At 74.4% G+C, this 56,565-nt stretch carries 51 protein-coding genes and 2 tRNA genes (2 of these 53 cut by a window edge); 15 read left to right on the top strand and 38 right to left on the bottom strand.

All coding sequences use genetic code 11. The annotated features are described in order from the left end of the window. A protein-coding gene (locus ACFP6A_RS04375; protein ID WP_379601843.1) for a phytoene desaturase family protein crosses the window boundary here: on the top strand, positions 1–1,380 show its 3' portion. The gene continues 93 nt to the left of window position 1, outside the view; only the last 1,380 of its 1,473 coding nucleotides appear in the window; its start codon lies off the left edge, out of view; it ends in the stop codon at positions 1,378–1,380. On the opposite strand, the gene ACFP6A_RS04370 is transcribed toward ACFP6A_RS04375, so the two are convergent. The 4 genes from ACFP6A_RS04370 to ACFP6A_RS04355 form a co-directional block, all read right to left on the bottom strand. After that, the gene (locus tag ACFP6A_RS04370) at positions 1,358–1,930 is read right to left on the bottom strand and encodes a DUF501 domain-containing protein (RefSeq protein WP_379601842.1); all 573 of its coding nucleotides are present in this window, start codon (positions 1,928–1,930) and stop codon (positions 1,358–1,360) included. The genes ACFP6A_RS04375 and ACFP6A_RS04370 overlap by 23 nt on opposite strands. Continuing rightward, entirely contained in the window at positions 1,927–2,397 is a 471-nt protein-coding gene (locus ACFP6A_RS04365; protein WP_379601840.1) for a septum formation initiator family protein, read from the bottom strand. Before ACFP6A_RS04365 ends, ACFP6A_RS04370 begins: the two co-directional genes overlap by 4 nt. A gap of 171 nt (positions 2,398–2,568) precedes the next feature. Beyond that, positions 2,569–3,852 carry a phosphopyruvate hydratase gene (eno, locus tag ACFP6A_RS04360; RefSeq protein WP_379601839.1) on the bottom strand — a complete coding sequence of 428 codons (1,284 nt, stop codon included), beginning with the start codon at positions 3,850–3,852 and terminating at the stop codon, positions 2,569–2,571. A 338-nt stretch (positions 3,853–4,190) separates the two neighbouring features. Continuing rightward, positions 4,191–4,403 carry a DUF2905 domain-containing protein gene (locus tag ACFP6A_RS04355; RefSeq protein ID WP_379601837.1) on the bottom strand — a complete coding sequence of 71 codons (213 nt, stop codon included), beginning with the start codon at positions 4,401–4,403 and terminating at the stop codon, positions 4,191–4,193. A gap of 399 nt (positions 4,404–4,802) precedes the next feature. On the opposite strand from ACFP6A_RS04355, the gene ACFP6A_RS04350 reads away from it, so the two are divergent. Then, complete coding sequence (locus ACFP6A_RS04350; RefSeq protein WP_379601835.1) at positions 4,803–5,006, top strand: cold-shock protein; 204 nt, start codon at positions 4,803–4,805, stop codon at positions 5,004–5,006. 71 nt (positions 5,007–5,077) lie between these two features. Here the strand turns inward: ACFP6A_RS04350 and ACFP6A_RS04345 are convergent, their stop codons facing one another. Next, a complete protein-coding gene (locus ACFP6A_RS04345; RefSeq protein ID WP_379601833.1) occupies positions 5,078–6,031 on the bottom strand; it encodes a MazG family protein in 954 nt (317 codons plus the stop codon). Then, the gene (gene mfd, locus ACFP6A_RS04340) at positions 6,028–9,630 is read right to left on the bottom strand and encodes a transcription-repair coupling factor (protein ID WP_379601831.1); all 3,603 of its coding nucleotides are present in this window, start codon (positions 9,628–9,630) and stop codon (positions 6,028–6,030) included. The genes ACFP6A_RS04345 and mfd overlap by 4 nt, the downstream gene beginning before the upstream one ends. Positions 9,631–10,003: 373 nt before the next feature. Here mfd and ACFP6A_RS04335 point away from each other — a divergent pair, with 373 nt between their 5' ends. Further along, positions 10,004–11,662, top strand: coding sequence for an S-layer homology domain-containing protein (locus tag ACFP6A_RS04335; RefSeq protein ID WP_379601830.1), 1,659 nt, complete (start codon positions 10,004–10,006; stop codon positions 11,660–11,662). Here the strand turns inward: ACFP6A_RS04335 and ACFP6A_RS04330 are convergent. Continuing rightward, the gene (locus ACFP6A_RS04330; protein WP_379601829.1) at positions 11,630–12,790 is read right to left on the bottom strand and encodes a glycosyltransferase family 4 protein; all 1,161 of its coding nucleotides are present in this window, start codon (positions 12,788–12,790) and stop codon (positions 11,630–11,632) included. The two genes, ACFP6A_RS04335 and ACFP6A_RS04330, sit on opposite strands and share 33 nt — an antisense overlap. Continuing rightward, a complete protein-coding gene (locus tag ACFP6A_RS04325) occupies positions 12,787–13,710 on the bottom strand; it encodes a polysaccharide deacetylase family protein (protein ID WP_379601827.1) in 924 nt (307 codons plus the stop codon). Before ACFP6A_RS04325 ends, ACFP6A_RS04330 begins: the two co-directional genes overlap by 4 nt. 110 nt (positions 13,711–13,820) lie before the next feature. On the opposite strand from ACFP6A_RS04325, the gene ACFP6A_RS04320 reads away from it, so the two are divergent. Next, positions 13,821–14,858, top strand: a complete 1,038-nt coding sequence (locus ACFP6A_RS04320; RefSeq protein ID WP_379601825.1) for a hypothetical protein — start codon at positions 13,821–13,823, stop codon at positions 14,856–14,858. On the opposite strand, the gene ACFP6A_RS04315 is transcribed toward ACFP6A_RS04320, so the two are convergent. Together ACFP6A_RS04315 and ACFP6A_RS04310 are read right to left on the bottom strand one after the other, a co-directional pair. Further along, on the bottom strand, positions 14,771–15,967 hold the full coding sequence (locus ACFP6A_RS04315; RefSeq protein WP_379601823.1) for a glycosyltransferase: 1,197 nt from the start codon (positions 15,965–15,967) through the stop codon (positions 14,771–14,773). The two genes, ACFP6A_RS04320 and ACFP6A_RS04315, sit on opposite strands and share 88 nt — an antisense overlap. After that, a complete protein-coding gene (locus tag ACFP6A_RS04310; protein ID WP_379601822.1) occupies positions 15,964–17,166 on the bottom strand; it encodes a glycosyltransferase family 4 protein in 1,203 nt (400 codons plus the stop codon). Before ACFP6A_RS04310 ends, ACFP6A_RS04315 begins: the two co-directional genes overlap by 4 nt. A 53-nt stretch (positions 17,167–17,219) precedes the next feature. Between ACFP6A_RS04310 and ACFP6A_RS04305 the strand changes: the two genes are divergently transcribed. Genes ACFP6A_RS04305 through ACFP6A_RS04295 form a run of 3 tightly spaced genes read left to right on the top strand, consistent with a single transcriptional unit; the run spans position 17,220 to position 21,194 of the window. Further along, positions 17,220–18,521, top strand: coding sequence for a glycosyltransferase (locus ACFP6A_RS04305; protein ID WP_379601821.1), 1,302 nt, complete (start codon positions 17,220–17,222; stop codon positions 18,519–18,521). Beyond that, positions 18,521–19,201, top strand: coding sequence for a hypothetical protein (locus ACFP6A_RS04300; protein ID WP_379601820.1), 681 nt, complete (start codon positions 18,521–18,523; stop codon positions 19,199–19,201). Before ACFP6A_RS04305 ends, ACFP6A_RS04300 begins: the two co-directional genes overlap by 1 nt. Then, entirely contained in the window at positions 19,194–21,194 is a 2,001-nt protein-coding gene (locus tag ACFP6A_RS04295) for an O-antigen ligase family protein (protein ID WP_379601819.1), read from the top strand. The genes ACFP6A_RS04300 and ACFP6A_RS04295 overlap by 8 nt, the downstream gene beginning before the upstream one ends. Here the strand turns inward: ACFP6A_RS04295 and ACFP6A_RS04290 are convergent. After that, complete coding sequence (locus ACFP6A_RS04290) at positions 21,109–22,194, bottom strand: isocitrate/isopropylmalate dehydrogenase family protein (RefSeq protein ID WP_379601818.1); 1,086 nt, start codon at positions 22,192–22,194, stop codon at positions 21,109–21,111. The two genes, ACFP6A_RS04295 and ACFP6A_RS04290, sit on opposite strands and share 86 nt — an antisense overlap. An 80-nt stretch (positions 22,195–22,274) precedes the next feature. Between ACFP6A_RS04290 and ACFP6A_RS04285 the strand changes: the two genes are divergently transcribed. Together ACFP6A_RS04285 and ACFP6A_RS04280 are read left to right on the top strand one after the other, a co-directional pair. Beyond that, on the top strand, positions 22,275–23,006 hold the full coding sequence (locus tag ACFP6A_RS04285) for an RraA family protein (protein ID WP_379601816.1): 732 nt from the start codon (positions 22,275–22,277) through the stop codon (positions 23,004–23,006). Next, the gene (locus tag ACFP6A_RS04280; RefSeq protein WP_379601815.1) at positions 22,996–24,258 is read left to right on the top strand and encodes a hypothetical protein; all 1,263 of its coding nucleotides are present in this window, start codon (positions 22,996–22,998) and stop codon (positions 24,256–24,258) included. The genes ACFP6A_RS04285 and ACFP6A_RS04280 overlap by 11 nt, the downstream gene beginning before the upstream one ends. Here the strand turns inward: ACFP6A_RS04280 and ACFP6A_RS04275 are convergent. The 8 genes from ACFP6A_RS04275 to ACFP6A_RS04240 all read right to left on the bottom strand — a co-directional run bounded on the left by ACFP6A_RS04275 (position 24,230) and on the right by ACFP6A_RS04240 (position 32,931). After that, positions 24,230–25,468 (bottom strand): hypothetical protein, encoded by a 1,239-nt coding sequence (locus ACFP6A_RS04275; protein WP_379601814.1) that lies wholly within the window; start codon positions 25,466–25,468, stop codon positions 24,230–24,232. The genes ACFP6A_RS04280 and ACFP6A_RS04275 overlap by 29 nt on opposite strands. Continuing rightward, positions 25,465–26,955 carry an oligosaccharide flippase family protein gene (locus ACFP6A_RS04270; RefSeq protein ID WP_379601813.1) on the bottom strand — a complete coding sequence of 497 codons (1,491 nt, stop codon included), beginning with the start codon at positions 26,953–26,955 and terminating at the stop codon, positions 25,465–25,467. Before ACFP6A_RS04270 ends, ACFP6A_RS04275 begins: the two co-directional genes overlap by 4 nt. Beyond that, a complete protein-coding gene (locus ACFP6A_RS04265) occupies positions 26,948–28,480 on the bottom strand; it encodes a sugar transferase (protein ID WP_379601811.1) in 1,533 nt (510 codons plus the stop codon). The genes ACFP6A_RS04270 and ACFP6A_RS04265 overlap by 8 nt, the downstream gene beginning before the upstream one ends. Before the next feature lie 132 nt (positions 28,481–28,612). Further along, complete coding sequence (pth, locus tag ACFP6A_RS04260; RefSeq protein WP_379601809.1) at positions 28,613–29,209, bottom strand: aminoacyl-tRNA hydrolase; 597 nt, start codon at positions 29,207–29,209, stop codon at positions 28,613–28,615. Between the two features lie 75 nt (positions 29,210–29,284). Continuing rightward, positions 29,285–29,950: a 50S ribosomal protein L25/general stress protein Ctc gene (locus tag ACFP6A_RS04255; protein ID WP_379601807.1), complete on the bottom strand. Its 666-nt coding sequence runs from the start codon at positions 29,948–29,950 to the stop codon at positions 29,285–29,287. Between the two features lie 372 nt (positions 29,951–30,322). Then, positions 30,323–31,300 carry a ribose-phosphate diphosphokinase gene (locus ACFP6A_RS04250; protein ID WP_379601805.1) on the bottom strand — a complete coding sequence of 326 codons (978 nt, stop codon included), beginning with the start codon at positions 31,298–31,300 and terminating at the stop codon, positions 30,323–30,325. Beyond that, positions 31,297–32,709 (bottom strand): bifunctional UDP-N-acetylglucosamine diphosphorylase/glucosamine-1-phosphate N-acetyltransferase GlmU, encoded by a 1,413-nt coding sequence (gene glmU, locus ACFP6A_RS04245; RefSeq protein ID WP_379602159.1) that lies wholly within the window; start codon positions 32,707–32,709, stop codon positions 31,297–31,299. Before glmU ends, ACFP6A_RS04250 begins: the two co-directional genes overlap by 4 nt. 147 nt (positions 32,710–32,856) lie before the next feature. Further along, a tRNA-Gln gene (locus tag ACFP6A_RS04240) sits at positions 32,857–32,931 on the bottom strand. A gap of 172 nt (positions 32,932–33,103) precedes the next feature. On the opposite strand from ACFP6A_RS04240, the gene ACFP6A_RS04235 reads away from it, so the two are divergent. The 3 genes from ACFP6A_RS04235 to ACFP6A_RS04225 all read left to right on the top strand — a co-directional run bounded on the left by ACFP6A_RS04235 (position 33,104) and on the right by ACFP6A_RS04225 (position 35,310). Continuing rightward, positions 33,104–34,072 carry an acyl-ACP desaturase gene (locus ACFP6A_RS04235; protein ID WP_379601804.1) on the top strand — a complete coding sequence of 323 codons (969 nt, stop codon included), beginning with the start codon at positions 33,104–33,106 and terminating at the stop codon, positions 34,070–34,072. Between the two features lie 52 nt (positions 34,073–34,124). Continuing rightward, entirely contained in the window at positions 34,125–34,730 is a 606-nt protein-coding gene (locus ACFP6A_RS04230; RefSeq protein WP_379602158.1) for a TetR family transcriptional regulator, read from the top strand. Positions 34,731–34,818: 88 nt separating this feature from the next. Beyond that, entirely contained in the window at positions 34,819–35,310 is a 492-nt protein-coding gene (locus ACFP6A_RS04225) for a MarR family winged helix-turn-helix transcriptional regulator (RefSeq protein WP_379601802.1), read from the top strand. Here the strand turns inward: ACFP6A_RS04225 and ACFP6A_RS04220 are convergent. The 8 genes from ACFP6A_RS04220 to rsmI form a co-directional block, all read right to left on the bottom strand. Next, complete coding sequence (locus tag ACFP6A_RS04220) at positions 35,269–36,453, bottom strand: GGDEF domain-containing protein (RefSeq protein ID WP_379601800.1); 1,185 nt, start codon at positions 36,451–36,453, stop codon at positions 35,269–35,271. The genes ACFP6A_RS04225 and ACFP6A_RS04220 overlap by 42 nt on opposite strands. A 76-nt stretch (positions 36,454–36,529) precedes the next feature. Further along, the gene (locus tag ACFP6A_RS04215) at positions 36,530–38,371 is read right to left on the bottom strand and encodes an ABC-F family ATP-binding cassette domain-containing protein (protein ID WP_379601798.1); all 1,842 of its coding nucleotides are present in this window, start codon (positions 38,369–38,371) and stop codon (positions 36,530–36,532) included. A gap of 7 nt (positions 38,372–38,378) precedes the next feature. Further along, the gene (locus ACFP6A_RS04210) at positions 38,379–39,305 is read right to left on the bottom strand and encodes a 4-(cytidine 5'-diphospho)-2-C-methyl-D-erythritol kinase (RefSeq protein ID WP_379601796.1); all 927 of its coding nucleotides are present in this window, start codon (positions 39,303–39,305) and stop codon (positions 38,379–38,381) included. A gap of 9 nt (positions 39,306–39,314) precedes the next feature. Next, complete coding sequence (gene rsmA / locus ACFP6A_RS04205) at positions 39,315–40,142, bottom strand: 16S rRNA (adenine(1518)-N(6)/adenine(1519)-N(6))-dimethyltransferase RsmA (protein WP_379601794.1); 828 nt, start codon at positions 40,140–40,142, stop codon at positions 39,315–39,317. A 44-nt stretch (positions 40,143–40,186) separates the two neighbouring features. Beyond that, positions 40,187–41,338: a transglycosylase family protein gene (locus tag ACFP6A_RS04200; protein WP_379601792.1), complete on the bottom strand. Its 1,152-nt coding sequence runs from the start codon at positions 41,336–41,338 to the stop codon at positions 40,187–40,189. Between the two features lie 174 nt (positions 41,339–41,512). Next, the gene (locus ACFP6A_RS04195) at positions 41,513–42,394 is read right to left on the bottom strand and encodes a TatD family hydrolase (protein ID WP_379601790.1); all 882 of its coding nucleotides are present in this window, start codon (positions 42,392–42,394) and stop codon (positions 41,513–41,515) included. Next, on the bottom strand, positions 42,391–44,193 hold the full coding sequence (metG, locus tag ACFP6A_RS04190; RefSeq protein WP_379601788.1) for a methionine--tRNA ligase: 1,803 nt from the start codon (positions 44,191–44,193) through the stop codon (positions 42,391–42,393). The genes ACFP6A_RS04195 and metG overlap by 4 nt, the downstream gene beginning before the upstream one ends. 10 nt (positions 44,194–44,203) lie before the next feature. After that, the gene (gene rsmI / locus ACFP6A_RS04185) at positions 44,204–45,082 is read right to left on the bottom strand and encodes a 16S rRNA (cytidine(1402)-2'-O)-methyltransferase (RefSeq protein WP_379601786.1); all 879 of its coding nucleotides are present in this window, start codon (positions 45,080–45,082) and stop codon (positions 44,204–44,206) included. Between the two features lie 34 nt (positions 45,083–45,116). Here rsmI and ACFP6A_RS04180 point away from each other — a divergent pair, with 34 nt between their 5' ends. The 3 genes from ACFP6A_RS04180 (at position 45,117) to ACFP6A_RS04170 (ending at position 48,197) form a co-directional block, all read left to right on the top strand. Then, a complete protein-coding gene (locus ACFP6A_RS04180) occupies positions 45,117–45,989 on the top strand; it encodes a DMT family transporter (protein ID WP_379601784.1) in 873 nt (290 codons plus the stop codon). Positions 45,990–46,011: 22 nt separating this feature from the next. Beyond that, complete coding sequence (locus ACFP6A_RS04175; protein WP_379601782.1) at positions 46,012–47,628, top strand: dolichyl-phosphate-mannose--protein mannosyltransferase; 1,617 nt, start codon at positions 46,012–46,014, stop codon at positions 47,626–47,628. A 272-nt stretch (positions 47,629–47,900) separates the two neighbouring features. Further along, positions 47,901–48,197: a hypothetical protein gene (locus tag ACFP6A_RS04170; RefSeq protein WP_379601780.1), complete on the top strand. Its 297-nt coding sequence runs from the start codon at positions 47,901–47,903 to the stop codon at positions 48,195–48,197. Positions 48,198–48,403: 206 nt separating this feature from the next. On the opposite strand, the gene ACFP6A_RS04165 is transcribed toward ACFP6A_RS04170, so the two are convergent. The 11 genes from ACFP6A_RS04165 to ACFP6A_RS04115 form a co-directional block, all read right to left on the bottom strand. Further along, entirely contained in the window at positions 48,404–48,595 is a 192-nt protein-coding gene (locus ACFP6A_RS04165) for a hypothetical protein (protein ID WP_379601779.1), read from the bottom strand. 483 nt (positions 48,596–49,078) lie between these two features. Further along, positions 49,079–50,245, bottom strand: a complete 1,167-nt coding sequence (locus ACFP6A_RS04160) for a hypothetical protein (protein ID WP_379601778.1) — start codon at positions 50,243–50,245, stop codon at positions 49,079–49,081. Continuing rightward, entirely contained in the window at positions 50,242–51,087 is an 846-nt protein-coding gene (locus ACFP6A_RS04155; protein WP_379601777.1) for a serine/threonine protein kinase, read from the bottom strand. The genes ACFP6A_RS04160 and ACFP6A_RS04155 overlap by 4 nt, the downstream gene beginning before the upstream one ends. A 453-nt stretch (positions 51,088–51,540) precedes the next feature. After that, a tRNA-Ala gene (locus ACFP6A_RS04150) sits at positions 51,541–51,616 on the bottom strand. Between the two features lie 38 nt (positions 51,617–51,654). Beyond that, positions 51,655–52,485, bottom strand: coding sequence for a hypothetical protein (locus tag ACFP6A_RS04145; protein WP_379601775.1), 831 nt, complete (start codon positions 52,483–52,485; stop codon positions 51,655–51,657). A 160-nt stretch (positions 52,486–52,645) separates the two neighbouring features. Beyond that, the gene (locus ACFP6A_RS04140; RefSeq protein ID WP_379601773.1) at positions 52,646–53,239 is read right to left on the bottom strand and encodes a GNAT family N-acetyltransferase; all 594 of its coding nucleotides are present in this window, start codon (positions 53,237–53,239) and stop codon (positions 52,646–52,648) included. 5 nt (positions 53,240–53,244) lie between these two features. After that, on the bottom strand, positions 53,245–53,754 hold the full coding sequence (locus ACFP6A_RS04135; protein ID WP_379601772.1) for a molybdenum cofactor biosynthesis protein B: 510 nt from the start codon (positions 53,752–53,754) through the stop codon (positions 53,245–53,247). Beyond that, positions 53,751–54,224, bottom strand: coding sequence for a cyclic pyranopterin monophosphate synthase MoaC (gene moaC, locus ACFP6A_RS04130; RefSeq protein WP_379601770.1), 474 nt, complete (start codon positions 54,222–54,224; stop codon positions 53,751–53,753). The genes ACFP6A_RS04135 and moaC overlap by 4 nt, the downstream gene beginning before the upstream one ends. Next, a complete protein-coding gene (gene glp, locus ACFP6A_RS04125) occupies positions 54,221–55,447 on the bottom strand; it encodes a gephyrin-like molybdotransferase Glp (RefSeq protein ID WP_379601768.1) in 1,227 nt (408 codons plus the stop codon). The genes moaC and glp overlap by 4 nt, the downstream gene beginning before the upstream one ends. Further along, on the bottom strand, positions 55,444–56,385 hold the full coding sequence (gene galU, locus ACFP6A_RS04120; protein ID WP_379601767.1) for a UTP--glucose-1-phosphate uridylyltransferase GalU: 942 nt from the start codon (positions 56,383–56,385) through the stop codon (positions 55,444–55,446). The genes glp and galU overlap by 4 nt, the downstream gene beginning before the upstream one ends. After that, positions 56,382–56,565, bottom strand: partial view of a diguanylate cyclase gene (locus ACFP6A_RS04115; RefSeq protein WP_379601766.1) — the 3' end only. The gene runs 1,811 nt beyond the window's last position; only the last 184 of its 1,995 coding nucleotides appear in the window; its start codon lies off the right edge, out of view; its stop codon occupies positions 56,382–56,384. Before ACFP6A_RS04115 ends, galU begins: the two co-directional genes overlap by 4 nt.

Genomic DNA, 56,565 nt, shown 5'->3' with positions numbered 1-56,565 from the left:
GTGTACGAGGCGGCCGACACCGCCGGCGGCGGTGCGCGCACCGCCGAGACGACTCTGCCCGGTCACCGCCACGACGTGTGCTCCTCGGTGCACCCGCTCGGCGTCGCCTCGCCCTTCTTCCGGGCGTTCGACCTCGCCGCCCGCGGGGTGGAGACCCTCCAGCCCGACGTCGCCTACGCCCATCCCCTGGACGACGGCCGGGCCGGCCTGGCGTACCGGGACCTCGAGCGCACGGCGCAGGCCCTCGGCCCGGACGCCGACGCGTGGCGGAGCCTGCTGGGCCCGCTGGTCCGGCGGTGGCCGGCCCTGGCCGACCTCGTGCTCAGCGACTACCGCACCGTGCCGCCGGACCCGGTGCTCGCGCTGCGGTTCGGGGGACGCGTGGTCGAGCAGGGGTCCCGGGCGTGGAGCCTGCGGTTCGCCGACGACGTCGCCCCGGCGATGCTCACCGGCGTCAGCACGCACGCGATCGCGCCGGCCCGCGCTCTCGGACCGGCCGGGGCCGGCCTGCTGCTGGCCACGCTGGCGCACGGAGGTGGCTGGCCGCTCGTCCGCGGCGGCTCCCAGGTGATCGTCGACGCCATGGTCAGCGCCCTGGAGCGCCTGGGCGGCCGGGTCGTCACCGGGCACCGGGTGCGGGCCCTGGGCGAGCTGCCACGGGCCAGGGCGGTCGTGCTCAACCTCGGCCCGGCCGGCGTCCTCGACGTCGCCGGCGACCGGCTGACGGGTGCGTACCGGTGGTGGCTGCAGCACTACCGGTACGGGTCGGCGGCGTGCCGGGTCGACTTCGCCCTCAGCGGCCCGGTGCCGTGGCGGGCTCCAGGGATACAGACCGCCGGCACGGTGCACCTCGGCGGCACTCGCGCGGAGATGCTCGCCACCGAGCAGGAGGTGGCCGCCGGCCGGCACCCGCACCGCCCGTACGTCCTCGCCGTCCAGGCCGGGGTCGTGGACCCCGGCCGCAGCCCCGCGGGGCAGCACCAGCTGTCCACCTACGCCCACGTGCCGAACGGCTCGACGGTCGACATGGGGGAGGCCGTGCAGGCGCAGGTGGAGCGGTTCGCGCCCGGGTTCTCCGAGCTGGTCCTGCACCGCTGGGTGCGGACGGCCGCGGAGCAGGAGGCCTACAACGCCAACTACGTCGGCGGCGACATCTCCACCGGGGCGATGACGCCGTGGCAGGTGCTGGCCCGGCCGGCGCCTCGGTGGGACCCGTTCCGCACGCCACTGGCGGGCGTCTACCTGGCCTCGGCCGCCACCCCGCCGGGGCCGGGCGTGCACGGGATGGCCGGGCTGCACGCCGCGCGCCGGGTGCTGCGCCAGCGGTTCGGCGTCCGCACCGACCCGCTGGACCTGGTCAGGTCGACGCGGCCGGGCTGACGCAGGGCCCTGCTCCCCACCAGTGGCCCAGTCCCCGCTCCTCCAGGGCGGCGAGCGCCTCGTCGCCGAGCGGGTTGGTCCCCGGCCCGGCGGCGAGGGCGTGGGCGACGAGCACGTGCAGGCACTTCACCCGCGCCGGCATGCCGCCCGCGGACACGCCCTCGATCTCCGGGACGTCGCCGAGCACATCCCGGCGGCGCAGGTAGTCCTCGTGGGCGGCGCGGTAGCGCGCAGCGAGGTCGGCGTCCTGGCGCAGCCGCTGGGTCATCTCCCGCATCAGCCCGCTGGCCTCGAGGGTGCTCACCGCGGCGACGGCGCGCGGGCAGGTCAGGTAGTACGTCGTCGGGAACGGGGTGCCGTCGTCCAGACGTGGGGCCGTCTCGACGACGTCCGGCAGGTCGCACGGGCACCGGTGCGCCACCGCGACGACGCCCCGAGCCGGTCGGCCGAGCTGGCGGCTGACGGCGTCGACGTCGCGCGGGTCGACCCCGCGGTCGGCGCGGTCGGCGCGGTCGGCGCCGCCGGGGGCGTCTGCCACGTCGCCGCTCACGGCTGGGGGGCCGGGACGCTGCGGGTGGGTGCGGAGGACGCACCGCCGTCCGGCGCCGGGACCGGCTCCGGCGCCTGCTCGCCGGCGAGCTGGACGGACTCCCACAGGGTGCCGAACCAGGGACGGTCCTCCCCTAGCGCCTCGACCGCCTGCTCGGCGGCGGCTGCCGCCTGAGGTGCGGGCTCCTCGGCCTGGGGCGGGTCGAGCACGACGTAACCGGTCTCCCCGGGCATCACCATGAACAGCCGTTCCCGGGCCTGGGCCTGGACGAACGCCGGGTCCTCCCACCGGGCGAGCTCGCCCTGCAGCCGCTCGACGTCCGCCTCCTGCTCGGTCACCCGGGTCTGCAGGGCCGAGATCGTGGCCTGCTGCTCGGCCAGCATCCGCAGGTGCGGCGCAAGCACCACGGCGGCGGCCAGCAGCAGCACCGCGAGCACAGCGGCCCGGCGGGTCAGGCCGCGGGGCACCTCGACGGCCGGTGGGGCCGGCGTCGTCCGGGGCCTCGGCGCTGCGGCAGGACGGCGGGACGCGCCCGGGGCCGACGACGTGGCGGCACCGGGGCGAGCACGGTCCCGGCCGCGGGGAGCCGTGGGCCGTCTGCTCGCCATCGTTCGTCCCGTCGTCGCGCCCTGTACCGGTCAGTCCCCTGCGGCGCGGGGGAAGGCGAGCCGGCCGGCGTACCGGGCGGCGTCGTCCAGCTCCTCCTCGATCCGGAGCAGCTGGTTGTACTTGGCCACCCGCTCCGAGCGCGCCGGGGCGCCGGTCTTGATCTGGCCGCTGTCGGTGGCGACGGCGAGGTCGGCGATGGTCGTGTCCTCGGTCTCCCCGGAGCGGTGGCTGAGCATGCAGCGGAACCCGTTGCGGTGGGCGAGGGAGACCGCGTCGAGGGTCTCGGTGAGGGTGCCGATCTGGTTGACCTTCACCAGCAGGGCGTTCGCCGCCCGGGAGTCGATACCCCGCTGCAGCCGCTGCGGGTTGGTGACGAACAGGTCGTCGCCGACGATCTGGACCCGGCCGCCGAGGGAGGAGGTGAGCGCCGTCCAGCCGTCCCAGTCGTCCTCGGCCAGCGGGTCCTCGATGCTGACCAGCGGGTAGGCGTCGACGAGCTCGCGGTAGTAGTCCGTCATCTGCTCCGCGGTGCGCCGCTGACCCTCGAAGGTGTAGGCGCCGTCGGCGAAGAACTCGGTCGCGGCGACGTCAAGGGCCAGGGCGATGTCGGTGCCGAGCGTGTAGCCGGCCGAGTCGACCGCGCGGGAGATGAGGTCCAGGGCGTGCCGGTTGCTCGGCAGGTCGGGGGCGAAGCCGCCCTCGTCACCGAGCCCCGTTGCCAGGCCCTCTGCCTTGAGCACTGACTTCAGCGCGTGGTAGACCTCCGCGCCCCAGCGCAGCGCCTCGCGGAAGGACTCCGCCCCGACGGGGGCGATCATGAACTCCTGGATGTCGACGCCGGTGTCGGCGTGGGCGCCGCCGTTGAGGATGTTCATCATCGGCACCGGCAGGGTGTGCGCGTTGGGCCCGCCGAGGTAGCGGAACAGTGGCAGGTCGGCCGACTCGGCCGCGGCCCGGGCCACCGCCAGGGACACGCCGAGCACGGCGTTGGCACCCAGCTCGCCCTTGTTGTCGGTGCCGTCGAGATCGATCATCGCGGCGTCGACGAGCCGCTGCTCGGACGCCTCCATGCCGAGGAGCGCAGGGCCGATCCGGTCCAGCACCGCGTCGACGGCCTTCTGGACCCCCTTGCCGCCGTAGCGGGCGTCGTCGCCGTCACGCAGCTCCACCGCCTCGAACGCACCGGTCGAGGCGCCGGAGGGGACGGCGGCCCGCGCGATCGTGCCGTCGTCCAGGGCGACCTCGACCTCGACGGTGGGGTTGCCGCGCGAGTCGAGGATCTCGCGGGCGCCGACGGCCTCGATGCTGGCCACGGAGAGCTCCTTCACGGTGGAGGGCAGGACTCGACGCGGGCGAGCCTAGTCGGGGCCGGCGGCGCCGCCCCGGTGCCACTCCGGGACCACCCCACATCCCTCCCGCCCCCCGCCGCGATCCGTCCGAAACCCCCCTCCTCGTGATCATGCAATCCCGCCACCCCAGCGGGCGGCCAGCCAGTCGCAAAGTGCTGGGTTGGCGGCGCGACACGCCGACGTAGCCGTCGCGGATCCAGCATTCTGCGAAGAGAAGGGGGGTGGCGGGATTGCATGATCACCGAGGGGGTCGTTGAGGGTGGCGGGATTGCATGATCACCGAGGGTCGTGGGGGTGGCGGGTCATCGGCGGAAGAGGGACATCAGGATGCTCACCACGACGGAGACCAGCAGCATCGAGACCCAGGGGACGTAGACGCGGACGTTGTCCCGCTCGATCCGGATGTCGCCGGGCAGCCGGCCGAACCAGGACAGTCCACCGCTCCACGCCAGGACACCGACGAGGACGGCGACAAGTCCGACGACGACGAGGACCGGGCCGACGTCACGACCCATCGACGCTCCCTCCCGAGTCCGGCGCGGCAGCGGCCCTTCACCGCCACTGCATGGCACGGACACACTGCATGGCACGGACACACTGCATGGCACGGACATCTTCCTACGCGACACCACGACGGGGCCGGGGGAACCTCGCCGCCGTGACGTCGGCCGGACGGCGCCGGGCCCTCCGGCCGGTTTGCGCGCGTGAGGCAGAACACGTCACTCCACTGCCGTCCGGGTGGACGACGACCGGAGACCTGCTAAGGTTGCTCCCGTAGTTGCAGTGCATCAGGTCTTGACGCCCGCGACCACCGGTCTCGGGCTTTTTTCTTCCTCGTGGGGAACAAGCTGGATCACCGTGACACACCGGACGGGCCAACCGGGTCCGCCCACCCCACTCGAAGGAGGAACACCATGGCTACTGGAACCGTGAAGTGGTTCAACGCCGACAAGGGCTACGGCTTCATCACCCCGGACGACGGCGGTGCGGACCTGTTCGCGCACTTCTCCGCCATCCAGGGCAACGGCTACCGCTCGCTCGACGAGGGCCAGAAGGTTCAGTACGAGGCCGTGCAGGGTCAGAAGGGCCCGCAGGCCGACAACATCCAGGCTCTCTGAGAGCCTGACCCGAGTCACCGACTCACCAGGACGCCCCGGTCATCGCGACCGGGGCGTCCTGCTGTCCGGCGTCAGCCGGCGCGCTCGGCGGCGCGCTCGGCGGCGCGCACCTCGGCCTCGTAGCGGCGCAGCGCCTCGCGCAGTGCGCCCTCGGGCTCGACGCCGTGCTGCCGCGCGGCCACGACCACGGCGAGCAGGTGCTCGCCGACGCCTTCGCCGCCGAGCGCGGCCGGCTGCGGCGCCGGCAGGCCGGCGCGGGTGGCGCGGTCCACGAGCTTGTCGGCCCGGGCCAGGGCGGGCAGCGCCGGCGGCACGCCGTCGAGGGCGGAGTCCCGCTGCTTCTCCTGCGCCTTGAGCTCCTCCCAGCGGGCGTCGACGTGCTCGGCGGTCGGCGCGCTGGCGCCGGCGAACACGTGCGGGTGCCGGCGGACCAGCTTGGCGACGATGCCGGCCGCGACGTCGTCGACGGTGAACGGGGCCTCGGCGTGCTCGGCACCGACTCGGGCGTGGAACACCACCTGGAGCAGCAGGTCCCCGAGCTCCTCGACGAGGTGGTCGCGGTCACCGGTCTCCACCGCCTCCACCACCTCGTAGGCCTCCTCCACGAGGTAGCGCAGCAGCGACTCGTGGGTCTGCTGCGCGTCCCACGGGCACCCGCCGGGCGAGCGGAGTCGGTCCATCACGGCGACCAGGTCGAGGAGCCGGGCACCCGGCAGGTCGTAGGCGCCCAGGACGACCTCGAGCTCCATCCCGGCGGCGACCGCGGCCCGGGCGAGCGCGCCGGCGAGCGCGTCGTCACCGGCCGGGTCGAACCACGTCCCCGGCACGTCCGCCAGGGACGTCTCCCGGACGACGTCGACGCCGGCGTCCGCGAGCGCCTGCCACCACCCGGGGTCGGGCTCAGTGCCCCCCGCAGGGACGTGCACCCGGACGGTCCCGGCGGCGCGCAGCGCGTCCCACCCGGCGGCGGTGAGCAGGCCGGCCGGCGTGCGCGGGGTGGCCTGGACGAGGACGGCGCGGCTCACCGCCGCGCTCCCGCCGTCGCCGCGGCCGCGACGTCGTCGAGCAGGACGGCGTCGATGAGGTCCCGGGCCCAGTCGAGCAGCTCCCGGTCGCGCAGGGGGCGGCCCCCGATCCGGGCGGTGGCCGGCTTGGGGACGAGCACCGTGCGCACCGCCGGCTTGAGCAGCGTGCCGGGGTAGAGCCGCTTGAGCCGCAGCTGCTGGGACTCCCGCAGCTCCACCGGGGCGAACCGGACGTGGTTTCCCTGCACCGTGACCTCGGTGAGGCCGGCCTGCCGGGCGTGCACCCGGAAGCGGGCCACCTCGAGCAGGTTGAGGACCGGCTCCGGAGGCTCGCCGTAGCGGTCGGTGAGCTCGTCGTGGATCTCCGCGACGGCGTCCTCGGTCTCGACGGAGGCGAGCTTGCGGTAGGCCTCGAGCCGCAGCCGCTCGTGGGCGACGTAGTCGTGGGGGATGTGCGCGTCGACCGGGAGCTCGATCTTGACCTCGGCGTTCTCCTTCTCGGTCTCGCCGCGGAACTCGGCCACCGCCTCCCCGACGAGCCGGACGTAGAGGTCGAAGCCGACTCCCGCGATGTGGCCGGACTGCTCCCCGCCGAGCAGGTTGCCGGCCCCGCGGATCTCCAGGTCCTTCATCGCCACCTGCATCCCCGAGCCGAGGTCGGTGTGCTGCGCGATGGTGGCGAGCCGGTCGTGCGCCGTCTCGGTCATCGGCCGCTCCGGTGGGTACATGAAGTACGCGTAGGCCCGTTCCCGTCCGCGCCCCACCCGGCCGCGCAGCTGGTGCAGCTGGGAGAGCCCGAGCAGGTCCGCGCGTTCGACGACGAGGGTGTTCGCGTTGGAGATGTCCAGCCCGGTCTCGATGATGGTCGTGCAGACCAGGACGTCGAACCGCTTCTCCCAGAAGTCGACGATGACCTGCTCGAGCCGGTGCTCGTTCATCCTGCCGTGCGCCACCGCGACCCGGGCCTCGGGGACGAGCTCGGCGATCCGGGCGGCGGCCCGCTCGATGGAGTCGACCTTGTTGTGGATGTAGAAGACCTGACCCTCCCGCAGCAGCTCGCGGCGGATCGCAGCCGAGACGGTCTTCTCGTCGTAGCCGCCGACGTAGGTGAGCACGGGGTGCCGCTCCTCCGGCGGGGTCGCCAGGGTCGACATCTCCCGGATCCCGGTGACGGCCATCTCCAGCGTCCGCGGGATCGGGGTGGCGCTCATCGCGAGCACGTCGACGTTCGTGCGCAGCTGCTTGAGCGTCTCCTTGTGCTCGACGCCGAAACGCTGCTCCTCGTCGACGATCACGAGTCCCAGGTCCTTGAACCGGACCTCCCCGGTGATGAGCCGGTGGGTGCCGATGACGACGTCGATGCTGCCGTCGGCGGCCCCGGCCTTGACGGCCTCGGCCTCCTTGTCGCTCTGGAACCGTGACAGTGCCCGCACTGTGACGGGGAAGGACGCGAACCGCTCCGAGAAGGTCTCCAGGTGCTGCTGGACGAGCAGGGTGGTCGGGACGAGGACCGCGACCTGCTTGCCGTCCTGGACGGCCTTGAACGCGGCCCGGACGGCGATCTCGGTCTTGCCGTAGCCGACGTCGCCGCAGATCAACCGGTCCATCGGCAGCGGGCGCTCCATGTCCGCCTTGACCTCGTCGATGGTGACGAGCTGGTCGGGCGTCTCCACGTAGGGGAAGGCGTCCTCGAGCTCACGCTGCCACGGGGTGTCCGGTCCGAAGGCGTGGCCCTCGGTGGCCATCCGGGCGGAGTACAGCCGGATGAGCTCGCCGGCGATCTCACGGACGGCGCGCCGGGCCCGGCTCTTCGTCTTCGCCCAGTCCCCGCCGCCCAGCTTGTTGAGCGTGGGCGCCTCGCCCCCGGTGTACCGGGTGACCTGGTCGAGGCTGTCGGTGGGCACGAACAGCCGGTCGCCGGGCTGACCGCGCTTGGACGGCGCGTACTCGATGACGAGGTACTCGCGCTGGGCGCCGCCCACCGTTCGCTGCACCATCTCGACGTAGCGGCCGACGCCGTGCTGCTCGTGGACGACGTAGTCGCCGGCCTTGAGCTGCAACGGGTCCACGACGTTGCGCCGGCGGCTCGGCATCCGGCGCATGTCCCGGGTGGACGCCGCGCCGGCGCGCCCCAGCACGTCGGTCTCGGTGAGCAGGGCGAGTCGCAGCGGCTCGCTGACGAAGCCCTGCCCGACGGTGGCGGTCGTGACGTGGACGACGGAGGGCTCCGGGACGTCGTCCACGGACGGCACCAGGCGGGCGGCGACGTCCCCGTCGGCGAGCACCTCGACGAGCCGCTCGGCAGGGCCGTGCCCCTCGGTGGTGACGACGATCCGCCACCCGTCGGACACCAGGGCCCGCAGGTCCTCGAGGACCTTCGGGACGTCGCCGGCGTAGCCCTCCACGTCCCGGGCGGCGACCGTGACCGTGACCGGGTCGGCGTCGCCGTCTGCCGGCTCACGCAGGCCGGCGAGCTCGGCGTCCGCGGCGAAGGAGGTCAGCGACCACCACGGTCGCCCGGTGCGCAGGGCGTGCGCCCGGGTCTGCGCCAGCGTCGCGAACGACGCCTCGGACAGGTCCACCGGGGTCTGCCCGCCAGCGGCGGCGTTGGCCCACGCCGCCGCCAGGAACTCCTCGCTCGTCGCGGTGAGGTCGTGGGCCCGGGCCCGCACCTTCTCGGGGTCGACGACGACGACGTGGGTGCCGGCCGGCAGCAGGTCGAGCAGCGGCTCCATCCCGTCGACCAGGGCCGGGGCGAGGGACTCCATGCCCTCGACCGCGATGCCGGCGGCGAGCTTGTCGAGCATGTCCGCCGCCCCGGGCAGCCGCTCCGTGAGCTGCGCGGCGCGCCGCCGCACGTCGTCGGTGAGCAGGATCTCCCGGCACGGCGGCGCCCACAGTCCGTCCACGGTGCCGAGGGACCGCTGGTCGGCAACGGCGAACGACCGGACCTCCTCGACGGTGTCGCCGAAGAACTCCACCCGCACCGGGTGGTCGACGGTCGGCGGGAAGACGTCGAGCAGGCCACCGCGGACGGCGAACTCGCCGCGCCGCTCCACCATGTCGACGCGGGTGTACGCGGCACCGGCGAGTGCCCGCACGACGTCGTCGAGCTCGGCCTCGTCCCCCACCCGCAGTTGCACCGGTTCCAGGTCCCCGAGCCCCTTGACCAGTGGCTGCAGGACGGCACGGACGGGGGCGACGACGACCTGCACCGGCCCGTCCTCGGCGCCGGCGGCACCCGGGTGCGCGAGCCGGCGCAGGACGGCGAGGCGGCGTCCGACGGTGTCGCTGCGGGGGCTGAGCCGCTCGTGCGGCAGGGTCTCCCAGGCCGGGAACTCCACCACGGAGACCGGGTCGAGGTAGCAGCGCAGCGCCGCGGTCAGGTCCTGGGCAGCGCGCTCGGTCGCGGTCACCGCGAGGACCGGCCGACCGGCCCCCAGGGGAGGCCGCGCGGCGAGCCCGGCGATCGTCGCGGGGCGGGCGCCGGGCGGCGCAGCGACGTCGAGAAGGGGAACGTCCCCGGCCCGGGCCGCCTCCACCGCACGGCTCAGCGCGGGGTCCTCGCGCAGCGCGGAGAGGACTCCGGACACAGCCATTCGGGCACTCCTGGTCACAGGCGGGTGCGCGCCGGCGGGCAGCGCACAGGCCCCGCACCGAGGTCCGGCCGGGGTCCGGGACCAGGGTACGTCGGGCCCTCGGACGCCGTGGTGCAGCGTCCCACGGCGCTCACTCTCCGCCACATACACCATCACGCACCGTGGACGCAACCGGACACTCTGCGCACTCGGGTACGGTCCCGCGGCGTCGCTCCACCCGGGAGCGATATGTCCCGTCCGTCCCCCAACGGAAGCGAAGCCAGATGTCCCGCACCTGGAACGGCAGCTGACCCACCGCGCCTGACCGGTGACGCACCGGCGCCCCGGCTCAACTCCCCCCGTCGACGAACCGATGACCAGAAGGAGCACTCCGATGTCCCGTCCCCCGACGTCCCGTCACCCGTCCCCCGCAGCCTTCCCCCTGGACCGCCCCACCACTATGAGAGCTCTCGTCACCACCGCCGTGTCGGTGGGCCTCGGCCTGTCCGCCGTCGCGGCCCCCGCCGCGGCGGCACCGAGTCCCGAGCCGCGCCCGATCTCCACTGCCTGCCCGGCGGACCTGACCTCCGGCGCCGGCTTCACCGACGTCAGCGGCGCTGTCGCCGAGGCCGTGACCTGCGTGTGGCACTGGCAGGTCGCCAACGGGGAGACGACGTACCGGTACTCCCCGGCGGAGACGGTGACCCGCGGTCAGATGGCGGCCTTCATCGCCCGGTACGTCACCGAGTCCGGCGGGGAGCTGCCGGACCGGCCCGCCGACGCCTTTCCCGACGACGGGATGTCGGCGTTCCACACCGACATCAACCGGCTCGCCGCCGCCGGGATCGTGCGCGGCGAAGCCAGCGGCCACTACCGGCCTGACCACCCGGTGACCCGGGCGCAGATGGCGAGCTACCTGCTGCGGGCCGCCGAGTACCGCGCCGGCCAGGACGGCGGCGTCCGGCTCAGCGCGCACGCGGACTACTTCCCCGACGACGCCGGTTCACCGCACGAGCCGGCCGTCAACGCGGTCGCCTCGGCCGGCGTGGCGGCCGGCTACACCGACGGCAGCTACCGTCCGGACGCCGCCGTCCGGCGCGACCACATGGCCGTCTTCCTGGCCCGGCTGCTCGCCCTGACCGTCGAGGAGGGCCTCGCCGACCTGCCCGACGGCCGGCCCACGCCGCCGCCCGCGCCGGACCCTGCGCCGGAGCAGGTGGCGCCGGTGGGGTCCTCCCCGTTCGCGCAGGCGGACTGGCTGACCGAGCCGATCCCGGCGTCCCCGCGCCTGGACCCCCGCTCGGCGGCGATCGCCGGCCACCTCGCCGACGGCAAGCACGTCGCCAACATCCACCAGTACGGCGTGCCCATCCACCGCCCCGCCCCCGGCACCCCCCGCCGCAGCGTCCGGCTCACCGAGGACTGGGGCACCAACGTCTTCACCACCAACCCCACCCCGCTGACCGCCGAGCACACCACCTCCGCCGGCAGCGACGCCGCCATGGTCGTCCTGGACCCCCAGACCGGCACCAGCCACGAGTTCTGGCGGTACTCCTGGAACGGCGGCAACCCCACCGCCTCCTGGGGCACGGTCATGGACCTCGACGGCGACGGCACCGGCCCCAACGCCCCCACCGGCGCCGGCATCTCCCGCCTCGCCGGCGTCGTCACCACCGAGGAGTTCACCGCCGGCCGCATCGACCACGCCCTGGTCTTCTCCACCGACAACGCCTGCGCCGGCGACTACCGCTACCCCGCCGCCAAGACCGACGGCGCCAAGACCACCACCGACTGCATCCCCGAAGGCGCCCGCATCCAGCTCGACCCCGACGTCGACATCTCCACCCTGCCCGCCAAGGACCGCGCCGTCGCCGCCGCCCTGCAGACCTACGGCGCCTACGCCATCGACAACGGCGGCACCACCGCGGCCTTCATCTTCCAGACCCCCACCGACGGCACCGACCCCTACGCCGCCGCCGGCTGGACCGACTACCACGACATCACCCTGCCCTGGGACCACCTACGCGTCCTCGCCACCTGGAACGGCAGCTGACCCACCGCCTGACAGCACGGCGTCGTACGTCTCACGCAGCCGGCGGGCCCAGCCCTCGGCGGTGAACTCGGCGTCGAACCGCCGTCGGGCCGCCTGGCCCGCGCGCGCCCTCGCCGCCTCGTCGGTGGCGAGGGCGCGCACGGCGTCCGCGAGCGACCGCGGGTCGCCAGCGGGGACCAGCACCCCGCACGTGCCGTCGACGATCTCGGGCACCCCGCCGACGTCGGAGGCGACGACGGGCAGGCCCGCTGCGAGCGCCTCGATGAGGGCGGTCGGCAGGGCGTCGAACAGCGTCGGGTGGACGACGAGGTCGGCCCCGGCGAGCACCTGCCGCACGTCCGGCCGGAAGCCGGCGAAGACGACGTCGAGCGCCAGCTGCCGGGCCCGCTGCTCCAGCGCCGGCCGCAGCGGTCCGTCCCCGAGCAGCACGAACCGGACGTCGCCGTCCCCCCCGAGCAGCCGGGCGGCCTCGAGCAGCTCGGCGTGCCCCTTGCCCGGACGCATCACCCCGACCATCACCGCGACGACGTCGGTGTCGCCCAGTCCCAGCGCGGCCCGCGTCGCGCGGCGCCGCTGCGGTGTCGCCGACTCACCGGGGGCGACGCCGTTGCGGACCGTGACCACCCGGTCGTCCTCGACGTCGAACGTGGCGCGGTACCAGCTCCGGACGGCGTCGGACACGGCGACCACCCGGTCGGCCCGGTGCCGGCGCGCCTGGTGGCCGAGCCAGCGCCGGGCCCGCCCGCCCGGGCCCACGCCGTCCTCGATGAGGTGCAGGGAGGACACCAGCGGCAGGTCGTAGCGGGTGGCGGCCAACGCTCCGACGAGGTCGGCGTGCTTGAGGTGGCTGTGCACGACGTCCGCGCCGCTCGCCCCGACCGCCGCGACCGCGCGTGGCAGCAGCGTCGGGTCCCAGCGGGTCCTGCCGCCCAGGACGGCCACCCTGGCCCCGGCGTCCCGGAGTCGCTGGGCGTAGGGCCGGCCGTCCCCGGTGAGGCACAGCACGGAGGTGCGCAGTCCCGCGGACGGCCCGGCGGCGGCGAGCTCGAGCAGGGACTGCTCGGCGCCACCCGGTCCCAGCGCGTGGATGACGTGGCAGACGTGCACCTCGCCCGGGGGCCGGTTCATGGCCCGGGACGCGGCGCACGGCCGCTGTGCAGGAGGGCCTTCAGCAGGTCCGGGACGCCCCGCTCGGGGAAGACCACGGTCCGCCGGACCTCGTACCGCGGGACCTCGGGGCCGTTGACGCCGTCCACGGTGGTCACCGCGTGGGTGTGGCCGGCGGCCTGGACGGCGGCGAGCGAGGTGTCGTCGTAGTCGACGTCCCGGCCGTTGGGGTAGGCGAGCAGGGAGGCCTCCACCTGCAGCCGGTCCTGCAGCAGGGCGCGGGCGCTGCGCAGGTCCTCGACCTGGTCGCCGGCCGGCTCCCGGCTGAGGATGTCGTGCCGGCTGGTGTGCGACCCGACCGAGAAGCCCTGCCGCACCAGCGACCGGGCCTGGTCCCAGGTCATGAGGAGCCGCCGCGTCGGGTCCGGGCCGACCGGCCGCAACCGCTCGACCACCTCCTCGACGGCGTGCGCCCGGGCGACGCCGGTGCGGGCCTTGAACCGCTCGGCGAGCACCGCGGCGACGCGGCGGGCCGTCCCCTGGTCGGACAGCCGGTAGGTCGTCCCCTCCCACGACAGCGTCGTCGCCGAGCGGCGGGCGACCGCCCAGCCGAGCCGCTCCCACCACACGTCGGTGGTTCCGGAGAGGAACTCCGGGACGAGGAAGAACGTCGCCGGCAGGCCCGTGGCGCGCAGCATCGGGGCGACGACGTCGTGGTTGTCCCGGTAGCCGTCGTCGAAGGTCAGCGCGACGGCGCGCGGCGGGAGCTCACGACCGGCCTCCAGCGCGGTGAGCGCCTGCCCGAGGTCGACGACGTTCGCGCACCGGGCGAGGGTGCGCAGCTGGCTGGCCAGGCCGCGTTCACCGCGCCGCGGCGAGGCCGGGAACCCGAACGTCGGGTGCACGTTGTGCCACCCCAGGACGAGCAGCTGCTGCGCCACACACGCCCCCTCGTCGATCCCGCACTTCGCCCGCGGGACACCGCCGGCGTCGCTTACGTTAGGCGGGTCGGAGCACCGGCGGAGGCGGAACGACGGATGTCGGGAGACAGGTGAGCCAGGACCGGTCGAGGACGAGCCGCGAGGTGGTGACCGCCGTCCGCAGGCTGCTCGTGACCACCACCGCCCTGGTCCTGGCGGCGGCCTGCACACCGACCGGCACGTCCGTCGCGGAGCAGACAGCCGAGTCGGTCCGCGCCGGTGAGCCGGGGACGACGGGCAGCGCGGCGCCGGCGGCGTCGCCGACGCGGCGCCAGGCGTTCCTGGAGCCCGTCCCGGCCGACCCGGTTCTCGACCAGCGCTCGGACCGGATCGCCGCCCACCTCGGCGCCGGTCCGTGGTCGGCCAACGTCACCGAGTACGGCGTCCCGGTGTACGACGCCGACGGCGCTCCGCTGCGGGACGTCGAGTGCCTGCGCGACTGGGGGCACTGCCGGCTGGAGGCGGCCCCGGTCCCCGTGCCGGACGACGCGGCTCCCAGCACCGGCACGGACGCGGCGATGGCCGTCGTCGACCGCCGGAGGGGCACGAGCTACGAGTTCTGGCAGGTCCGTCGGGACGGACCGTCCACGTGGGTGACGTCGTGGGGCGACGTCGTCGACCTGTCCCCCGACGTCCCGTCGGTCAGCTCGGCGACCGGCGCCGGACTCGGCCTCGTCGACGGCCTGGTCACCCCGCAGGAGATCGCCTCCGGGACGATCCGCCACGCCCTGGTGTTCTCCACCGATAACGCCTGCGCCGGGGACTCTCGGGCTCCAGCGACGAAGACGGACGGCACCAGCGACCGAGACGACTGCATCCCGCAGGGCGCGCGCGTCCAGCTGGACCCGGCGGTCGACCTCAGCGCGATCGACGGGCTGTCACCGGGCGAGCTCGCGGTCGGTCGTGCCCTGCAGCAGTACGGCGCGTACGCGCGGGACAACGGCGGCACGCCGGTCGCCCTCATCTTCCAGACCCCGGCGCACGGCGACGACCGGCTCGCGCGGGCGGGCCTGGCCGCGGACTACGACCGGCTCGCCGGGCTGCCGTGGGACCGGCTGCGCGTGCTGGCGTCCTGGGACGGCGGCCCTCCGGCGTCCGCGGGCCGGTGACCTGCGGCCTCCTGGTACAGCTGCAGCAGGCCGGCCAGCCACGTCCCGGTCCCGAACCGCTCCTGCACCCGCCGGCGCGCGGCGGCCCCCATCGCCGCGGCCCGCGCAGGGTCCGTCAGCAGGTCGCTGACGGCCGCGGCGAGCGCGACCGGGTCGCCGGGCGGGACGAGGACACCGGTCACCCCGTCGAGCACCACCTCCGGCACGCCGCCCACCGCGCTGGCCACCACCGCCCGGCCGGCGGCGCCGGCCTCGGCCAGGACCGTCGGCAGGGCCTCGGTGAACGTGGGCAGGACGACGAGGTCACTACCGGCGAGCAGCGCGGGGACGTCGTCGCGGGCACCGGCGAACGTCACCGCGTCACGCAGGCCGAGCTCGCCGGCCTGCCGGCGCAGCGCGGGCCCGGCGTCCCCGTCCCCGACGACGAGCAGGTGCGCGTCCGGGGCCCGGCGGCGCACCGCCGGCCACGCCTCGAGCAGGACCCGGTGCCCCTTGGGTGGTCGCAGCGCCGCGACGACGGTCACCACCCGGGCCCGGGCCGGCACACCCAGGCCCGCCGGCAGCGGCCGCGGTGCCGGGTCGGCGAACGCGCCCAGGTCGACACCGTTGGGCAGCACCGTCCAGTTGGCCCGGGGCCGGTACCGCTGGGCGAAGGACCGGCGGCACGCCTCGGACACGAACACGGTGGCTCGCGCCGTCCCGGCGCAGGCCACGGCGAGCCGCTCCTTGACCGCCTCGGAGCCGGTGAGTCCTCCGGCGAGCTGGTGAAAGGTGCACACGACGGGACGACCGGCGAGCCGGCCGGCCACTGGCGCGAGCACCGACGCGTGCTCGAGGTGGGCGTGCACGACGTCGCAGCCGGACCGACGCACCTCGACGGCGAGCCGGTACGCGGCGGCAGGGTCGGCGAGCCTGCGTGCCCCGAGGAACCGTGGCGGCAGACCGGCCCTCGACAGCGCACCGGCCAGGGACGCCTGAGGCCCGTCCGGCGGCCCCAGGGACACCACGTCGACGTCCAGCCCGGCCTGGCGGGCCGGCCCGGCCAGGTGCACGAGCAGGTTCTCGGCACCGCCGACCCGCAGCGAGTCGATGACGACGAGCACCCTCACCGGGCCACGTCCACGGCGCCGGGCCGCTGCTGGGCCAGGTAGGCGGCGGCGACCCGGCCGGCGACGTCGTCCCAGGCCGACCCGTCCCCGGTGGCGGCGTACCCGGCGTCCCCGAGGTCGGTCGCCGTGGCCGGGTCCTCGAGCAGCCGCAGCATCCCGGCGGCCAGGGCGGCCGCGTCCCCCGGCGGGCAGACCACGCCGGAGCGTCCGTGGCCGACGGCGGCGGCCAGGTCCCCGACGTCCGTGGTCACCACCGGACGCCGCAGGGTGTGCGCCAGGTGCACCACCCCGCTGGCGTTCGCGACGAGGTAGGGAGTGACCAGGGCCCGGGCGCCGGCCACGAGCGCGGGCACGTCCGCGACGGGCACGTACCCGGCCCGCAGCTCGACACCGGGAACCGTGGCGCACCGGCGACGCAGCGCGTCGAGGTCGACGTCGACGCACGGTCCGGCGACGACGACCCGCGTGCCCGGACGCCGGGCGACGACGAGGTCGACGGCGTCCAGCAGCAGGTCCAGCCCCTTGTACCTGGCCAGGGCGCCGAAGAACAGCAGGTACTCCCCGGCCGCCGCCGGGCCGGGGTCCTCCCCGGCGTAGATGCCCTCGTCGCCGTGCGGCACGACGACGGGCTGCCCGGCGTCGGGGAAGGCGGCGACGAACCCCTCCCGCGAGCGCTCGCCAAGGACGAGGACGACGTCGGTGCCCGCGTAGGCGCGCCGCAGCGACCACAGCAGCAGCCCCCCGGACTTGTACAGCCCGCCGTCACCGTCCTCGGTGAACGGGACCGGGGTGTGCGCCACGTCGCCGAGCAGGCCCGGCCGGCCGCCGGCCCGCGCCGCCCGCCCCACGGCCAGCGCCGCCCACGCGTCGACGGGAAATCGCCACTCGGAGAGCTGGACGACGTCCGGCCGGGTCCGCCGGACGTGCCGGACGACGCGCCGCCACGCCTCGACGTGCCGCACGGCGCGCCAGACCCGGCGCACCCGGCGCAACGGCGCCGGGAGCGCGGCACCCGCGCTCGGGTGCCAGGTCGGGAGCACGGGCAGCATCCGGACGCCGGGATGACGAGCGGCCAGCTCCGGCCCGCGACCGGTGAGGAGCTCGACCTCGTGGCCGAGGCGTGCCAAGGCGTCGGCCAGCTGCAGCGTCCACTGGAACAGGCCGCCGGCCGGACTGTGCTCGACGAGCAGGAACCTCACCGTGCCGAGGCTAGGCACGTCCGGCGTGGCAGGCGGCCGTTTCGACTGAACCCGTGACCCGCGGAGACGACTTCCGCCGAATCGGCTGCGCGGCGCCCCGACCGGCTGCGAGCGTGGTCGTCATGGACCTGGCGGACCGCGCCGCGGCGCTCACCTGGGCCGCTGTGGCAGCGGCGGCCTGGACGCACCTGGGCTACCCCCTGCTGATGCGCCGCGCCGCGGCGGGCGCCACCGGCCCGGCAGTCGCCGGCGGTCAACCAGACGACACGCTGCCGGCCGTCACGGTGCTCGTGGCCGCACTCGACGAGGAGCAGGTCATCGGCGAGAAGGTGCGCGACAGCCTGGCGCAGGACTACCCGCCCGCGCTGCTCGAGGTGCTCGTCGTCGCGGACGGGTCCACCGACCGCACCGCGGAGCTGGCCCGGGCCGCGGGTGCCCGGGTGCTCACCGCCCCGGTGCCGGCCGGCAAGAGCGCCGCGGTCAACCGGGGGGTGCTCGCAGCCACCGGGGAGCTCGTCTGCCTCACCGACGCGAACTGCTCCCTGGCCCCCGGTGCCCTGCGCGCGCTGGCCGCCGCGGCAGCGGACCCCCGGGTGGCGGTGGTGAGCGGCGCCAAGGTCGTCGTCGGTGCCGGGTCCCACGGCTCCGGGGAAGGCCTGTACTGGCGGCTGGAGTCGGTGGTCAAGGCCGGCGAGTCCCGGTTCGGATGCGTCATGGGCGCCCCCGGCGAGGTGTGCGCGGTGCGGCGCTCGACGTTCCGGCCAATTCCCCCCGGGGTCCTCAACGACGACTACCACCTGGTCTGCGACGCCCTGCTGCACGGTCACCGGGTGGCCTACGCCCCCGCAGCCCGGGCGGTCGAGACGGTCTCGGCCCGCGCGGCCGACGAGATGGAGCGGCGCACCCGGATCGCCGCCGGCACCTGGCAGACCTCGCTGCGGCACCTGCGCCTGGCCGACCCCCGGCGCGGGATGACGGCGCTCGCGTTCGGGTCCCACCGGCTGCTGCGCAACCACGTCGTCCCGCTCCTGCTGCCCGGGCTGCTGGCGACGTCCGCGGCGGCGGCGTCCCGGCACCGCAGCGCCCGCTGGTTGCTGGCCGCGCAGGTGCTCGGGTACGGGGCCGGGGCCGCCGGCTGGGTCACCGGCCGGCCCGCCCTCGGCGCTCCGACGCAGTTCCTGCTGACGAACGCGGCCGCCGTCCGCGGCGCGGTCCGGCTGGCTGCCCGGCGGCAGCCGACGGTGTGGCGCCGGGCCGCGCGCGGTCCCTGGGTACCGGCGGCTCCCACGCCGGCAACCTCAGGGAAGCCACTGCAGGAGCCCCCGGAGGAGCGCACGAGAGAGCTGGTGGCCTAGTGCACGCACTGCGGACCTCCCTCGTCGTCGGGAGCCTCGCCACGGTGACCGGGCTCGCGCTCGGCGTCCCGGTAGCCCTGGGCCAGCCGGCGTCCTGGACGGCGCACGCGACCGTCCTGATCCTGCCGGTGACCCCGGGGGCGAACCCGGACGCGCTCGCCGGCTACTACGACACGCTGAGCCGTGGCAACGTCCCGGCCACCTACGTGGCCCTGCTGGACGCCGGCGACCCGGCACCGTTCCTGGACACGGAGCTGGACCTGGCCGGCGGTGAGCTGGAGGGGCGCTCGCTGGCGTTCCAGGTGGTCACCGACACCAGCGTCATCGACGTGGCGGCCACCGCGGCCAGCCCCGAGGACGCCGAGGAGACCGCCGACGCCGCCGCCCGGTGGGCGCAGGAGTCCATCGCGCAGATGGGTTCGCCGTACCAGGGGCGGGTCGTCGGGACGGCGGAGGGCACGGCGAGCCTGTCGTCGATCGCGACCGGCTCGATGGTGACCGTCATGGCCCTGGTCGCCCTGGCGGCCGGGGTCGTCGCCCAGCAGGTCGCCTACCGGCTGCTGCGTCGACGGGTGGCCCCGGACGTGGTCGGACACCTCGTCGGGCCCGTCCCGCAGACCCCGGCCTCCCGCCGCACCGACCGGGTCGCCGTCACCGGCGGCCCGGACGACGGTGGCTGACCTCCTCACCAGCCCCGTGCTGGCCGTGCTGGTCCTGCTCCTGCTGACCGCGGCTGCGACGGTCGCCGTGCTGCGCCCGCGCGTCCTGCTCGCCGGCTACGCGGTGGCGGTCGTGACGAACGCCAGCACGGTCGTCGGCCCGCTCGGTCCGCTGAGCATCCAGGTCCTGCTCATCGGGCTGCTGCTGGCGGCCGTCCTCGTCGGCTGGTTGCGCGGCCGACTGCGACCCCGCTGGTCGGTGGTCTACCTGCTGCTCGTCGTCTACGCCGCGGTCCGGCTGCTGTCCCTGGTCTCGGCGCTCGACACCGCGGTGTCGACGGCGGCGCTGGTCGAGGAGCTCAAGCACGTCGTGCCGTTCCTGGCCGCCGCCGTGCTGATGTCCTCCACCGGGCGCGCGTCAGCCACGATCCGCACGACCGCGATGGCCGCGGTCGGGGCCGCGGCGCTGCTGGCCGGTCTCAGCCTGCTGCGGGAGACGCTGCTGCCGGGGGCGGACTTCGGCGGGTTCGTCAACGTCCCGGTCGGCGCGGACGTCGGCTCGGCCACCGAGCGGCACTCCGGCCCGGAGTCGGACCCCAACTTCTGGTCCCGGCACCTCGTCCTGCTGCTGCCGGTGGCGCTGGCGCTGGCCACCGACCGGCGCCTCGGCGCGTGGCGGCACGCCTGGTGGGTGGCCGCGCTGCTGATGGCGGGCGGGCAGTACCTGACCCAGTCCCGCGGCGGCCTGCTGGCCACGATGCTGGCTGCCGCGGTGTGGCTGGTCCTGTCCGGGGCGTCGTCCCGGCGGCTCATGGTCGGGGCGCTGACCGCCGTCGTGCTCGTCGTCGCCTTCCCCGGCACGAGCACCCGGCTGGCGACCCTGACGATGGTCGAGCCGGGTACGCCGAGTCGCACCGACCAGTCGCTGGTGGACCGGGCGACCGTGCAGCAGATCGCGCTGCGGATGGCGGCGGACCACCCGGCGACCGGCGTCGGGGTCGGCGGGTTCGTGGCAGCGCAGCCGGAGTACCGCCGACTGACAGAGACGCCGCTGTCCCAGCCGCTGGCCCCGCACAACATCTACCTCGAGATGCTGGCCGAGAGCGGGGTGGCCGGGCTCGCCGGCTGGCTCGTCCTCATCGGCGGGACCCTGGTCGTGTCGGCCGACACCGCCCGGCGGCGCCGGCGCCTCGGGTTGCCGGCGCCCCGGGCGCCGGACCACCTCGCCCGGGGGGTCACCGCGGGGCTGTTCGGGTGGGCGGTGTCCTCGCTGTTCCTGCACCTGGCCGGGTTCTCCGTGCTGCTGCTCGTCGTGGCGATGGTCGTCGCCGCCGACGTGCGGACGCGGGAGCTCGACGCCTCCGGCTTCCGCGTGGTCCGCGGCCCGGGGCTGGCCGTCCTCACCCGGCGAGTCGCGCGGGCCTCGGGCGTCGGCGTGCTCGCGGCCGCGGTCGCCGCCACCGTGCTCGTCGTGGCCAGCGGCGAACGGTGGGCCGCGACGACGACCGGGGTCATCGTCGGCGGTCCCGCGGGTGAGACCGCGTACACCCGGGACGTGCTGTCCCGCCCGCAGGTGATCGCGACGTTCAACGCGCTGGCGTCCCGTCCCGGGCTGCTGCACCAGGCGGCCGAACGGACCGGGATCGACCCGGCCCTGGCGGCTCAGGCCACGGTGTCCGCGCGCCACCGCTTCGGCAGCGACGTGATCGAGCTGACGACGACGCACCAGGACCCGGTGACCGCGAGCCGGCTCGCCTCGGCGGCGGGTCGCCAGCTGCTGCAGGACGTGGCGTTCAGCCAGGACCTCTACCGGTACGCGATACGCACCAGCGAGCCGGAGCTGCAGCGCACGACGACCCGTCCGGTGGGCCTCGCCGTGGCCTGCGCCGCCGGCGTGCTGGCCGCCGGCCTCGGTGGGCGCCGGCTGCTCACCCTGACGAGGCCGCTCGCTCGGCGATCGCCTCGGCGCACCTGCGCGTCCCCACCGGCGTCCCCGGCGCCAGGTCGTACGTGAGGTCGCGGCCCTCGGCGAGCACGGCGTCGACCGCGGACTCGACCCGGGCCGCGCGCTCGCCGTCCCCCAGGTGACGCAGCATGAGGGCGGCCGAACGGATCAGACCCATCGGGTTCGCCCGGTCCTGGCCCGCGTGGCGGGGTGCCGAGCCGTGCGCGGCCTCGAACACCGCGGCGTCCGGGCCGTAGGCGGCTCCGGGGGCCAGGCCCACCCCCCCGGCGACGGCGGCCGCCAGGTCGCTGAGCACGTCCCCGTACAGCATCCCGGTGAGCAGGACGTCGAAGGCGGCCGGTCGGCGGACCAGCTGGGCGCACGCGTTGTCGACGAGGGCGTCGTCGAGCTCGACCCCGGCGGTAGGACCGTCGCCGGGCCGTTCCGCGGCGACCTGCCGGCACACCCGCAGGAACAGCCCGTCGGTCTCCCGCATCACCGTCGCCTTGTGGACGACCGTGACCCGTCGCCGCCCGTGCGCCTGCGCCCACCGCAGAGCGAACTCAGCGGTGCGACGGACGGCGGCCGGGCTGAACGCCTTGAGCGACACTCCGGACGCCGAGACGTCGTCGGCGCCGGCGGCGCGCAGCGCCTCGACCGCGGCGGGTGAGCCGGGCGCCAGCTCCCAGCCGGCGTAGAGGTCCTCACCGGTCTGCCGGACGACGACGACGTCGAGCGGTGGGGCGCTTCCGCCGGCGACCGGCACCGCCCGTACCGGGCGGAGCTGGACGAACAGCCCGAGTTCGCGGCGCAGACCCGTGTTCGGTGAGCGGAAGCCGCCGTCACGGGAAGTCGACACCGGCCCCTTCAGCACGCAGCCCGTCCGCCGAGCCGACTCCACGGTGCCGGCCGGGACGGCGGAGGTCTCGCCACGGTCCAGAGCACTGCTGCCGAGATGCCTTGTGTCCCAGTCGATGTCGGCGCCGACGGCGTCCAGGACGAGAAGGGCGGCAGCGGTCACCTCGGGGCCGATCCCGTCGCCGGGGACGAGGGTGACGAGGTGGCCCATGCCCGAATCCTACGTTTGCCCCGCGCGCCGCACCGGCCGTTGTTACGTTGCTGGAGACGGCACGACGGCAGGAGGCTCCGGTGGCCCAGACAGCAGCGCGCAGGCCCCGTTCGGCGGAGATGAACCCAGGTCCGGGGTTTCGGTTGCGCCGGTCCGACGACCGCCCCGGGGAGGTGTTCGTCGACGCGTTCCGCGCCTACCCCACCCCCGACGTGTCGGACATGATGAACCGCCTGTACACGATGTGCGTGGCGATCCAGCCGATGACCGACCCCCGACTGTCCGTGGTGGGACCGGCGTGCACGGTCAAGGTCTTCCCCGGCGACAACCTCATGGTGCACAAGGCGCTCGACGTCGCCCGCCCGGGCGACGTCCTCGTCGTCGACGCCAGCGGGTCGACCATGACCGCCGTCCTGGGCGACCTGGTGTGCACGAAGGCCCGCCACCGTGGGATCGCGGGCGTCGTGGTCGACGGGCTGATCCGGGACCTGCCCGGCATCGCCGCGCTCGGCGACTTCCCGGTCTTCGCTCGCGGGGTGACCCCGATCGGGCCGCTGCACCGCGGCCCCGGGGAGATCAACTACCCGGTGAGCTGCGGCGGAATCGTCGTGCACCCGGGCGACCTCGTCGTCGCGGACGCCAACGGCGTGGTCGTCGTCCCGCTGGAGAACGTCAAGGAGGTGCACGACCGGCTCGAGGGCCGGCGCCGGGACGACGCGGCGTACGCGGCCTCGGTGGCCCGGGGCGCGTTCTCGAACGGCTGGGTCGACGACGTGCTGGACGCCGGTGGGCTCACCGTCGATGCGCTCTGACCGGCGTCCGACGGCCGGCGGACCGGCACGGCCGGCGCTGGCCGGGGGCCCGGACGCCGTCGTCCTGGGCGGCAGCTCGAACTCCCTCGCCGTGGCGCGGTCCCTGTCCCGGCAAGGGGTCCGGGTGCACGGCCTGTCCGACGGGGCGGGCGGCTCGCTGCTGCGGTACTCCCGGCACGTCGCCGGGTTCGTCGAGGCCACGTCGGCGTCCCGGGCACCCCAGGTCTGGGACGACTGGCTGGACCGTGCCCCAGACGGCGCGGTGCTGCTGCCGTGCAGCGACATCGCGCTGGAGTACCTGGCCACCCGCAGGCCCGCGCTGACTGCCCGCGGGCTGCGGCCGCCGGAGTCCGACGACGACGTCACCCTGGCGATGCTCGACAAGCAGCAGACCTACCAGCTGGCCCGGGCGGTCGGGGTCCGAGCCCCGCGCACCGCCACCCTGGAGGCCGGGGCGGACCTCGACCGGGTGGCCGCGGACTTCACCTTCCCCTGCGCGGTCAAGCCGCGTCACTCCCACCGGTTCGCCCAGGTGTTCGGTGTCAAGGCCGTCGTCGTCCGGGACGTCGACGAGCTGCGGCGCACGCTCACCGCGATCGACGAGGCCGGTCTGTCGGTGCTGCTCACCGAGATCGTGCCGGGCCGGGACGACGCCTACTGCAGCTACTACACCTACCTCACCCCGGACGGCGAGGCGCTGCTGCACTTCACCAAGCGCAAGCCGCGGCAGAACCCGCCCGGGTTCGGGCTCGGCACGCTGCACGAGAGCGACTGGGTGCCCGAGGCGGCCCGCGAGGGGCTTCGCTTCTTCCGCGGCGTGGGGCTCACCTGGATCGGCAACGTGGAGTTCAAGGTGGACGCCCGGGACGGCGGCCTGACCCTCATCGAGTGCAACCCGCGGTTCACCGCCGCGGACAGGCTCGTGCAGAACGCCGGCGTGGACCTTGCGGGTGTCGCCTACCGCCGGGCGGTCGGCCTCGACGTCCCGCCGGTGGCCGACTTCGCCACCGGCGTCCGGCAGTGGCACCCGTGGGAGGACGCCCAGGCGTTCTGGGCGTACCGGTCGGCCGGGCAGCTGTCCACCGGCGACTGGGTTCGGTCCCTGGCCCGGCGCCAGCACCTCCCGGTGTTCGACCGCGACGACCCCGCACCGACGCTCGTGCACGACGCGCGCTTCCTCCTCGGCAAGGGCCGGGGCGCCGCCCGCCGAGCGCGGCGCGCGGTCACCGCTGCGGGCCGGCCCCGGGCCTGAGCTCGCCGGGGGACGCGCCGGGCACGGCGTCGTCGACGGGACGGCGCGGGGTCGCCAACGGCCGGCGCGGGCTCTCCCGCATCAGCGTCTCCACGACGGCCCGGGCGACCGGCACCCGCGTGGCCACCTCACGGACCTGGTAGTGGTAGAGCAGCCCTGGCGTCGAGTTCACCTCGATCACCGCGCCGCCGGCGGAGCACAGCGACCGGGACGGGTCCGGGGTGATGAGCTCGACGGCGGCCCACCGCAGGCCCAGGGCGTCGACCGACCGCAGGACGTCGGCCTCCAACGGCCCGCCCACCGTCACCGTCTCGTGGTCGTGGCCGGCGGTCGCACTGGCCGCGCCCTTGACCGTCACCCGCCGCCCGGCCGCCGGCACCGAGGTGAGCCGCAGCCCGGCGTGCCGTACCGCGAGCTGGGTGTCGAGGTCCGGCGCGATCCCCCACTGCCCGTCCGCCCCGTGCGCGAGGACGCGGCGCCAGTTCTCCGCCACGACGAGCGCCGCGACGCTCGAGACCCCGTCCCCGACGACGACGGGCCGGTACCGCCGGACCGCGCCGACCACGCGGCCGTCGAGGACCAGCACCCGCAGCTCCGCGCCGTCGAGCTGCTCCTCGACGAGGACGTCGCGTGACCACCGGCCCGCGGCCACCAGCGCGCGGACGAGCTCGCCGGGGGTGCGCACGTCGCACACGACGCCCAGCCCGCCGCCGGTGTCCCGGGCCGGCTTGACGACGCAGCGCCCGGTCGCGGCGAGCAGGTCGAAGGCCGGCCCGGTGGCGTGCGGGCCGACGCGCACCGCCCGCGGGGTCGGGACCCCGCTGTCCCGCAGCAGCCGGCGGGTCGCCCACTTGTCCCCCGCCGTGGCCAGCGCCTCCTGACCGTCCAGCGGCACGAGGTTCGAACCGAGCTCGACGCAGTGGCCGTCGCGGTCCAGCCTCAGGGTCCCGCCCGGGCCCAGCTCCACCCGGGCGCCGGCGGCCTGGGCGGCGTCCCGCCACACGGCGGCGTAGGCACCGGTACGGGCGGTGTCGAGCAGCGGGGTGGTGAGCCGCGCGGACCGGCGCATACCCAGCAGCACCCCGACGGTACGCGGGTCGAGCACCGTGGCGGGCCACAGCAGCCGGTGCCGGAGACCGTCCACCGGGTCGCCGGCCAGGGCGAGCCGGACGAGCCACCGGTGCACCCACCGGCTCGTCGCTGCCCTCACCGGACCGCCTGCCGGGACGTCGCCGACCGGACCACCCCGACGATGTCGTCCAGCGCGGCCGGTGCGAGCAGGCGCAGCAGCAGCACCGCCGTGCCCGCGCCGGCGACCACGGTGGCCGCGAGCCGGCCCGGCCCGGGTGCCATCAGGCTGGTGACCGGCACCGCCCCGAGCAGGGCACCGGTCGCCGTGACGGCTGCGGGGACCAGCGCGCCCAGCAGCGCCCGGCCGGAGAGCCGGACGAGCCGGTGCACGAGGACGAGCCGGACCACCGCGTTGACCACGCTCACGACGAGCTGGGCACCGGCGATGGCCACCAGGCCGTGGGGGGCCGCGGCGAGCAGGGCCAGGACGCGCAGCAGCACCACCGGCACGAGCACCCGGGCCAGCACACCGGGCCGGCCGATGGCGGGGAACACGTCGCCGGAGGCGTAGGCGATCGCAGACACGCCCATCGCCACGGCGATCAGCGCCATCGGCCCGGCCGCGCCGGCCCAGGTGTCGCCGAGCAGCACGCCGGTAAGGTCCTCGGCGACGACGACCAGGCCGGCCGCCGCGGCGAACGCCGGCACGGTGATGAGCCGCAGGGCGCGCAGGACGACGGAGCCGAACTCCTCGGCGTGCACCGCACGCACCCGGGAGAACAGCGAGAACGCCACGCTGGAGACGATCCAGTAGATGTTCGCGAGGAAGAGCTCGGGGACGCGGACGGCGAGCAGGTACAGCCCGAGGTCCTCGGGACCCAGGCGGTTGCCGACGACCACGTAGTCGGCGTTCTCGCCGACCGCGGTCAGCAGCCGGATGGCCAGGACGGCGCCGCCGAACCGCAGCAGGGTGGCCGCCACGGACCGGTCGATCCTGAGCCGCGGCACGAACCGGATGGCCCACCACGTCGCCACCGTGCCGACGAGCTCCCCGGCGAGCAGACCACCCACCAGCGACCACGCCCCCGCCCCGCCCACCGCGAGCCCGATCGACACGACGGCCCGCACCCCGGCCCGGGAGATCTCGACGACCGCCCGGCGCTTGAACCGCAGGTCCCGGCGCAGCACGGCGTCGGGCACCTGTCCGGCGCCGCGCAGCAGCAGGTAGCCGAACAGCACCTGCAGGAGCAGCACGTCGTCCGGGACGCCGAACAGCGCGGCGACGAGCGGGGCCGAGGTGACCGCGGTGACGGTGAGCACGGCCGCGACCAGAAGGTTGAGGGTGAACGCCGTCCGGATCCGGTCGCTGACCCCGGTCTCCTGCTCGTAGACGACGGCGGCACCGACCCCGAGGTCGAGACCGGTCTCGACCAGGGCGATGAGCGTCAGGCCGGCGGCGACCACCCCGAACTGCTCGGGCACGAGCAGCCGGGCCATCGCCAGCGTGGTGACGAAGACGACGAGCTTGCTGCCGGCCAGGGACACCACCGCCCAGCCGACGGTGCGCGCGGCCCGCCCGGCGCTGAGCGACGTCTGCCCGGCCGGCGGCGCAGCGGTGTCAGCCACCGGCACCGCGGACCACCTGGCCGGCGGTGCGCAGCAGGAGCTTGCAGTCGTTCCAGAGCGACCAGTTCTCCACGTAGTAGTTGTCGAACCGGGCCCGGTCCATGATCGAGGTGTCACCGCGCAGACCGGCCACCTGCGCCGCCCCGGTCAGGCCCGCCGGCACCCGGTGGCGGGCCATGTAGAGCGGGAAGCGGCGGGCGAACTCCTCGACGAAGTACGGCCGTTCGGGCCGTGGCCCGACCAGGCTCATGTCACCGCGCAGCACGTTCCACAGCTGGGGCAGCTCGTCGAGGCTGGTGCGCCGGATGAACCGGCCGACGGGCGTCAACCGGTCGTCGTGGCTGATGTTCCAGCGCTGCGCCGACTCCGACTGGCCCGCCGGACGCAGGGAGCAGAACTTCAGCAGCACGAAGCAGCGGCCGTCCAGCCCTACCCGCTCCTGGCGAAACAGCACGGGGGACCCGATCCCGACCCGGACGGCGAACGCGACGGCGGCGAGCAGCGGCGCCAGGACGACGAGCGCTGCCGCCGAGGCAGCGACGTCGAGGACCCGCTTGAGGCGCCACATCTGGGTGCGGAACGGCGCCCGCCGGATGCGCACCAGCGGAGTGCCCCAGACCGTCTCCATGTCGCGGGTGGTGGGGCTCAGCTCGTAGAGCCGGGGGACGAGGAGGATCTCGCAGGCGAGCCGGTCGCAGGCGCGCAGCAGGTCCACCAGCTGGGCCTCGCGGATGGACGCGTAGGCGACCACGACCTCGTCGATCCGCTGGTCGATGATGACGTCGACGAGGTCACTGCTGCGTCCCAGGTGCGGCACCGGACGTCGCTCGGCCGGCAGCAGCGGGTCGTCGTCGAGGAACCCGACCGGCAACAGACCGGTCTCGGGGTGCTCGAGGAACGTCGTGGCGAGCTGCCCGGCGAGCTCGCCGCCGCCGAGCACGAGGGTGCGGTGGGTGACCCGGCCGCGACGCCGCGCCGCCCGCAGGAACGCGTAGACGACGGCCCGCCCGAGGGTGGCGAGGGCCGCCATCGCCCCCGCGGCGAGCAGCGTGGCCCGGCCGGCCCACCCGTCGAGGAAGGCGCCGAGGCCGGTGACCACCGCGCCGGCGATGAGGGCCCGGCCGACGAGACCGGCGACGTCGTCGAGGACGGACGGGGTGAGCCGGTTGCGGTAGAGCCCACCGACGGCGAACAGGGCGATCGTCAGGGCGCCCATCGTCAGCACCCGACGGGAGACCTCCTCGACGACGACCGCCGCCCCGGCGACCGCCAGCACGTCCACGGCGACGAGCAGCGCGGGCCACCACGGGGTGAAGTGCCCCTGCCAGGGCGGGCGAGGGGCCAGCGGTCGGCGGGTGAACCAGCCGGGACGGCTCCCGGTGGCCGGTGCCGACGTCGGCGCCGGGGACCGGCGAGGCGCGGGCACCTGCGTCGTCCGGGGGGTGCCGACGTCCGGGACGCCCGCCTGCTCGACGTCCGCCTGCTGTACCGGGAGGTCATGCCCCGGCCCCGTGGTGCTCTCCATCAACCCGGCCTCCTCGTCGTGTCCTGATGACACGGGAGGAGCCGGGGGCAGGCCCAGGTGCTTTACCTCCGCTTGACCCTTATCCGCGACGATGTCGCGGGAGCGTCACGAGGACGTGACGCGGCGTCACGCTCACTGGGAGGTGTGCACGGTGAGCTGGGCACGTTCGAGCCCTTCGGTCACCACGAGCTCCACGGCGTCCGCGGCGTCGGCGAGCAGGAACGGCAGGTCCGCACGCTCCGCCGGGGAGAAGTCCCGCAGGACGTAGTCCGCCGGGTCCATCCGCCCGGGTGGGCGACCGATCCCGCACCGAAGGCGCACGTAGTCCCGGGTGCCGAGGGCCTTGCTGATGTCTCGCAGCCCGTTGTGGCCGCCCTCACCGCCCCCTCGCTTGAGCCGCAGCGTCCCGAACGGCAGGTCGAGCTCGTCGTGCACGACGAGGACGTCGGTGGGCTCGACGGAGAAGAACCGGACCAGGGCCGCGACCGGACCGCCGGAGACGTTCATGTACGTGGTCGGCTTGGCGAGGACCACCCGGGGGCCGGGGGCCCCGCCCGGCAGCGTGCCCAGTCGGGCCTCGGCGACGGCGGCCCGGCTGCGGTGGGCGCGGAAGACTGCCCCGGTGCGGCCGGCCAGCTCGTCGAGGACCATGTGGCCGACGTTGTGCCGGTTGCCCGCGTAGCCGGCGCCGGGGTTGCCGAGCCCGACGACGATCCACAGGTCGGTCACGGGGCGCTCCTGGTGTGCGGGCGAGGGGACGGCGAGGTGCGTCGGGGCCGCCGTGACGGCGGCCCCGACGACGGGTCACTCCTGCTCGGTGTCCCCGGCCGGCGAACCCCCGGCGGGCGCCGCGGCGGCCTGCTCGGAGGTCTCGTGCGCGATACCGACCTCCGCCTCGGCCTCGGCCAGCTCGGCCTCCAGCGCGGCCGAGGTCATCGCCTGGGACACGTTGACGACGAGCGCCTCGGGGTCCGTGACCAGCGTCGTGCCGGGGGGCAGCTCGATGTCACCGGCGTGGATCTGGGTGCCGGCCCGGAGGCCCTCGACGGAGACCTCGACGCTCTCCGGGATGTGGGTGGCCTCGGCCTCGACGAGCAGCGTCTGGTGCTCCACGGTGACGAACGTCTCCGGCGCGGCCTCGCCGGTCACGTGGACGGCGATCTCGACCTCGACCTTCTCCCCGCGGCGCACGACGACGAGGTCGACGTGCTCGATGAACCGCTTCACCGGGTCCCGCTGGACGTCCTTGACCAGGGCCAGAGTCGAGCGCCCGCCCTCGATCTGCAGGTCGAGCAGGGCGTTGGAGTGCTTGAGCGCCAGCATCGTCTCGTGGCCCGGCAGGGTGATGTGCGTGGGCTGCTCGCCGTGGCCGTACACGACGGCGGGGATCTTGTCCGCGCGGCGGATGCGGCGGGCGGCACCCTTGCCGAACTCGGTGCGGACCTCGGCGGTGATCTTGTTCTCGGACACGGCGCATCGCTCCTGGGCTGGGATGGTGTCTGGCTGGGACGGTGTCGTTCGGGCGGTGGCCTCGACGCGGGGCGCGGCACGGTCGCAGGACCACCGCGTCGATCACGGACGGACGGCTGGCCAGCCGTGCGGCGTCCCTCGCCGAGGCAACCGGGCGAGTCTAGCCAGCGCCCCTCCGCTCGCCCAACTCGCCCAACTCGCCCCACCCTCCCCCGCGACCAGCCAAGCCCCTCTTCGTGATCATGCAGTCCCGCCACCCACCGACCACCGTCCGGCTCACAGAATGCTGGGTTGGTGGCGCGACACGCCGGCCAGGCCGGGCCGAGGGCAGCATTCTGTGGTCGAAGTGCGGCCACCGTGAGGAGGTTCGGGTCAGGCGTTGCCCTCGAACAGGCTGGTGACCGAGCCGTCGTCGAACACCTCGCGGATGGCGCGGGCGATCAGCGGCGCGATCGACAGCGTGGTGAGCTGCGGGAAGCGTCGTTCCTCGGCGACCGGCAGCGTGTTCGTCACGATGACCTCGCTGACGGCGCTGTTCTTGAGCCGGTCGACCGCCGGGCCGGACAGCACCGCGTGGGTCGCTGCGACGACGATGTCCGCCGCGCCGTTGTCCTTGAGCGCCTCCGCCGCCTGCACGATGGTCCCGGCCGTGTCGATCATGTCGTCGACGAGCACGCAGGTGCGGCCCTCCACGTCCCCGACCAGCTCGTGCACCTTGACCTGGTTGGCCACGTTCGGGTCCCGCCGCTTGTGGATGATCGCCAGCGGTGCCCCGAGCCGGTCCGACCACAGGTCCGCCACCCGGACCCGGCCGGCGTCCGGGGAGACGATGGTGAGCCTGTTGCGGTCCACCCGGCTGCCGACGTAGTCGGCGAGCAGCGGCAGCGCCCACAGGTGGTCGACCGGCCCGTCGAAGTAGCCCTGGATCTGGGCGGCGTGCAGGTCGACGCTCATCAGCCGGTCAGCGCCCGCGGTGCGGAACATGTCGGCGATCAACCGGGCCGAGATCGGCTCCCGGCCGCGGTGCTTCTTGTCCTGCCGGGCGTAGCCGTAGAACGGGGCGACGACGGTGATCCGCTTGGCGGACGCCCGCTTCAGCGCGTCGACCATGAGCAGCTGCTCCATGATCCACTGGTTGATCGGGGCGCAGTGGCTCTGGATGACGAACGCGTCGGAGCCGCGGACGCTCTCCTGGAAGCGGACGTAGATCTCACCGTTGGCGAAGTCGTAGGCCGTCGTCGGCACGACCTCGACGCCGAGCGCGGCGGCGACCTCCTCGGTGAGCTCCGGGTGCGCCCGGCCCCCGATGAGCACGAGGCGCTTCTCCCCCGTCGTCGTGATACCCGTCATCCGGCCGCTCCCTCGTCGTCGGTGCTGCTGGTCGGCTCCGTGCCACGGGCCCGGCGGGCCGCCTCGGCGGCCGGGGTGCCGGCGCGGCGGCGCTCCACCCACCCCTCGATCGTCCGCTGCCGGCCGCGGGCCACCGCCATCGCCCCGGCGGGGACGTCCTCGGTGATGACGGAGCCGGCGGCGGTGTACGCCCCGTCCCCGATGGTGACCGGCGCGACGAGCATCGTGTCGCTGCCGATCCGGACGTGGTCACCGACGACGGTGCGGTGCTTGGCGACCCCGTCGTAGTTGACGAACACGGTGGCGCAGCCGATGTTCGACCCCTCGCCGATCTCCGCGTCCCCCACGTAGCTGAGGTGCGGGACCTTGGAGCCGGTGCCGATGACGGCGTTCTTCGTCTCGACGAAGGCACCGATCTTGCCGTCGGCACCCAGGCGGGTGCCGGGCCGCAGGTAGGAGAACGGGCCGACGGCGGCACCCGGCCCGATCTCGGCGTCGCTGCCGTGGCTGCGCACGACGCTCGCCCCGGCACCGACCCGGACGCCGCTCAGCGTGGTGTCCGGCCCGACGCTCGCCCCGGTCTCCACCACCGTCCCGGCGTGCAGCTGGGTGCCGGGCAGCAGGACGACGTCCGGGGCCAGCTCGACGTCGACGTCCACCCACGTCGTCGCCGGGTCGACGACGGTGACCCCGGCCCGCATGTGCCGCTCGAGCAGCCGCCGGTTCAGCTCGGCACCCAGCCGGGCCAGCTGGACCCGGTCGTTGACCCCCTCGGTCTGCCACGCGTCGTCCACCCGGTGGGCGGCGACCCGCCGCCCGTCACCGCGGACGATGCCCAGGACGTCGGTGAGGTACACCTCGCCCTGGGCGTTGTCCCGCCGGACGCGGCGCAGGGCGTCGGCGAGCACGGCGGCGTCGAAGGCGTAGATCCCCGAGTTGATCTCGCGGACGGCGAGCTGGTCGGGCGTCGCGTCCTTGTGCTCGACGATCTCGGTGACCGCGCCGTCCGCGTCGCGCACCACCCGGCCGTAACCGGTCGGGTCGTCCACCTCGGCGGTCACCACGGTCACCGCGTTGCCGGCGTCCCGGTGCGCCGCCACCAGGGCCGCCAGGGTGCTGGTCTCCAGCAGCGGGACGTCCCCGTAGGTGACGACGACGGTGCCGCTGAGGTCCCGGGGCAGGACGTCGAGACCGCAGCGGACGGCGCGGCCGGTCCCGGGGACGTCGTCCTGGTCGGCGACGAGCGCGCCCGGGTCGATCTCGGCGACGTGGGCGGCCACCTGGTCCCGCTCGTGGCGGACGACGACGACGAGGTGCTCGGGGTCGAGCCCGCGGGCGGCGGCCACCGCGTGGCCGAGCAGGGTGCGGCCGGCGATCCGGTGCAGGACCTTCGGCGTCGACGACCTCATCCGGGTGCCCTCACCGGCGGCGAGGACGACGACGGCGGCCGGGCGGGACGCGCTCACGCGGCAGGGCTCCTCGGCGTTCGGCGGTGACGTCGACTGGTCATGCTACCGGCGGGCCGGTAACCCCCGCGCCACCGGGACGTCACCGGCTGGCTCCCCCGCAAGGACTCGAACCCTGACCACCAGGACCAAAACCTGGTGTGCTGCCAGTTACACCACGGGGGACCGCCGGCGTGAGGGTACCGCCGCTGGTCGGGGACGGGACGACGTCCGGCCGGCGTCCGGCCCGCGTCCGGACTCGGCAAAGTCTCCCCCGCAGGACTGGACAGGAGCACCGCGTCCGTGGTTACGGTTACGTAGGCGCAACCAAGCCGACCTGTCGACCGAGAGAACCGGGATGACCGCCCCACCACTGCACGACCCCGAAGCCGACGCCGCCCTGCAGTCCCGGATGCTGCTGGAGCTCGAGCCCGTCGTCGCCGAGAACCTGGAGCGCCACCTGCAGGTGGTCCGCGACTGGAACCCGCACGACTACGTGCCGTGGAGCGAGGGCCGCGACTTCGCGTTCCTCGGCGGCGAGGACTGGGTGCCGCAGGACTCGCGGCTCGACCCGGTCGCCCGCACGGCGATGATCGTCAACCTGCTCACCGAGGACAACCTGCCCTCCTACCACCGGGAGATCTCCGAGCGATTCACCCGGGACGCCGCGTGGGGAGAGTGGGTAGGACGCTGGACGGCCGAGGAGGGCCGGCACGGGGTGGCCCTGCGGGACTACCTCGTGGTGACCCGCGGCGTCGACCCGGTACAGCTCGAGCAGCTGCGGATGCAGCACATGAGCGCCGGCTACGACTCCGGCGAGCGCTCGATGCTGCGGACCCTCGCCTACGTCTCGTTCCAGGAGCTGGCGACCCGGGTGAGCCACCGCAACACCGGTCGGGCCACCGGCTGCCCGGTGGCCGAGCAGCTGCTGGCCCGGATCGCCGTCGACGAGAACCTCCACATGGTCTTCTACCGCAACCTCATGGCGGCGGCGTTCGACCGCGAGCCGGACGCCACCATGGAGGCGGTGCGGGACGAGGTCGCCGCGTTCGAGATGCCTGGCGCCGGGATGCCGGACTTCCGCCGCAACGCGATGACGATCGCGCTCGCCGGGATCTACGACCTGCGGCTGCACCACGACGAGGTGGTCCAGCCGGTGCTGCGGTTCTGGAAGGTGTTCGACCGTGACGACCTCGGCCCGCGCGGGGAGGCAGCACGGGAGGACCTCGCTCGCCTCGTCGCCGACCTCGACGCCCGGGCCGCGACGTTCGTCGCCCGCCGGGAGGAGGCCGCGGCCCGACGGGCCGGGCGCACCAGCACGGCATGATGGGCGGGTGAGCCGCGACGACACGCCGACCCCCCGCCCGCCCCGGGCCCGGATGACCGGCAAGCAGCGCCGTGAGCAGCTGCTGGACATCGGCCGCAGGCTGTTCGCCGAGAAGGGCTACGAGGGGACCAGCGTCGAGGAGATCGCGGCCCGGGCACAGGTGTCCAAGCCCGTCGTCTACGAGCACTTCGGCGGCAAGGAAGGGCTCTACGCGGTGGTCGTGGACCGCGAGATCGAGACCCTGCTCGAGGGGATCGCCGGGGCGCTGGTCAGCGAGGGGCACCCGCGCGAGCTGCTCGAGCGGGCAGCGCTGGCACTGCTCGACTACATCGAGAGCTCCACGGACGGCTTCCGCATCCTCGTCCGGGACTCGCCGGTGGCCCAGTCCACCGGCACCTTCGCGAGCCTCATCAGCGACGTCGCGACCCAGGTCGAGCACATCCTCGTCGCCGAGTACAGGCGACGCGGCCTCGACGCCCGGACGGCGCCGATGTACGCGCAGATGCTCGTCGGCATGGTCGCCCTCACCGGGCAGTGGTGGCTCGACAACCGCAAGCCGAAGAAGGCGGACGTCGCCGCGCACCTGGTGAACCTGGCGTGGAACGGCCTGTCGGGGCTGGAGGCCAAGCCAGCGCTGTCGAGCCGCCGCCCCGGCTAGCGACCGCCCGGCGTGCTCGGCACGTCGTGGCCGCACGACGTGGCGCGAGGGAACAGGTGTCTTGACGTCGAGAGGCTACGCTGGCCGGGTGCCGCAGGACGAGGTCGACCGGATCGTCGCGGCCTGGCGGCGCGAGCGCCCCGACCTCGACGTCACCCCGCTCGGCGTCCTGTCCAGGGTCACCCGTCTCGCCCGCCACCTCGACCGGGCCCGCCGGGCCGCGTTCGCTGAGCACGACCTCGAGACCTGGGACTTCGACGTGCTGTCGGCGCTGCGACGCACCGGCCCGCCCTACCAGCTCTCCCCCGGACAGCTCGTCACCCAGACCCTCGTCACGAGCGGCACGATGACCCACCGGATCGACCGGCTCGCCGCCCGCGGCCTCGTCGAGCGTCACCGCGCACCCGGCGACCGCCGCGGCGTCCTGGTCCAGCTGACGGACGCCGGTCTGGAGCGGGTGGACGCTGCTCTTGCGGACCTGCTGGCGCGCGAGCACGAGCTGCTCGGCGACCTGTCCGCGGCGGAGCAGGAGACCCTGTCAGGGCTGCTGCGCCGGCTCGTCGCGCCGTTCGACTCCTGAGCCGGCTGAGCCGCCGTCCCCGGGGGTCGTCCCGAGGGCAGTGCCGTCGAGCGGCACCCCGGCGGCGGGGGCGCGTGCCGCCGGAAGCCACGCGCTGCGGACGGCGTCCCGACCGGACGACTTCGCCGCGTAGAGCAGCTGGTCGGCCTCGGCGACGAGGTCGGCCGCTGCGGCTCCGGACCAGTACTGGGCGACCCCGAAGCTCGCGGTGACCGGCACCCCGGCCGCGGCCGTCCCCTCGGCCACGGCGGCGCGCATCCGCTCGGCCACGGCCACCGCCGCCTCGCGGTCGGTGTCCGGCAGGACGACGAGGAACTCCTCACCGCCCCAGCGCCCGACGGCGTCCAGGGGCCGGGTGTGAGCGGCGACGGACCGGGCGACGTCCCGCAGGACCAGGTCGCCGGCGGCGTGCCCGTGGGTGTCGTTGACCTCCTTGAACCGGTCCAGGTCGAACAGGAGCACCGACAGCGGACGACCGGCCCGGTCGGCGGAGGCCACGTTGCGCTCGAGGACCTCCTCGAGGTAGCGCCGGTTGGGCAGGCCGGTCAGCGAGTCGTGGTGGGCGAGCAGGCGCAGCCGCTCGGCCTCGAGCTGGATCCGGGCGGCCTCGTCCTTGTGCAGCGCCAGGGCGTGGACGAAGACCATCGTCACCATGAGGTACACCTCGTAGCGCACCAGCTCGATCACCGCCGACCAGTCGCCGGTCGCCGTCGCGGCGGGCACGAGCGCCGACAGCGACAGCACGGAGGACACCAGCGGCAGCAGCACCGTTCGGCGCAGCGCCGCGGCGGTGTCGTGGACGACGTAGCCCAGCAGCGCGAGCAGCGGCAGGGTGATGAACGTCCACGGCGTGACCTGCTGCCAGCCGGCGACCGGGTCCCCCCGGTGCAGCTCGAAGCCGAGCCGCAGCAGCCACAGCAGGGAGACCGCGGCGAAGGTCGTCCGCTCCACCGCCCGGGTCAGGTGCGGGCGGTACCGCAGCACCCACCCGGCCCCGAGCAGGTAGACCACGAGCACCGGGTACGTGACCCCCACCACGTGGTCGTCGGCCCGCTGCGTCAGCCAGATGCCGATGATGCTCGGCACCCCGATGGCGATCCCGATGAGGTAGGCCCGACTGCGCCGGACCTGGCGCGTCGGCATGGCACCACCCCCTGGCCCCGCCCCGCTCGTCGGACCCGCTGATGGTAGGGCCGGCACACCACCGGAGGGAACCGGGTCACCCCGCGACGTCGGCCGCGGCCAGCCACTCCTCCTCGAGCCGGTCGCGCTCGGCGGCCAGCTCCCGCAGCCGGGCGTCCAGGGCCGTGACCGCCTCGTGGTCGGTCGCGGACGCCGCGAGCTCGGCGTGCAGCCGGGCCTCCCGCTCCGCGAGGCGGGACAGCTGCCGCTCGATCCGGGCCATCTCCTTGCGCGCAGCCCGGACCTCGGTCGCCGACGGTGCGGCGGCCGCACCAGTCCCACCAGTGTCCCCGCGGCCGGACGCCGCAGCCCCGGCGCCGCCGGCCAGGGCGGACGTCGCCGTCCCCGCGCGCTGGCGGCCACGGCGCAGGGCCAGGTACTCCTCGACCCCGCCGGGCAGGTCACGCAGGGTGCCGTCACCGAGCATCGCCACCTCCCGGTCGGCGACCCGCTCGAGCAGGTACCGGTCGTGGCTGACGACGACCAGGGTCCCAGCGAACCCGTCGAGGACGTCCTCGACCGCGGCCAGCGTGTCGGTGTCGAGGTCGTTCGTCGGCTCGTCGAGCAGCAGCACGTTCGGCGAGTCCATGAGCAGCCGCGCCAGCTGCAGGCGCCTGCGCTCACCGCCGGAGAGCTCCCCGACCGGCGTCCAGGCCCGCTCCCGGGTGAAGCCCAGCCGCTCGACGAGCTGCGCGGCCGTCACCTCCCGGCCGTCGACCTCGACCACCCGGCGCTCGTGCTCCACCGCCTCGACGACCCGCAGGCCGGCGACCTCGTCGAGCTCGTGCAGGTCCTGGCTGAGAAGCGCCATCCGCACGGTCCGCCCCCGGCGGACCCGACCGGCGTCCGGGGTCAGCTCGCCGGTGACCAGCCGCAGCAGGGTCGTCTTGCCCGACCCGTTGGCGCCCACGACCCCGACCCGGTCACCGGGCCCGAGCCGCCAGGTCACGTCGTCCAGCAGCACCCGGCCGCCGACCGCGTAGGTGACCCCCTCGAGGTCGACGACGTCCTTGCCGAGCCGGGCGCTGGCCGTGCGCTGCAGGACGAGCGGGTCCCGCGGCGGCGGCTCGTCGGCGACGAGCGCAGCGGCCGCGTCGAGGCGGAAGCGGGGCTTGGACGTGCGGGCCGGAGCGCCCCGGCGCAGCCAGGCGAGCTCCTTGCGCAGCAGGTTCGCCCGCCGCTGGGCCGCGACCGCCGCGGTCCGGGCGCGCTCGGCGCGGGCCAGCACGTACGCGGCGTACCCGCCGTCGTAGACGTCGACGGTGCCGTCGTGCACCTCCCAGGTGCGCTCGACGACCTCGTCGAGGAACCAGCGGTCGTGGGTGACGACGACGAGGCCCCCACGGCCGGCCGGCCACCGCTGGCGCAGGTGCGCGGCGAGCCAGGCGACCCCGTCGACGTCCAGGTGGTTGGTCGGCTCGTCGAGCAGCAGGACGTCGTGGTCGCCGGCGAGCAGGTGGGCGAGGGCGACCCGTCGCCGCTGGCCCCCGGACAGCAGCCGCACCGGCGCCTCGACCCCGCCCGGGACGTCGGCCTCGACGTCCCCCAGCAGCCCGTCGAGCACGTCCCGGACCCGCGGGTCGGACGCCCACACGTGCTCGGGCCCGGAGCCGACGACGGCCTGGCGGACGCTGAGGTCGCCGTCGACGGCGTCCTGCTGGGTGAGCCGGCCGACGCGCAGGCCGCCGGTGTGGGTGACCCGACCGGCGTCCGGGACGACGTCACGGGCGAGCAGCCGCAGCAGGGTGGACTTGCCGTCCCCGTTGCGGCCGACGACCCCGACCCGGTCCCCGTCGTCGAGCCCGACCGAGACGCCGTCGAGCAGGGTGCGTGCCCCGGCGTGCACGGTGACGTCCTCGACGTTGAGCAGGTGCGCCACGGCGACCTCAGTGCAGGACGACGGGCTCGACCACCCGGGCGCCGGGCACCGGCCCACGGACCCGGCGCACGCTGCGGACGACGCCGGACGCGGTGAGCGCGACCGACAGGTCCAGGGCGTGCTCGGCGTCGCGGACGAGGAACGCCACGGTCGGTCCCGACCCGGACACGACACCGCCGAGCGCGCCGTAGTCGCTGCCCACCTCGAGAACCCGCTCCAGGTCCGGGAGCAGGTTGACGGCGGCCGGCTGCAGGTCGTTGCTGAGGGCGGCGCCCAGGGCCTGGGCGTCGCCGGAGCGCAGCGCCTGCATCATCCCGGCCGGGACGCGCGGCTCCGGCAGCGCCCGGCCGGCGCGCAGCCGGTCGCACTCGGCGTACACCTCGGCGGTGGACAGCCGCGCCGAGGACAGCGCCAGGACCCAGTGGTACTCCCCGCGGGCCAGCGCGGGGGTCAGCCGGTCCCCGCGGTCAGTGCCCAGCGCGGTCCCGCCGACCAGGCAGAACGGCACGTCCGCGCCGAGCTCGCCGCCCAGCTCGACGAGCGCGTCCCGGGACAGACCGGTCTGCCACAGCGCGTCGCAGGCGACGAGAGTGGCCGCTGCGTCCGCGGAGCCACCGGCGAGCCCGGCCGCCACCGGCACCGTCTTGGTGACGGTGAACCGGACGGCGGGGTCCACCCCGGTGCGCTCGGCGAGCAGGGCCGCGGCCCGCAGCGCGAGGTTGTCGGGCCCGGTCGGGACGCCGTCGGCGTACTCGCCGCGCACGACGACCTCGAGCCCGTCGCCCGGCTCGGCGAGGACGTCCTCGTACAGGGACACGGCGTGGAACACGGTGGCGAGGTCGTGGTACCCGTCCCGGCGGACGGCTCCGACGGCGAGCGCGAGGTTGATCTTGGCAGGTGCCCGGGCGGCGACCTGCGGCGACGACCTCGACATACCCAGACCCTAGGGGACCAGGGCGAGCCGGGCGTCCGCGACCGCCGCGAACTCGGCGACCCCGAGCCGCTCGCCGCGGTCGGTCGGGTCCACCCCGGCGGCCCGCAGCACCTGCTCGGCCGCGGCGGCCGACCCGGCCCAGCCGGCCAGCGCGGCGCGCAGCGTCTTGCGGCGCTGGGCGAACGCGGCGTCGACGACGGCGAAGACCGCCTCGCGGCCGGCGCGGCTGGCAGGCGGCTCCCGGCGGGTGAGCCGCACCAGCGCGGAGTCCACGTTGGGCACCGGCCAGAACACGCTGCGCGGGACCGACCCGGCCAGCCGGACGTCCGCGTACCAGGCGGCCTTGACCGTCGGCACGCCGTAGGTGCGGCTCCCGGGGGCGGCGGCGAGCCGGTGGGCGACCTCGGCCTGGACCATGACGAGCGCCCCGGTGAGGGTGCCGAACCGTTCGAGCATCGTCAGCAGCACCGGGACGGCGACGTTGTACGGCAGGTTGGCCACGAGGTGGGTGGGCGCCGGGCCGGGCAGGTCCCGGACGTCGAGGGCGTCGGCGGCGACCACCTCGAGCCGGTCGGCGAGGTCGGGTCGGTGCTCGGCGACGGTGCGCGGCAGCGCCCCGGCCAGGACGGGGTCGACCTCGACGGCGACGACCCGCCGGGCGGCCGCCAGCAGGCCGAGGGTGAGCGAGCCCAGGCCGGGGCCCACCTCGACGACGACGTCGCGGGGACCGACGTCCGCGGTGCGCACGATCCGCCGGACAGTGTTGGCGTCCACGACGAAGTTCTGCCCGAGCGTCTTGGTCGGCCGGACGCCGAGACGGCCTGCCAGGGCCCGCACGTCGGCGGGCCCGAGCAGGCCGTCGGGTACCGGGTGGTGGGCGCTCAGCGCAGCCCCAGCTTGGCGGAGCAGGACGGCCAGGCGCTCCAGCCCTGCTGGGCCCGGAGCCGCTCGCCCATCTGGATCTGGGTGGCGCGGGAGGCCTGGTGCGGGTACCCGGTGCCGCCGACCGCGCGCCACGACGACAGCGAGAACTGCAGGCCGCCGTAGTAGCCGTTGCCGGTGTTGATGGACCAGTTGCCGCCGGACTCGCACTGCGCCAGCCGGTCCCACACCGAGCCGGAGGCGACGGCGGGCGCGGACGACGTCGAGCCCGAGCTGCTCGCGGTGCTGGTCGCCCGCTCCTTGGTGCCGACGAGGACGACCTGCGGGGTCGGCTCGGTCGTCACCTCGTCGGAGACGAGCTTCTTGCCGATCTCGGTGCCGTTGGCGAAGACCTTCTCGTAGGTGAGGGTGCGGACGCCGGCGACGCCCTTCTGGGCGACCTTCTTCTCGCCGCTGTAGAGGTCGTCGGTGCGCCGCTCCTCGGTCGGGAAGGCGATCGCCTTCTCCTCCACGAGGGCGTCGGTGGTGATCCGGGTGACGGCGACCGTCAGGCCGTCGGTGACCGGCGTGTCGGCCGGCAGCGAGAGCAGGTCCCGCTCCCCGACGGTGACACCGATCTCGGCCAGCAGCGCGCCGACGTCCGGCGCGTGGGTCTCCGCGGCGATCATCTCGCCGTCCACGGCGACCTGGACGCTGCGGGGGGTGGTGAGCTCGACCTCCAGGCCGTCACGGCCCAGGCCGGTGGAGCGGGATGCGGACAGCACGGCCCGGTCGGCGCGCACGTCGAGGTCGTCGAGGGCCTCGCCGAGGGTCAGGGCGTGGGTCCAGTAGGTCTCGGTGTCGCCGTCCACGGTGAGGGTGAGCTCGCGGGCGAGCCGGACGACGACACGCTCGCCGTCCTCGACCTCCTCCTGGGGACCGGGGACGACGATGTCGCGCCCGGTCACCTCGAGGTCGGCGGCCTCCAGGACGTCGGCCACGGTGTCACCGTGGGCGCGGACCTGCTGGGTCTCGCCGTCGACGGTCAGCTGCACGGTGGTGTCGGCGGTGGCGAAGGACGCGGTGCCGGCCACGAGGGCGGCGACGACGCTGGCCTGGCCCGCGACCCGGGCGCGACGGCGCGTCAGGCGAGCGGTGGGGAGCTTGGGCACGGTGGAGTGTTCCAGTCATTCAGGGTTCCGGGGGCAGTCCCCGGCGGGCCGCATGACCGTAACCGGATCGAGACCTGCGAGTCGAACCCGAACGGTTGACTTGACAGGCTTTTTGCCTGCCACGGGGTTTCTCCGTGACCGCGGTCGCCGCCCGGATGACCTACGACGTGACCGTCACCACGTTCCGTAGACCTCCGTGGTCGCGCGGTCCAGCCGCAGGCACATCTCGGTCACCGACAGTCCCAGCACGTCGGCCATCACCCGGACGGTGTGCGGCACGAGGTGGCTGGCGTTCGGTCGGCCCCGGTGCGGCACCGGGGTGAGGTACGGCGCGTCCGTCTCGACCAGCACCCTCTCGGGGCCGGCGGCCGCGAGCGCCTCGCGCAGGCCTGCGGCGTTGCGGAACGTCACCGTCCCGGCGAACGAGAGGTACCAGCCGTTGCGGACGCAGGTGCGGGCCAGGTCCGCGTCGCCGGAGAAGCAGTGCAGGACGGTGCGCGGCGGTGCGCCCGCGTCGGCGAGCACCCGGAGCACGTCGGCGTGCGCGTCGCGGTCGTGGATCTGCAGCACCCGGTCCGTGCGCCCGGCCATCTCGACGTGCGCCCGGAACGACTCCTGCTGGGCGGCCAGCGCGGCGTCGTCGTCCGGGTCGGTGCGGTAGTGGTCGAGCCCGGTCTCCCCGACCACCCGCACGCGCGGCTGACCGGCCAGCCGCTCGATCTCGGCGAGCGCCTCGTCGAGCAGGCCCTCGCGGGCCAGCCGCGGCGCCTCGTTGGGGTGCACGGCCACGCCGCCGATCAGCCGAGGGTGGCGGCGGACGGCCTCGACGGTCCAGCGGGCGGCCGGCAGGTCGCAGCCGATCTGCACGGCCCGGTTCACGCCCACCGCCTCGGCCGCGTCCAGCAGGGCGGTGACCTCCTCGTCGGTGGGGAAGCGCCGGCCCGGCCCGTCGGCGTCCCGCAGCGTGCCGGGGATGTCGAGGTGCGTGTGGTTGTCGGCGACCGGCGAGGGCAGCGGCTCCGGCAGCGGCGGGTACCCGGGGGGTGCGGTGGTCACTGCGACGCCCTGTCCTGCAGGCGCTGCAGCTCCTCGGCGACGACGGACTCGTCGAGCTTGCGGAAGATCGGGGACGGCCGGCCGACCGGCGTCCCCGGCACGACCGGGGTGCTGCCCCACGGGGGCTGGTCCCGGTAGTCACCGGTGATCACCGGGTAGCCGGGGCCGCCGTCGAGGTCGTCGACCTCGTCGATGCGCGGCATCGGCTGGAACACGCCGGTCCCCCCGAGGGCCTCGTGGACCTGCTGGCTGCTGTGCGGCAGGAACGGGGCGAGCAGCCGGTTGCAGTCGCTGACCGCCTGGGCGGCGACGTGCAGCACGGTGCGCATCCGCTCGGGGTCGCTGGTCCGCAGCTTCCACGGGGCCTGGTCGGACAGGTACCGGTTGGCCTCGCCCGCCGCGCGCATCGCCTCGGTGACGGCCTGCTTCTGCCGGTGGCTGCCGATGAGCTCGCCGACCGGCGCGAACGCTCCCCGGACGGCGCCCAGCACCTCGTGGTCGGCGTCGGTGAGCGGGCCCGGCTCGGGGATGCTGCCGACGTTCGTGTGGATGAGGTTGGCGGTGCGGTTGACGAGGTTCCCCCAGGTGCTGACGAGCTCGTCGTTGGTCCGGCGCCGGAACTCCGCCCAGGTGAAGTCGGTGTCGTGGTTCTCCGGGCCGGCGACCGCGATGAAGTACCGCAGCGCGTCCGGCTGGTAGCGGGCGAGCATGTCCCGCACGTAGATGACGACGCCGCGGCTGGAGGAGAACTTGCCGCCCTCCATGGTGAGGAACTCGCTGGAGACGACCTCGGTGGGCAGCTGCAGCACGCCGTACTTGCCGGGGGTGCCGCCCCGGGCGCCCTGCCCGTTGTATCCGAGCAGCTGGGCCGGCCAGATCTGGCTGTGGAAGGTGATGTTGTCCTTGCCCATGAAGTAGTAGGACCGGGCCGTCGGGTCGTTCCACCACCGGCGCCACGCGTCGGGGTCGCCGCCGCGGCGGGCCCACTCGATGGACGCCGACAGGTAGCCGATCACCGCGTCGAACCACACGTAGAGCCGCTTGGCCGGGTTGTCCTCCCAGCCGGGCAGCGGCACCGGGATGCCCCAGTCGATGTCCCGGGTCATCGCCCGCGGCCGGACGTCCTCGAGCAGGTTCATGGAGAACCGGATGACGTTGGGCCGCCACGTGCCGGTGGCGGCCCGGTCCTGCAGCCACGCGCCGAGGGCGTCGGCCAGCGCGGGCAGGTCGAGGAAGAAGTGCTGGGTCTCGACGAACTCGGGCCGCTCGCCGTTGATCCGGCTGCGTGGGTTGCGCAGGTCGACCGGGTCGAGCTGGTTGCCGCAGTTGTCGCACTGGTCGCCGCGGGCGCCGTCGTAGCCGCAGATCGGGCAGGTGCCCTCGATGAACCGGTCCGGCAGGGTGCGCCCGGTGGACGGCGAGATCGCACCCTTCGTCGTCCGCTCCACCATGTACCCGTTGCGGTGCAGGGTGCGGAACATCTCCTGGGCCACCGCGTAGTGGTTGCGGGTCGTCGTCCGGGTGAACAGGTCGTAGGACAGACCGAGGGCGTGCAGGTCCTCGACGATGACCCGGTTGTAGCGGTCGGCGAGCTCCCGCGCGGTAACCCCCTGCCGGTCCGCCTCGACGAGGATCGGCGTCCCGTGCTCGTCGGTGCCCGAGACCATGAGGACGTCGTGACCGGCCATCCGCATGTACCGGCTGAACACGTCGGAGGGCACCCCGAAACCGGCGACGTGGCCGATGTGGCGGGGGCCGTTGGCGTACGGCCAGGCGACGGCGGACAGCACGGAGGTCATACCGGGCAGCCTAGTGATCGCCAGGAGGCTGACCGCCCGGAGGCGGCTCCTGCGGGCGGGCCGCGAGCGCGGCGTCGTACAGCACCCGCTTGGGCAGCCCGTGCCGGTCGGCGACCGCGGTCACGGCGTCCTTGAGCCGGACGCCGTCGGCGAGCAGGGCGAGCACCTCCGGCAGCAGGTCCTGGGGCCGGGCGGGGGCCGGGTCGGCGCCGGCGACCACGACCGTGACCTCCCCGCGGACCGGTGACTGCTCCGCCCAGGCGGCGAGCTCGGCGACGGGGCCGCGGCGGACCTCCTCGTAGGTCTTCGTCAGCTCGCGGCAGACCGCGGCCGGCCGCTGCGGGCCGAAGGCCTCGGCGACGGCTGCCAGCATGGCCGCCAGCCGGTGCGGTGCCTCGAACAGCACCATCGTGCGCGGCTCGTCGGCCAGCGCGGCCAGCGCGCGGCGACGCTCCCCCGGCCGGCGCGGCAGGAAGCCCTCGAAACAGAACCGGTCGGTGGCCAGACCGCTGACCGCCAGCGCGGTGAGCACCGCGGAGGGTCCCGGGACGGCGGTCACCGGCAGGCCCGCGTCGACGACCGCCCGGACCAGCCGGTAGCCCGGGTCGGACACCGACGGCATCCCGGCGTCCGTGACGAGCAGCACGGTGCGACCGGCCCGGACCTCCTCGACGAGCCCCGCGGAGCGGGAGGCCTCGTTGTGCTCGTGGTAGCTGACCACCCGTCCGGCGGGCTCCACACCGAGGGCCGAGCAGAGCCGGCGCAGCCGGCGAGTGTCCTCGGCGGCGACGACGTCCGCCGCGGCGAGCAGGCGGGCCAGCCGGGGCGGGGCGTCCTCGACGTCCCCGATCGGGGTGGCGGCGAGGACGAGGCGTCCCGGGTCGGTCATGGGGGGCAGTCTCCCGTACCCATACCCTGCGGCGGTGAGCGAGGGGACGGTGCGGCGGCGCTGGGAGGTGGCCGCTGAGGCCGTCCCGCCGCAGCTGCTCATCGTCACCGGCGCCGTCGTCCTGCAGACCGGGTCGGCGGTGGCCACCCGGCTGTTCGACGTCCTGGGGGCTCCGGGCGTGCTCGCCCACCGGATGGGCATCGGGGCCCTGCTGCTCTTCGTCGGCGGGCGGGCGTGGCGGCGCCGGCCGGCGCGCGCCGCGCTGCCCGCGGTCGTCGCGTTCAGCACCGTGCTGGGGGCGATGAACCTCTTCTACTACCTGGCGCTGGAGCGGATCCCGCTCGGCGCCACGGTCGCCCTCGAGCTGACCGGGCCGCTCGCGGTGGCGGTCGCCGGGTCCCGCCGGCGCCTCGACCTGCTGTGGGTCGCCCTGGCCGCCGCCGGCGTGCTCGTGCTGACCAACCCCTCGACGGCGGGGCTGGACCCGGTGGGGGTCGCCCTGGCGCTGGGCGCGGGCGCCTGCTGGGCCGGGTACGTGCTGCTGGGGGCACGGGTGGCCCGCGCCATCCCGGGGACCTCCGGCCTGGCGTGGGCGATGCTCATCGCCTCGCTGTGGCTGGTCCCGCTCGGGGCGGTGACCGCCGGACCGGTGCTCCTCGACCCGCGCTGGCTGCTCGCCGGGGCCACGGTGGCGGTGATGTCGTCGGTGCTGCCGTACTCCCTCGAGCAGGTCGCGCTGCGCCGGGTGAGCACCCAGGCGTTCGGGATCATGCTGAGCCTGCAGCCGGCCGTGGCCACCCTGGCCGGGCTCGTCGTCGCCGGGCAGCGCCCCGGCGCGCCCACGCTGCTCGGTATCGGCCTCGTCGTCGCGGCGAGCCTGGGCGCCGTCCCGGCCCGCCGACGGTGATCGCGCCGGGCCCGCACCTAGCATGCGGCGGGTGAGCGCCACCGACGTCCGGGTGCCCACCGCGCCCGGGCGGCAGCGCGGCCGGGTCAGCGAGGCCGGCCTGCGGCGCCACCTCGTCGGCCGGCGGCCCACCGACACCCTGTGGGGCTGGGTCGGCCCGCTGCTCGTCACCGCCCTGGCCGGCGTCCTGCGGTTCTGGCGGCTGGACCAGCCGCACCAGCTGGTGTTCGACGAGACCTACTACGTCAAGCAGGGCTACAGCCTGCTGCGGTTCGGGTACGAGCGGCGCTGGCCGGAGGACGCCGACGAGAGCTTCACCGCCGGGACGCCGGACGTCCTGCTCACCGCCGCCGACTTCCCGGTCCACCCGCCGGTCGGCAAGTGGATGATCGCCGGGGGGCAGTGGCTGCTCGGCGTCGACAGCGGCTGGGGGTGGCGGTTCGCCGCGGCCGCTGTCGGCACGCTGTCGGTGCTCGTCCTCGCCCGCGCCGCCCGGCGGCTGTTCAACTCCACCCTCCTCGGCGTCGTCGCCGGGCTGCTGCTGGCCGTCGACGGCCACCACATCGTCCACAGCCGGACGTCCCTGCTGGACATCTTCCTGTCGTTCTTCGTGCTGGCCGCGTTCGCCGCCCTGCTCGTGGACCGGGAGCGCAGCCGGGTCCGGCTGGCCCACCTCGTCGCCACCGCCCGCGCCGACGGCCGGCCGCTCGGCGCCGTCGGGCCGGGGCTCGGGCTGCGACCGTGGCGGCTGCTCGCCGGCGTCCTGCTGGGCCTGGCGGTGGGTACCAAGTGGTCCGGGCTGTTCTACCTGGCCGCGTTCGGGCTGATGACCGTGCTGTGGGACGTCGGGGCACGCCGGGCCGCGGGACTGCCCGGCTGGCGCTGGGCGCTGCTGCGCGACGGCGTCCCCGCGTTCGTCTCGACGGTGCCGGTCGCGCTGCTCACCTACCTCGCCTCGTGGGTGGGCTGGTTCCGCTCGGACGACGCGCACCTGCGCACCTGGGGGGCGCAGAACCCGGACGGGCCGCTGGCGTTCCTGCCGGACTCGCTGCGCTCCCTCGGCAAGTACCACGCCGACATCCTCAGCTTCCACACCGGCCTGACGTCGGAGCACCCGTACGAGGCGCACCCGTGGTCGTGGATCGTGCAGGGCCGACCGACGTCCTTCTTCTACGAGGGCCTCGAACGCGGCGAGGGCGGCTGCCTGGCCGAGTCCTGCTCCCAGGCGATCACCTCGGTGGGCAACCCGGTGGTCTGGTGGGGCGGGGCGGCGGCGCTCGTCGTCCTGCTCGTGCTGTGGGCGCTGCGGCGGGACTGGCGGGCCGGTGCGGTGCTCGGCGCGGTGGCCGCCGGGTGGCTGCCGTGGTTCTACTACGACGCCGTCGACGACCGGACGATGTACGCGTTCTACGCCGTCGTGTTCGTGCCGTACCTCGTGCTGGCCCTCACGCACGTCATCGGGCTGCTGCTCGGCCCGCGCGGGGTGCCGCGGCGCCGGCGAGCGGTCGGCGCCGTGCTCGCCGGGGCGCTCGTGGTCGGCGCGGTCGTGCTCGAGGCCTTCTTCTGGCCGGTCCAGGTCGCCGAGGTGATCCCGTACTCGCAGTGGCAGATGCGGATGTGGTTCCCGAGCTGGATCTGACCGGTGCCCCCCGCCGTCCGCCCGGTGGGTGGCGGAGGGGACCCGGACGGCAAGCGCCCCGCCCGGGTGGTCTGGACGGGGCGTCGTGCTGCGGGGTGGACCTCCGTAGAGAGTTCGAGAACCCTTGCCCAGCCTTGAAAACGGTGACTTCTCGCAGGTCGCGGGGCGTCTACCGACGAGATTGGAGGCCGTCGGAACCGTCCGTGGTGGACTCGCGAGGGCAGATGGTGCGCGCAGTTGGGATGACTCAAACCTTTCTGAGCCCCGCGCAGGTGGACGAGCTGGTGGCCCTCTACGAGGCAGGCGCGACGCTGGTGGAGCTGGGTGAGCGGTTCGGCGTGCACCGCCGCACGGCTGCTGCGCATCTGGTCCGCCGCTCGGTCCCGATCCGCAGGCGCGGTCTCGATGAGTACAACCTCGCCGAAGCCGTCGAGCTGTACACCGACGGGTTGAGTCTGATGGAGGTCGGCCTGCGGTTTGGGGCCAGCCAGCAGGCGGTCAGGCGCGCGCTCGCCACGGCGGGCGCCACGATGGGACCCAGCGGGCGGGGTGCGAAGGTCAGCGCCTGACATGTCGAGCGGGAGAGGCCCAGCGCCACAGTGACATGAGGTGGGGTGTCAGTGCGACTTCGTCGCGCTGGGCGGGACCGCAAACGTGCATCGGCGAGCAAGGGGACCGGGCGCTGGCAGCATGGCGGCGACACCAATGAGGATGGTCCCTACTAGAGTCAGAGAGGTGGAGGATTCTCGTGGTGTACGCGCTTGAGGTCGCGACGTCAGCCCCGCGGGCTGGACGTCGTTTCGAGCCAGTCCAGGAACGCGAGTTGCATCAAGATGCGCTCCGAGCCGTTCGGGACCTGCACGGCGCGAGTCGGGGCCTCGTCGTTGTTCCAGAGTTCGCTGGTCCGCTCGGCGTCCCAGACTTCACCGCATACGTCGGTGACATCAGCCGGGTCCGGCGCCGTCACAACTTTAACGCGCCCCCCATCGTCACCGAGTGGGAAACAGGAATCCTGTCTGTGGCACATGTAAGGCGGGCATCCAGTGCACAGAGCGTCGCGCGTTCCCTGGGCTGGCCGGTCGAAACTATCACTGATCGTCTAAAAGGCCTCGTAAAACGAGGGGCCTTGATTGAAGTCTCACCTGGGCGATACGTCCGGCCGGAGTCACTGGAACCGGGCGGACGCCTATACGCGGTTGAGGCGAAGGTGGATGACTGGCGATCTGCGCTACGTCAGGTCCGTACCTACAGGGTCTGGGCCGACAGCTATGTGCTCGTAATGGGCCAGCTCACTGAGCGCGCCGAGACGGCCCTGACTACCGAAGTGCGACGAGACCGCGGCGGGCTCATGGTGGCTGGCCGCTGGATCGTTCGGCCGCGCCTGGGCAACGCCGCCCCACGCCGTCGGGTTCAAGCGTGGGAGTTGTTCGCCGCAGCAACACGGGGAGGCCTAAACGATCCAGCCCTCGCTCTGCGCATACATGCGTAGACCCTGCTGATATGGCGTGACCCACGTTCCAGACCGGTCGCGCATCCCTGTCGTGGCTCGTACTGCCGCCCAATTGGTCGAGGCGGCCGAGTACATCGCGTCAAGCTCGTCGTACCGCTGCTTGTACGACGAGCCGCCTCCCTGAATGCGTCGGACGGCGGCGTCGAGTTGGGCGACATGGTGCAGAAAAGACTCCTTCGGACCAGGCGCGGTCGGCAGACCGCCGAGGCGAGCCGCCAGTGTCGGGTCCTGCTGCGCCAGCAATGCGCCCTCCGCCTTTTCCAACGTGCCCAAGAGACCCAGAACGGTCGGTCGTTCGTACCAGCTCGCCATGCCGGTGCTCTCCGGACGCGCTACATAGTCCGTGTACGAGACGACGCGCTGCCGTTTGTCCCAACCGGTACCGATTGTGGATGCCCCGGCGGCTACGGCGGGGAGCGCCGCGAAGTCACCGTGTGAAATGTGTACGGGCGCATACTCGCTGAGGGCTCTGACCGTCCTGCAAACGCCGAACACCTCGTCAGCGGTGAGCTTTGGGGGGAGGTCGTTGTCAGGTTGGACGAATGATATGAACCAGCCCACTGGGGCGAGTGCGGCGAGGGCGCCAACGTGCGCGTCAAGGTCGCGTCCGTCGCTCCAGAATGTGCCCACGCCGGCGATAGTGAGGTGCGCGGTCGGCTGGAGTTCCAGCGCAACCTTCGCAGTTTCCAAAGCCAGCGTACTCACGTTGTTCAGCCCGGAAGGCAAGAGAGGAGCGGGCGCAAGGTACGGCGCACTCACCTCTGCCTGTTGCTTGAAGACGCGACGGGCGTGCTCACGGCGGTAGGCGTCCTGCGTCAGATCGCCAACCGGCCCGCCCCACAAGTTGTAGTCGGCGTAGTAGCGGAAGTCTCCAACGCCTGGCATCTGGAGAGCGTGCGTGGTCGCGTCAAACCAGCAGGAGACGCCCGCGGCTCTGAACTCATCAACTCGGTTCGCAATGCCCGGCTTGTTGCCGGAGCCACCACGGTGGCCAAGAGGCGACGCCCACGGGGTGATGACGGCTCCAGATGCCGTGCCCGCGCGCTGGGCCTCGGCGATCCAACCGGCCTGGAACGGGCGAGGGCTGTCCTCGATAAACGTTGTCACGGCGTCGCCTCCAGCGCATCGCGAAGCGCAGCAGCATTCCGGAACCGGCGGGCAGGTTGCGGATGAAGTGACCTGTGAACGATCTCGACCTGCTGGGCGCTCAGGTCGGAACGGTGCTCTCCCAGGGGCCTCATCACGCCCCGTTGTAGGCGCGACATGTAGTCGTAGTCATCTCCCGTCCAGGGAAAGGGCGAGACTCCGCTGAGAGCCGTGTACATCAGGATGCCGACCTGGAAGACGTCGGACATCTGCATCGGACCGCCGCTGTAGCTATTGAGGTGCTCTGGTGTGAGATAGCCGCGCGTCCCCGGCTGTCCTGCGACCGTGAGCCCCGAGCGCAACGTATGTCGCGCAAAACCGAAGTCAAGCACTTTGTACGTGCCGTTACTGAGCCGTCGCACGTTGTTCGCGCTCAGATCGCGGTGGATCACCGACTTCTCGTGTCCCGCGGCAAGGCCATTGGCAATCTGAACCCCGAGTGACTTCGTGTCGTCCCATGACCACTGAGTCCCATCGAGCAGACCTCCCAGGTCGTCGCCGTCCAGGTACTCCTCGATCCATGCGGCGGCGTGAACAGGAGAGCCCAGTTCCACCAGCTCGGACTCGACCTTCACCACGTTGGGATTGTCGATGTCCGCCAGAAGTTGCACCTCACGCTCTGCGCGCTTCAGTGTCTCGTCAGTCGTGAACTCCAACGCCACTACTTTCAGCACGAAGGTCTGCCCGTCCCGCGAGACCCGGCGAACAGCCTTCTGGCCGCCAACGGCACCGATCGGTCCGTCATCGGTCAGGGCGAGGGCCGCGGCCGCTTCCCTCACCAGAGCTTCATCGGCGACAGTCATGACATGAACCTAGTCGCGACTACTCGTCGCCACGCATCACGACCGACGTCGGCGTGTCCAGGTCGAGAGACGGAAGTTGTCAAGGTGGTTGAGGCCAGTGGGAGTTAAGCGGCGGGTTCTTCGGGGATCGGTTCGGCTGGTTGCTGCTCGGGCTGGTTGATCCACGCGGCTTCGGGGAGGGCGAGGATCTTCGGTGCACGTGGGTGGTGAAGCGTTCGGGGTTGACGGCCCTGGCGGCGGCCAGGACGTTGGCGCGGTCCTCGGCGATGGCGGCGGCGAGGCCGTAGTGGACGGCTCATCGTCACCGACGACGACACCATCCACAGCGAACCTGGCGTGCCGTTCAAAGTGTTCCTCAACCCGGACGTCCAGACCCTCGCCCTCCGCCACCAACGACGGAAGGCGGAGTCTGAACTCAAACCGGTGATGTCGCTGGTTTGAACAACGACCTTCTGGTGGAGCTGAGGGGACTCGAACCCCTAACCCCCTCGATGCGACCGAGGTGCGCTACCAATTGCGCTACAGCCCCAAGGCGACGGACAGCCTAGCACCCGGGCGCGGCCGTGCTCAGCCGGCGGCGGCCCGCCGGCGCTCGAGCACGGCGTCGAGGTCCCAGGTCGCAGCGACCGGTTGGTGCCGGGGCTGGGGCGTGGGCTGCGGGGCGGGCTCCACCGCGGGCCGGGTCTGCTCCGGCACGTCCACGGTGACGGCCCGGCGGGGGGCGGCGGGCTTGAGCGTGTAGGTCGGCGGTGGGACGGGAACCGGCGTCCAGGTGCCGGGACGCTGCTCCGGCCGAGGGGACGGCTGCGCCGCCGCCGGCAGCTGTGGGGCCGGCGCCTGCGAGCCCTGCCGGAGCGGGCCCGCCACGGGGACCGGGAAGGGCGCGGCCGGCGACGACGTCCGGGCCACGAGCGGAACGGGAGACGACGTCCGGGCTCGACGCCGGGCCAGCGCCCGCAGGCGGAGCCCGACGACGACGGCGACGAGCGAGGCCAGCGGGACCGCGGGCAGCCAGAACGGGAGCACCCCGGCCGCCGAGGCCACGACGGTCACCGGGACGGCGAGAACGAGCGCCGCGAGGGCGGCCATGACGACGACGGCGAGGGCGCGACGGGTCGGAGGGCCCGGACGGCGCGGGTCCCGGCTCGGAGAAGACACCGGACGGGCAGGTCCGGCGGCCGCTGAGGGCGGGGCGGGTTCGCTCGGACGACGGGGGTGGACGTAGGTGCGCCCCGCCGGGTGCGGCTCGCCGCGGCGACGGTCGAGCACCCGCATGGCGACCGAGAACCGGTCGCGGACCCGGGACCCGCCGAGCGTGGCTCGGTGACGCACCACACCGGGCAGCAGGACCAGACCCCACAGCGCGACGATGACCACGAAGATGAGGCTGCTGTCCACGATGTCCCACCGTAGGTGCGTTGAGCCATCGCGTCCGGGACGCCGATCGCGTGTCGCTGCCCAGGTGGCACCACGTCAAGCCCGCACGACGTGGCCGAGGGGTGCCGCGGCACCACGTCAAGCCCGCACGACGTGGGATGGGGATGGGCGGGGCGAGGAGTCAGGTGGGCCGGCGCAGGCGAGCGCGCAGGCCGTCGGGGACCTCCTCGGCGGTGACCGCGAACGAGCGGTGGTCGCGCCAGGCGCCGTCGATGTGCAGGTACCGGCGGCGCAGTCCCTCCTCGCGCAGCCCGAGCTTGGCCACGACCCGCAGGCTCGCCGCGTTCTCCGGGCGGATGTTCACCTCGAGGCGGTGCAGCCCGACGGTGCCGAAGCAGTGGTCGGCCACCATCGCGACCGCCAGCGGGGCGATCCCCAGGCCGGCGACCGCCCGGTCCACCCAGTACCCGACGTGGCCGGACCGCAGTGAGCCCCACAGGATCCCGCCGACGGTGACCTGCCCGGCGAGGCGGCCGCGGTACTCGATGGCGAGCGGGATGCTGCGCCCGCTGCGTCCCTGCCGGGCCAGCTCACGGCGCAGCTGGGCAAAGCTGGGCTGCTGCGCCGCCTCGGCCAACGGGCTGGTGGCCTCCCAGGGGTCGAGCCACGCGGCGTTGTCGGCGCGCAGCCGGCGCCAGGCCCGGCCGTCCCGGCGGGTCAGGGGCCGCAGCACGACGTCGGAGTCGGTGAGCGTCACCCGCCAGCCGGTGGTCACCGGCATCAGCCGCCGGACGCCGGCGGGTGGTCCCCACCGTGCACCTGGTCGACGGCGTGCGGCAGCACGTCCCGCAGGACGGCGATCCCGTCCCGGCAGCCGCCGGGCGACCCGGGCAGGTTGACGACGACGGTGCGTCCAGCGACACCGGCCAGCCCCCGGGAGAGCACCGCGGTGGGCACCCCGGCGTCCCGTCCCCGGGCGCGGATCGCCTCCGCGAGTCCGGGCAGCTCGCGGTCCAGCACGGGGCGGGTGACCTCCGGGGTGACGTCGCCGGGGGCGATCCCCGTCCCACCGGTGGTCAGCACGACGTCGTACCCCTGCGCCACGGCCGACCGCAGCGCGACGGCCACCTCCTCGCCGTCCGGGACGACGACGGGGCCGTCGACCGCGAACCCCATCTCGGCCAGCCCGTCGACGAGCACGGGGCCGCCGCGGTCGGCGTACACGCCGGCCGCGGCGCGGTTGGAGGAGGTGATGACGAGGGCGCGTCGCCCCTGCAGCCGGGGCGTCACTCGGCGGTCCAGTCCCCGGAGCGGCCGCCGCTCTTGGCGACCACCCGCACGTCGGTGATCCGGGTCTGCCGGTCGAGCGCCTTGACCATGTCGACGAGCGCGAGACCGGCGACGGCGACGCAGGTCAGCGCCTCCATCTCCACCCCGGTGCGGTCGGCCGTCCGCACGGTGGCGGTGACGTCGACGCCGTCGTCAGCGACCTCGAGGTCGACGGTGACGGCGTGCACGGCGACCGGGTGCGCCAGCGGGACCAGGTCCGGCGTCCGCTTGGCGGCCTGGATGCCGGCCAGCCGGGCGACGGCGAGCGCGTCCCCCTTCGGCACGCCGTCCCCGCGCAGCGCGGCGACGACCTGCGGCGAGCACAGCACCCGCCCCCGCGCGGTGGCCTCACGCACGGTGACGTCCTTGGCGGACACGTCCACCATCCGGGCGTGCCCGGCGGCGTCCACGTGGGTCAACCGGCCGGTCATCGCCGCCCCCGCTCGAGGACCAGGCAACGCACCGTGTCACCGGGCACGACCCGGGTGGTGTCCTCGGGGACGACGGCGAGCGCGTTGGCGACGGCGAGGTCGGCGACGAGGTGCGAGCCGTGCCCGCCGACGGGTCGGCAGACCGAGCGGCCCTGCTCGTCGGTGGTGAGCTCGACCCGGACGAACTGCCGTTTGCCGGCCACCGACGTCCACCCCTCGGTGACGGTGGCCGTCACCGAGGGACGGTGCAGCTGGGTCTCGCCCATCATCTTGCGCAGCACCGGCCGCACGAACACCTCGAAGGACACGTAGGAGCTCACCGGGTTGCCGGGCAGGGTGAAGATCGGGGTGGCGTCGGGTCCGAGAGTGCCGAAGCCCTGCGGCATCCCGGGCTGCATCGCGACCCGGGAGAAGGTGACGGTCCCCAGCTGGGAGAGCACCTCCTTGACCGTGTCGTAGGCGCCCATGCTGACCCCGCCGGTGGTGATCAGCAGGTCGGCGCGCCCGAGGTGGTCCTCGAGGGTGGACATGAGTACCCGCGGGTCGTCCCGGACGATCCCGCCGTGCACGGCCGCGGCGCCGGCGTCCAGCGCCGCGGCGGTCAGCGCGTAGCCGTTCGACTCGTGGATCTGACCGAAGCCGAGCGGACGACCCGGCTCGACGAGCTCGCTGCCGGTGGACAGCACGACGACCCGGGGGCGCGGCCGCACCCGGACCCGGTCGTGCCCGGCGGCGGCCAGCAGCCCGAGGTGGCGGGCGGCGAGCCGGGTACCGGCGGTCAGCAGCACCTCGCCGGGGGTGACGTCCTCCCCGGCCCGGCGGATGTTCTGGTCCGGTCGGGGTGCCCGGGTGATCCTCACCTGGGCGATGCCGCCGTCGGTCCACTCCACCGGGACGACGGCGCCGGTGCGCGGGGGCACCGGCGCGCCGGTCATGATCCGGACGGCGGACCCGGGGGTGAGCGGGAACGCCTCGGCCGCCCCGGCGGCCAGGTCGGCGACCACCGGCAGGACGACCGGAGAGTCCTCGCTGGCCTCGGCGACGTCCGGCAGGTGCACGGCGTAGCCGTCCATCGCCGAGTTGTCGAAGGCGGGCAGCGTCGCCGTCGAGACGACGTCCTCGGCCAGCACGCAGTCGAGGGCGTCGAGCAGGGCCACGTCGATCGGGTCGAGCGGGCGGACCGCGGACAGTGCGCGGTCGAGATGGTCCTCAACGGGGATCATCGGGGGTCTCCCTCTGCGCGGAAGCCGGCGGCGACGTAGTCGGCCAGCCACGCCCGCAGCCCGGGACCGAGGTCCTCGCGCTCGCAGGCCAGGCGGACGACGGCCTTGAGGTAGTCGAGCCGGTCGCCGGTGTCGTAGCGGCGACCGCGGAACACCACACCCCGGACGCCGCCGCCCTCGCCCTCGCGGCGGGCGAGGGTCTGCAGGGCGTCGGTGAGCTGGATCTCCCCGCCGCGCCCCGGTGGGGTCTGCTCCAGGACGTCGAAGACGTCCGGGTGCAGCACGTACCGGCCGATGATGGCCAGGTTGCTCGGCGCGTCGGCCGGGTCCGGCTTCTCCACCATGCCGCCGACCCGGACGACGTCGTCGTCCGGCGCGGTGTCGTCGGGCAGCAGCTCGGCGCAGCCGTAGAGGTTGACCTGGTCCTCGGGGACCTCCATGAGCGCGACGACGCTGCCGCCGTACGTGGCCTGCACCTCGAGCATCCGGGTCAGCAGCGGGTCGCGGGAGTCGATGAGGTCGTCGCCGAGCAGAACGGCGAACGGCTGGCGACCGACGTGGTGGCGGGCGCACAGCACGGCGTGACCGAGGCCCTTCGGGTCGCCCTGGCGGACGTAGTGGACGTCGGCGAGGTCGGAGGACGCCTGGACCTGCTCCAGCCGGGACTCGTCACCCTTGGCGGCCAGGACCTCCTCGAGCTCCCAGGCCTTGTCGAAGTGGTCCTCCAGGGGGCGCTTGTTGCGTCCGGTGACCATGAGGACGTCGGTCAGGCCGGCCGCCACGGCCTCCTCGACGACGTACTGGATCGCGGGCTTGTCGACGACGGGGAGCATCTCCTTCGGCGTCGCCTTGGTCGCCGGCAGGAACCGGGTGCCCAGGCCGGCGGCGGGGATGACCGCCTTGCGGACTCGGGGCGGGGAGGTCGTCGGGTCGGTCATGTCGGCAGGCTATCGACGTCGACCGACGCCCACCCGTCCCGCCCGGCCGCCTTGGCGGCGGCGAGCCCCTCGCCGGCCCGGCGCAGCAGGTCCTGCGCGGTGCCGGCGTGCTCGGGCAGCGTGGCCACGCCGACGGACACCGTGACCCGGACCGGCTCGGCCACCCCGGCGTCGCACAGC

It is taken from the genome of Quadrisphaera sp. GCM10027208 (assembly GCF_042658805.1).
Lineage (GTDB): Bacteria > Actinomycetota > Actinomycetes > Actinomycetales > SCSIO-59966 > SCSIO-59966.
The sequence above is the reverse complement of the archived record's forward strand: the minus strand, read 5'-3'. Positions and strand labels throughout refer to the sequence as shown.

What these genes read in the sequence shown, in the direction of transcription:
- glp (WP_379601768.1), bottom strand. Translation starts at nt 55,447, where the DNA reads ATGATCCCCGTTGAGGACCATCTCGACCGCGCACTGTCCGCGGTCCGC.
- ACFP6A_RS04230 (WP_379602158.1), top strand. Translation starts at nt 34,125, where the DNA reads ATGACCGGCAAGCAGCGCCGTGAGCAGCTGCTGGACATCGGCCGCAGG.
- moaC (WP_379601770.1), bottom strand. Translation starts at nt 54,224, where the DNA reads ATGACCGGCCGGTTGACCCACGTGGACGCCGCCGGGCACGCCCGGATG.
- ACFP6A_RS04175 (WP_379601782.1), top strand. Translation starts at nt 46,012, where the DNA reads ATGCGGCGGGTGAGCGCCACCGACGTCCGGGTGCCCACCGCGCCCGGG.
- ACFP6A_RS04355 (WP_379601837.1), bottom strand. Translation starts at nt 4,403, where the DNA reads ATGGGTCGTGACGTCGGCCCGGTCCTCGTCGTCGTCGGACTTGTCGCC.
- rsmI (WP_379601786.1), bottom strand. Translation starts at nt 45,082, where the DNA reads ATGACCGACCCGGGACGCCTCGTCCTCGCCGCCACCCCGATCGGGGAC.
- ACFP6A_RS04290 (WP_379601818.1), bottom strand. Translation starts at nt 22,194, where the DNA reads ATGGGCCACCTCGTCACCCTCGTCCCCGGCGACGGGATCGGCCCCGAG.
- ACFP6A_RS04235 (WP_379601804.1), top strand. Translation starts at nt 33,104, where the DNA reads ATGACCGCCCCACCACTGCACGACCCCGAAGCCGACGCCGCCCTGCAG.
- metG (WP_379601788.1), bottom strand. Translation starts at nt 44,193, where the DNA reads ATGACCTCCGTGCTGTCCGCCGTCGCCTGGCCGTACGCCAACGGCCCC.
- ACFP6A_RS04210 (WP_379601796.1), bottom strand. Translation starts at nt 39,305, where the DNA reads ATGTCGAGGTCGTCGCCGCAGGTCGCCGCCCGGGCACCTGCCAAGATC.
- ACFP6A_RS04220 (WP_379601800.1), bottom strand. Translation starts at nt 36,453, where the DNA reads ATGCCGACGCGCCAGGTCCGGCGCAGTCGGGCCTACCTCATCGGGATC.
- ACFP6A_RS04250 (WP_379601805.1), bottom strand. Translation starts at nt 31,300, where the DNA reads ATGACGGGTATCACGACGACGGGGGAGAAGCGCCTCGTGCTCATCGGG.
- glmU (WP_379602159.1), bottom strand. Translation starts at nt 32,709, where the DNA reads ATGAGGTCGTCGACGCCGAAGGTCCTGCACCGGATCGCCGGCCGCACC.
- ACFP6A_RS04265 (WP_379601811.1), bottom strand. Translation starts at nt 28,480, where the DNA reads ATGGAGAGCACCACGGGGCCGGGGCATGACCTCCCGGTACAGCAGGCG.
- mfd (WP_379601831.1), bottom strand. Translation starts at nt 9,630, where the DNA reads ATGGCTGTGTCCGGAGTCCTCTCCGCGCTGCGCGAGGACCCCGCGCTG.
- ACFP6A_RS04335 (WP_379601830.1), top strand. Translation starts at nt 10,004, where the DNA reads ATGTCCCGTCCCCCGACGTCCCGTCACCCGTCCCCCGCAGCCTTCCCC.
- ACFP6A_RS04330 (WP_379601829.1), bottom strand. Translation starts at nt 12,790, where the DNA reads ATGAACCGGCCCCCGGGCGAGGTGCACGTCTGCCACGTCATCCACGCG.
- galU (WP_379601767.1), bottom strand. Translation starts at nt 56,385, where the DNA reads ATGACCGACCCGACGACCTCCCCGCCCCGAGTCCGCAAGGCGGTCATC.
- ACFP6A_RS04350 (WP_379601835.1), top strand. Translation starts at nt 4,803, where the DNA reads ATGGCTACTGGAACCGTGAAGTGGTTCAACGCCGACAAGGGCTACGGC.
- ACFP6A_RS04155 (WP_379601777.1), bottom strand. Translation starts at nt 51,087, where the DNA reads ATGACTGTCGCCGATGAAGCTCTGGTGAGGGAAGCGGCCGCGGCCCTC.
- ACFP6A_RS04280 (WP_379601815.1), top strand. Translation starts at nt 22,996, where the DNA reads ATGCGCTCTGACCGGCGTCCGACGGCCGGCGGACCGGCACGGCCGGCG.